The sequence below is a fragment of the Pseudoduganella sp. GW821-FHT12E03 genome, assembly GCF_058807115.1.
In genome coordinates, this window is the sequence record NZ_JBXAQJ010000002.1 from 589,951 (window position 1) to 647,621 (window position 57,671).

General features: G+C 61.7%; 43 protein-coding genes, 3 tRNA genes and 2 riboswitches (1 of these 48 running past the window's edge). Of the genes, 32 read left to right on the forward strand and 14 right to left on the reverse strand.

The features are described from left to right. Window position 1 precedes the first annotated feature (1 nt). From AC1RRC_RS06360 to AC1RRC_RS06420, 13 genes are all read left to right on the forward strand, one after another. Window positions 2-78 (forward strand) — tRNA-Val (locus AC1RRC_RS06360). Between the two features lie 44 nt (window positions 79-122). Further along, window positions 123-199: transfer RNA gene (locus tag AC1RRC_RS06365), tRNA-Val, on the forward strand. Window positions 200-243: 44 nt separating this feature from the next. After that, window positions 244-320, forward strand: a tRNA-Val gene (locus AC1RRC_RS06370). A 212-nt stretch (window positions 321-532) separates the two neighbouring features. After that, window positions 533-2,440 carry a threonine--tRNA ligase gene (thrS, locus tag AC1RRC_RS06375; protein ID WP_493054417.1) on the forward strand — a complete coding sequence of 636 codons (1,908 nt, stop codon included), beginning with the start codon at window positions 533-535 and terminating at the stop codon, window positions 2,438-2,440. Window positions 2,441-2,476: 36 nt separating this feature from the next. Beyond that, on the forward strand, window positions 2,477-3,013 hold the full coding sequence (gene infC, locus AC1RRC_RS06380; protein WP_493054418.1) for a translation initiation factor IF-3: 537 nt from the start codon (window positions 2,477-2,479) through the stop codon (window positions 3,011-3,013). 210 nt (window positions 3,014-3,223) lie between these two features. Beyond that, window positions 3,224-3,421 carry a 50S ribosomal protein L35 gene (gene rpmI / locus AC1RRC_RS06385; protein WP_493054419.1) on the forward strand — a complete coding sequence of 66 codons (198 nt, stop codon included), beginning with the start codon at window positions 3,224-3,226 and terminating at the stop codon, window positions 3,419-3,421. A gap of 25 nt (window positions 3,422-3,446) precedes the next feature. Beyond that, window positions 3,447-3,806 carry a 50S ribosomal protein L20 gene (gene rplT, locus AC1RRC_RS06390; protein ID WP_493054420.1) on the forward strand — a complete coding sequence of 120 codons (360 nt, stop codon included), beginning with the start codon at window positions 3,447-3,449 and terminating at the stop codon, window positions 3,804-3,806. Window positions 3,807-3,908: 102 nt separating this feature from the next. Then, window positions 3,909-4,925: a phenylalanine--tRNA ligase subunit alpha gene (gene pheS, locus AC1RRC_RS06395; protein ID WP_493054421.1), complete on the forward strand. Its 1,017-nt coding sequence runs from the start codon at window positions 3,909-3,911 to the stop codon at window positions 4,923-4,925. A 25-nt stretch (window positions 4,926-4,950) separates the two neighbouring features. Next, window positions 4,951-7,377, forward strand: coding sequence for a phenylalanine--tRNA ligase subunit beta (gene pheT / locus AC1RRC_RS06400; RefSeq protein WP_493054422.1), 2,427 nt, complete (start codon window positions 4,951-4,953; stop codon window positions 7,375-7,377). 191 nt (window positions 7,378-7,568) lie between these two features. Then, the gene (locus AC1RRC_RS06405; protein ID WP_493054423.1) at window positions 7,569-7,916 is read left to right on the forward strand and encodes an integration host factor subunit alpha; all 348 of its coding nucleotides are present in this window, start codon (window positions 7,569-7,571) and stop codon (window positions 7,914-7,916) included. Between the two features lie 13 nt (window positions 7,917-7,929). Then, window positions 7,930-8,343 (forward strand): MerR family transcriptional regulator, encoded by a 414-nt coding sequence (locus AC1RRC_RS06410; RefSeq protein WP_493054424.1) that lies wholly within the window; start codon window positions 7,930-7,932, stop codon window positions 8,341-8,343. Window positions 8,344-8,534: 191 nt separating this feature from the next. Then, window positions 8,535-9,167, forward strand: coding sequence for a response regulator (locus AC1RRC_RS06415; protein ID WP_493054425.1), 633 nt, complete (start codon window positions 8,535-8,537; stop codon window positions 9,165-9,167). Window positions 9,168-9,363: 196 nt separating this feature from the next. Next, window positions 9,364-10,884: a CHASE3 domain-containing protein gene (locus AC1RRC_RS06420; RefSeq protein ID WP_493054426.1), complete on the forward strand. Its 1,521-nt coding sequence runs from the start codon at window positions 9,364-9,366 to the stop codon at window positions 10,882-10,884. Here AC1RRC_RS06420 and AC1RRC_RS06425 read toward each other — a convergent pair. Both AC1RRC_RS06425 and AC1RRC_RS06430 read right to left on the reverse strand, forming a co-directional pair. Beyond that, the gene (locus AC1RRC_RS06425; RefSeq protein WP_493054427.1) at window positions 10,781-11,602 is read right to left on the reverse strand and encodes a Crp/Fnr family transcriptional regulator; all 822 of its coding nucleotides are present in this window, start codon (window positions 11,600-11,602) and stop codon (window positions 10,781-10,783) included. The two genes, AC1RRC_RS06420 and AC1RRC_RS06425, sit on opposite strands and share 104 nt — an antisense overlap. A gap of 228 nt (window positions 11,603-11,830) precedes the next feature. Then, the gene (locus AC1RRC_RS06430) at window positions 11,831-13,864 is read right to left on the reverse strand and encodes a methyl-accepting chemotaxis protein (RefSeq protein WP_493054428.1); all 2,034 of its coding nucleotides are present in this window, start codon (window positions 13,862-13,864) and stop codon (window positions 11,831-11,833) included. A 113-nt stretch (window positions 13,865-13,977) separates the two neighbouring features. On the opposite strand from AC1RRC_RS06430, the gene AC1RRC_RS06435 reads away from it, so the two are divergent. The 9 genes from AC1RRC_RS06435 to AC1RRC_RS06475 all read left to right on the forward strand — a co-directional run bounded on the left by AC1RRC_RS06435 (window position 13,978) and on the right by AC1RRC_RS06475 (window position 25,913). After that, window positions 13,978-14,676 carry a response regulator transcription factor gene (locus AC1RRC_RS06435; protein WP_493054429.1) on the forward strand — a complete coding sequence of 233 codons (699 nt, stop codon included), beginning with the start codon at window positions 13,978-13,980 and terminating at the stop codon, window positions 14,674-14,676. Beyond that, entirely contained in the window at window positions 14,669-16,066 is a 1,398-nt protein-coding gene (locus AC1RRC_RS06440; RefSeq protein WP_493054430.1) for a sensor histidine kinase, read from the forward strand. Before AC1RRC_RS06435 ends, AC1RRC_RS06440 begins: the two co-directional genes overlap by 8 nt. Window positions 16,067-16,179: 113 nt before the next feature. Continuing rightward, entirely contained in the window at window positions 16,180-16,620 is a 441-nt protein-coding gene (locus tag AC1RRC_RS06445) for a type IV pilin protein (RefSeq protein ID WP_493054431.1), read from the forward strand. Continuing rightward, window positions 16,608-17,261 (forward strand): pilus assembly FimT family protein, encoded by a 654-nt coding sequence (locus AC1RRC_RS06450; protein WP_493054432.1) that lies wholly within the window; start codon window positions 16,608-16,610, stop codon window positions 17,259-17,261. The genes AC1RRC_RS06445 and AC1RRC_RS06450 overlap by 13 nt, the downstream gene beginning before the upstream one ends. Beyond that, window positions 17,258-17,683: a hypothetical protein gene (locus AC1RRC_RS06455; RefSeq protein ID WP_493054433.1), complete on the forward strand. Its 426-nt coding sequence runs from the start codon at window positions 17,258-17,260 to the stop codon at window positions 17,681-17,683. Before AC1RRC_RS06450 ends, AC1RRC_RS06455 begins: the two co-directional genes overlap by 4 nt. A gap of 5 nt (window positions 17,684-17,688) precedes the next feature. Continuing rightward, window positions 17,689-18,867, forward strand: a complete 1,179-nt coding sequence (locus AC1RRC_RS06460; protein WP_493054434.1) for a PilW family protein — start codon at window positions 17,689-17,691, stop codon at window positions 18,865-18,867. Continuing rightward, entirely contained in the window at window positions 18,864-19,466 is a 603-nt protein-coding gene (locus tag AC1RRC_RS06465; RefSeq protein ID WP_493054435.1) for a pilus assembly PilX family protein, read from the forward strand. Before AC1RRC_RS06460 ends, AC1RRC_RS06465 begins: the two co-directional genes overlap by 4 nt. Before the next feature lie 11 nt (window positions 19,467-19,477). Next, window positions 19,478-24,130: a PilC/PilY family type IV pilus protein gene (locus tag AC1RRC_RS06470; protein ID WP_493054436.1), complete on the forward strand. Its 4,653-nt coding sequence runs from the start codon at window positions 19,478-19,480 to the stop codon at window positions 24,128-24,130. Between the two features lie 127 nt (window positions 24,131-24,257). After that, window positions 24,258-25,913: a peptide chain release factor 3 gene (locus tag AC1RRC_RS06475; protein WP_493054437.1), complete on the forward strand. Its 1,656-nt coding sequence runs from the start codon at window positions 24,258-24,260 to the stop codon at window positions 25,911-25,913. A 44-nt stretch (window positions 25,914-25,957) separates the two neighbouring features. On the opposite strand, the gene AC1RRC_RS06480 is transcribed toward AC1RRC_RS06475, so the two are convergent. From AC1RRC_RS06480 to AC1RRC_RS06500, 5 genes are all read right to left on the reverse strand, one after another. After that, window positions 25,958-26,752, reverse strand: a complete 795-nt coding sequence (locus AC1RRC_RS06480; RefSeq protein ID WP_493054438.1) for a hypothetical protein — start codon at window positions 26,750-26,752, stop codon at window positions 25,958-25,960. A gap of 314 nt (window positions 26,753-27,066) precedes the next feature. Then, window positions 27,067-27,465 (reverse strand): cupin domain-containing protein, encoded by a 399-nt coding sequence (locus AC1RRC_RS06485; RefSeq protein ID WP_493054710.1) that lies wholly within the window; start codon window positions 27,463-27,465, stop codon window positions 27,067-27,069. Next, window positions 27,465-27,824: a hypothetical protein gene (locus AC1RRC_RS06490; RefSeq protein ID WP_493054439.1), complete on the reverse strand. Its 360-nt coding sequence runs from the start codon at window positions 27,822-27,824 to the stop codon at window positions 27,465-27,467. The genes AC1RRC_RS06485 and AC1RRC_RS06490 overlap by 1 nt, the downstream gene beginning before the upstream one ends. A gap of 262 nt (window positions 27,825-28,086) precedes the next feature. Continuing rightward, window positions 28,087-28,485 carry a DP-EP family protein gene (locus tag AC1RRC_RS06495; protein ID WP_493054440.1) on the reverse strand — a complete coding sequence of 133 codons (399 nt, stop codon included), beginning with the start codon at window positions 28,483-28,485 and terminating at the stop codon, window positions 28,087-28,089. Between the two features lie 12 nt (window positions 28,486-28,497). Continuing rightward, window positions 28,498-31,764 (reverse strand): nSTAND1 domain-containing NTPase, encoded by a 3,267-nt coding sequence (locus AC1RRC_RS06500; RefSeq protein WP_493054441.1) that lies wholly within the window; start codon window positions 31,762-31,764, stop codon window positions 28,498-28,500. 150 nt (window positions 31,765-31,914) lie between these two features. Here AC1RRC_RS06500 and AC1RRC_RS06505 point away from each other — a divergent pair, with 150 nt between their 5' ends. Both AC1RRC_RS06505 and AC1RRC_RS06510 read left to right on the forward strand, forming a co-directional pair. Next, the gene (locus tag AC1RRC_RS06505; RefSeq protein ID WP_493054442.1) at window positions 31,915-33,627 is read left to right on the forward strand and encodes a hypothetical protein; all 1,713 of its coding nucleotides are present in this window, start codon (window positions 31,915-31,917) and stop codon (window positions 33,625-33,627) included. A gap of 2 nt (window positions 33,628-33,629) precedes the next feature. Then, window positions 33,630-35,192, forward strand: a complete 1,563-nt coding sequence (locus AC1RRC_RS06510; protein ID WP_493054443.1) for a hypothetical protein — start codon at window positions 33,630-33,632, stop codon at window positions 35,190-35,192. 140 nt (window positions 35,193-35,332) lie between these two features. Here the strand turns inward: AC1RRC_RS06510 and gcvP are convergent, their stop codons facing one another. The 3 genes from gcvP to gcvT form a co-directional block, all read right to left on the reverse strand. Continuing rightward, entirely contained in the window at window positions 35,333-38,227 is a 2,895-nt protein-coding gene (gcvP, locus tag AC1RRC_RS06515; protein WP_493054444.1) for an aminomethyl-transferring glycine dehydrogenase, read from the reverse strand. 161 nt (window positions 38,228-38,388) lie between these two features. After that, window positions 38,389-38,772, reverse strand: a complete 384-nt coding sequence (gene gcvH, locus AC1RRC_RS06520; RefSeq protein WP_493054445.1) for a glycine cleavage system protein GcvH — start codon at window positions 38,770-38,772, stop codon at window positions 38,389-38,391. A gap of 47 nt (window positions 38,773-38,819) precedes the next feature. Then, entirely contained in the window at window positions 38,820-39,950 is a 1,131-nt protein-coding gene (gcvT, locus tag AC1RRC_RS06525) for a glycine cleavage system aminomethyltransferase GcvT (RefSeq protein WP_493054446.1), read from the reverse strand. A gap of 49 nt (window positions 39,951-39,999) precedes the next feature. Beyond that, window positions 40,000-40,104: riboswitch (glycine riboswitch) on the reverse strand. An 18-nt stretch (window positions 40,105-40,122) separates the two neighbouring features. Continuing rightward, window positions 40,123-40,209, reverse strand: a riboswitch (glycine riboswitch). 145 nt (window positions 40,210-40,354) lie between these two features. Between gcvT and AC1RRC_RS06530 the strand changes: the two genes are divergently transcribed. Further along, on the forward strand, window positions 40,355-40,912 hold the full coding sequence (locus tag AC1RRC_RS06530) for an ATP-dependent Clp protease proteolytic subunit (protein ID WP_493054447.1): 558 nt from the start codon (window positions 40,355-40,357) through the stop codon (window positions 40,910-40,912). 44 nt (window positions 40,913-40,956) lie between these two features. Here AC1RRC_RS06530 and AC1RRC_RS06535 read toward each other — a convergent pair whose 3' ends face one another. Beyond that, window positions 40,957-41,178 (reverse strand): hypothetical protein, encoded by a 222-nt coding sequence (locus AC1RRC_RS06535; RefSeq protein WP_493054448.1) that lies wholly within the window; start codon window positions 41,176-41,178, stop codon window positions 40,957-40,959. Window positions 41,179-41,312: 134 nt separating this feature from the next. Here AC1RRC_RS06535 and AC1RRC_RS06540 point away from each other — a divergent pair, with 134 nt between their 5' ends. Continuing rightward, entirely contained in the window at window positions 41,313-44,303 is a 2,991-nt protein-coding gene (locus AC1RRC_RS06540) for a DUF1631 family protein (protein ID WP_493054449.1), read from the forward strand. A gap of 215 nt (window positions 44,304-44,518) precedes the next feature. Here the strand turns inward: AC1RRC_RS06540 and AC1RRC_RS06545 are convergent, their stop codons facing one another. Further along, entirely contained in the window at window positions 44,519-46,240 is a 1,722-nt protein-coding gene (locus tag AC1RRC_RS06545) for a S41 family peptidase (RefSeq protein WP_493054450.1), read from the reverse strand. Between the two features lie 57 nt (window positions 46,241-46,297). Then, complete coding sequence (locus AC1RRC_RS06550; protein WP_493054451.1) at window positions 46,298-46,780, reverse strand: low molecular weight protein-tyrosine-phosphatase; 483 nt, start codon at window positions 46,778-46,780, stop codon at window positions 46,298-46,300. A 131-nt stretch (window positions 46,781-46,911) separates the two neighbouring features. Here AC1RRC_RS06550 and smc point away from each other — a divergent pair, with 131 nt between their 5' ends. Genes smc through AC1RRC_RS06580 form a run of 6 tightly spaced genes read left to right on the forward strand, consistent with a single transcriptional unit; the run spans window position 46,912 to window position 56,352 of the window. Continuing rightward, the gene (gene smc / locus AC1RRC_RS06555; RefSeq protein ID WP_493054452.1) at window positions 46,912-50,439 is read left to right on the forward strand and encodes a chromosome segregation protein SMC; all 3,528 of its coding nucleotides are present in this window, start codon (window positions 46,912-46,914) and stop codon (window positions 50,437-50,439) included. Window positions 50,440-50,450: 11 nt separating this feature from the next. Next, entirely contained in the window at window positions 50,451-51,572 is a 1,122-nt protein-coding gene (locus AC1RRC_RS06560; RefSeq protein WP_493054453.1) for a cell division protein ZipA C-terminal FtsZ-binding domain-containing protein, read from the forward strand. Between the two features lie 10 nt (window positions 51,573-51,582). After that, window positions 51,583-53,919, forward strand: a complete 2,337-nt coding sequence (gene ligA, locus AC1RRC_RS06565) for an NAD-dependent DNA ligase LigA (RefSeq protein ID WP_493054454.1) — start codon at window positions 51,583-51,585, stop codon at window positions 53,917-53,919. Further along, the gene (gene galU, locus AC1RRC_RS06570) at window positions 53,916-54,812 is read left to right on the forward strand and encodes a UTP--glucose-1-phosphate uridylyltransferase GalU (protein WP_493054455.1); all 897 of its coding nucleotides are present in this window, start codon (window positions 53,916-53,918) and stop codon (window positions 54,810-54,812) included. The genes ligA and galU overlap by 4 nt, the downstream gene beginning before the upstream one ends. Before the next feature lie 2 nt (window positions 54,813-54,814). Continuing rightward, entirely contained in the window at window positions 54,815-55,351 is a 537-nt protein-coding gene (gene def / locus AC1RRC_RS06575; protein ID WP_493054456.1) for a peptide deformylase, read from the forward strand. A 14-nt stretch (window positions 55,352-55,365) separates the two neighbouring features. Next, window positions 55,366-56,352 (forward strand): MEDS domain-containing protein, encoded by a 987-nt coding sequence (locus AC1RRC_RS06580; protein WP_493054457.1) that lies wholly within the window; start codon window positions 55,366-55,368, stop codon window positions 56,350-56,352. Between the two features lie 7 nt (window positions 56,353-56,359). Here AC1RRC_RS06580 and recJ read toward each other — a convergent pair whose 3' ends face one another. Next, window positions 56,360-57,671, reverse strand: the 3' portion of a protein-coding gene (gene recJ, locus AC1RRC_RS06585; protein WP_493054458.1) for a single-stranded-DNA-specific exonuclease RecJ. Its footprint extends 383 nt past the window's final position; only the last 1,312 of its 1,695 coding nucleotides appear in the window; its start codon lies beyond the right edge, outside the window; the stop codon is at window positions 56,360-56,362.

The window sequence follows — 57,671 nt, forward strand, 5'->3', positions numbered from 1 at the left end:
CGGGCGGTTAGTTCAGCTGGTTAGAATACCTGGTCGACATCCAGGGGGTCGCAGATTCGAATTCTGCACCGCCCACCAGTTTTTGTAGTCATGTTGTTGCGGTAAAGTTGCAGTAAAAATACGGGCGGTTAGTTCAGCTGGTTAGAATACTTGGTCGACATCCAAGGGGTCGGGGATTCGAATTCCTCACCGCCCACCAGAACATGTAGTAAGATAGTTTGAGCAGTATCAAGGCAGTACCAAGGGCGGTTAGTTCAGCTGGTTAGAATACCTGGTCGACATCCAGGGGGTCGCAGATTCGAATTCTGCACCGCCCACCACCAACACCATTGTTGTATAAGAGCGAGAAAGGCAATCCGGTTATGACACCGCGAACTACTACCAAGGTTAGTACGTAACGCTAGTCGATCGGCTTTCTTCGTCTCATCACATTGAAAGAAAACGCGGCTGGCCCGCGTTTTTTTTCGCCTGCAGTATCCTCATTTATTTGGTTTGACCCTTAACTTCCGGCCCAGGCCGATTGGAGAGCATTATGGTTGCAGTCCGTCTTCCCGATGGTTCCGTTCGTCAATTTGACGCCCCTGTCACGGTGGCCCAGGTGGCCTCCAGTATCAGCACCAGCCTGGGCAAGGCTGCCCTGGCCGGCAAGGTCGATGGCAAAGTCGTTGATACCTCGTTCCTGATCGAGCAGGATGTGGATCTGGCGATCGTGACCGACAAGGATCCGGAAGGTCTGGACGTGATCCGCCACTCGACCGCCCACTTGCTGGCCTATGCCGTCAAGGAATTGTTCCCGGACGCGCAAGTGACGATCGGCCCGGTGATTGAAAACGGCTTCTATTACGACTTCTCGTACAAGCGCCCGTTCACCCCGGACGACCTGGTGGCCATTGAAAAGAAAATGGCTGAACTGGCGAAGAAGGATGAAAAGGTCGAGCGCAAGGTATTGCCGCGCGATGAGGCGGTGGCGTACTTCAAGTCCATCAACGAACACTACAAGGCGGAAATCATTGCATCGATTCCGGCTGATCAGGACGTCTCGCTGTACTCGGAAGGCGGCTTCACCGACCTGTGCCGTGGCCCGCACGTGCCGTCGACCGGCAAGCTGAAAGTGTTCAAGCTGATGAAGCTGGCCGGCGCTTACTGGCGCGGCGATTCGAAAAATGAAATGCTGCAGCGCGTGTATGGCACCGCATGGGCGAAAAAGGAAGACCAGGAGCAATACCTGTTCATGCTGGAAGAGGCGGAAAAGCGCGATCACCGCAAACTGGGCAAACAGCTGGACTTCTTCCACTTCCAGGATGAGGCCCCTGGTTTGGTGTTCTGGCATCCGAAAGGCTGGACCATCTGGCAGCAAGTCGAGCAATACATGCGCAAGAAATACCAGGACAACGGCTACCAGGAAGTCAAGGCGCCGCAAATCCTCGATGCGTCGCTGTGGGGCAAGACCGGCCACTGGGAAAACTACCGCGAAAACATGTTCGTGACGGAATCGGAAAACCGTTCGTACGCGCTGAAGCCGATGAACTGCCCGGGTCACGTGCAGATTTTCAACAGCGACCTGCGTTCGTACCGCGATCTGCCGCTGCGCTACGGTGAATTCGGCCAGTGCCACCGCAACGAGCCGTCCGGCGCGCTGCACGGCATCATGCGCGTGCGTGGCTTCACCCAGGACGATGGCCACATCTTCTGCACCCATGAGCAGATCGAGCCGGAAGTGGTGGCCTTCCACCAGCAGGCGATGGATGTCTACAAGGACTTCCACTTCGAGAACATCGACGTCAAGCTGGCGCTGCGCCCCGATAACCGCATTGGCGACGATGCCGTGTGGGATGAGGCGGAAGAGGCGCTGCGCGCCGGCCTGCGCGCGTGCGGCGTGACCTGGACGGAATTGCCGGGCGAGGGCGCGTTCTACGGTCCGAAGATTGAATACCATTTAAAGGATTCGCTGGGCCGTCCATGGCAGGTCGGCACCATGCAGGTCGACTTCTTCATGCCGGGCCGCCTGGGCGCCGAGTACGTGGCGATGGATAACAGCCGCAAGACCCCGGTCATGCTGCACCGTGCGATCGTCGGTTCGCTGGAGCGCTTCATCGGCATCCTGATCGAGAACTATGCCGGTGCGTTGCCAATGTGGCTGGCGCCGGTGCAGGTCTCGATCCTGAACATCTCCGATGCGCAGGCCGATTACGTCCAGGATGTCGCGGCAAAGCTGCGTAAACAGGGCTTCCGCGTCCAAACCGATTTGCGGAACGAAAAAATTACGTATAAAATACGCGAACATTCCGTCCAAAAAATGCCTTACATTCTGGTTGTGGGCGACAAAGAGCGGGATGCCAATACTGTGGCCGTGCGGGCGCGTGGCAATGTCGATCTGGGCGTAATGTCCATCGACGCCCTGGTTGAACGTCTTCTGCAAGACGTCGCAACCAAAGCCTGATCCCGAGGAAACTCGCATACCGGCCTTTTATCATTTGTGAAGGAAAAGACAATAGCTACTGACAAGCAGCATCGCATCAATGGCGAAATCACGTACCCCGAAATGCGTCTGTCGGGCGTGGAAAACGAACCGCTCGGTATCGTGAGCCTGACCGAAGCCTTCCGCCTGGCGGAAGAAGCGAACGTCGACCTGGTGGAAATCGCGCCAAACGCGGTCCCACCGGTCTGCCGCCTGATGGATTACGGCAAGTTCAAATATTCGGAGCAGAAGAAAGCTCACGAAGCAAAACTGAAGCAGAAAGTCATTACCGTGAAGGAAGTCAAATTCCGTCCCGGTACCGATGATGGCGATTACAATATCAAGCTGCGCAACCTCGTGAAGTTCCTCGAGGAAGGTGACAAAACCAAGATCACGCTGCGTTTCCGTGGCCGTGAGATGGCGCACCAGGATATTGGCTTCCGTATGCTGGAACGTCTGAAGGCTGACCTGGAGCCGCATGGCCAGGTCGAGCAATTCCCGAAGATGGAAGGCCGCCAGATGATCATGATTCTGGCCCCGAAGAAGAAAAAATAAGATACAATCGCGGATTCCGGTTGCGCAGGACCACTCAATGGTCTTGTGTACGCCGGGATTTGCCTTGAATTTGCGCACTTCACCGTGCGCGAAGTGTAGTAGCCGGCAAGGCTGCTGCATCAACAAGTGAAAGCAGGCACACAAGCGCGACATAGTTGTTGCCACCTGCAATCCTGTTACTTTGGAGCTGTCCGAAAGGACAGATGTGTTATGCCAAAAATGAAGACCAAAAGCTCCGCGAAAAAACGTTTTCGCGTGCGTCCAGGTGGTACTGTGAAATCGGGTATGGCTTTCAAACGCCACATCCTGACCAAGAAAACCACCAAAAACAAGCGTCAGCTGCGTGGTACCCGTAATGTCAACGCGTCGGATGTAACGTCCGTACTGCGTATGATGCCATCCGCTTAATCTCACACTCATCTAAGGAGCTACTATGCCTCGAGTAAAACGTGGGGTTACTGCGCGTGCCCGTCATAAAAAAGTACTGAACCTCGCCAAGGGTTACCGCGGCCGTCGCAGCAAGGTATACCGTATTGCCAAGCAAGCAGTGATGCGCGCTGGCCAGTACGCCTACCGCGACCGTCGTAACAAGAAACGCGTATTCCGTCGTCTGTGGATCGCCCGTATCAACGCCGCTTCCCGTGAGCATGGCGTGACGTACAGCGTGTTCATGAACGGCCTGAAAAAGGCAAACATCGAACTGGACCGTAAGGTTCTGGCCGATATGGCCGTGTTTGACAAGCCAGCTTTCGCTGCGATCGTCAACACCGTCAAAGCCAGCGTTGCTGCTTAACTGAAGCAACCAGGCATTGCGCCGCTGCGAAGCGGCGCTTGAGAGCGGGGCAAGGTGTGAACCTGTGCCCCGTTTTTGGTTTCTAAGACAGGAATTTTGCTGATGAACACCCTGGAAGAACTCGTCGTCTCGGCCCGTGCTGACTTTATCGCCGCCGCAGACGCCGCCGCACTGGAAAATGCGAAAGCCAAATACCTGGGCAAGACCGGCCAGATCACGGAAATGATGAAAGGCCTGGGCAAGCTGGACCCCGATGCGAAAAAAGCGCAGGGCGCCCTGATCAATGCCGCCAAAGTGCAGATCGAAGCCGCGCTGACCGCGCGCCGTGACGCCATGGCCGAAGCCCAGTTGCAGGCCCGCCTGAATGCCGAGGAAATCGATGTCACCCTGCCAGGCCGCGGCCGCGCCAAAGGCGGCATCCACCCGGTGATGCGCACCTGGGAGCGGGTGGAACAAATCTTCCGTTCGATCGGCTTCGACGTGGCCGGCGGCCCGGAAATCGAAACCGACTGGACCAATTTCACCGCACTGAACAGCCCGGAAAACCATCCGGCCCGTTCGATGCAAGACACCTTCTATATCGACGGCAACGACAGCACCGGCAAACCGCTGCTGCTGCGTACCCACACCTCGCCGATGCAGGTGCGCTATGCCCGCAACAGCAAGCCGCCCATCAAGGTCATCGCGCCCGGCCGCACCTACCGTGTGGATAGCGACGCGACGCACTCGCCGATGTTCCACCAGGTCGAAGGCCTGTGGATTGCCGAAGACATTTCGTTTGCGGATTTGAAGGGCGTATACCTGAATTTCGTGAAAGCGTTCTTTGAAACGGACGACTTGCAAGTACGCTTCCGTCCATCGTATTTCCCGTTTACGGAACCGTCGGCCGAGATCGACATTGCCTTCGGCTCCGGTCCGTTGAAAGGCCGCTGGCTGGAAGTGTCGGGCTCGGGCCAGGTACACCCGACCGTGGTGCGCAACTTCGGCCTGGATCCCGAAAAATACATCGGCTTCGCGTTCGGCTCCGGCCTCGAGCGCCTGACGATGCTGCGTTATGGCATCAACGACCTGCGCCTGTTCTATGAAGGCGATTTGCGGTTCCTGAAGCAATTCAATTAACCGCCCTACGTGAGACCAAATAATTATGCAATTCTCAGAAAATTGGCTGCGGACTTTAGTTGATCCGAAAATGACGTCGGATGAACTGGCACACCTGTTGACCATGTCCGGCCTGGAAGTGGAAGAAGTCGAAGCCGTTGCGCCACCGTTCAACAACGTGGTGGTGGGCCACGTGCGTGAAATGGCCAAGCACCCGAACGCCGACCGCCTCAATGTCTGCCAGGTGGACGTCGGCACCGGTACCTTGCTCAACATCGTCTGCGGCGCGCCGAATGTGCGCCCGGGCCTGAAAGTCGTGTGCGCGATGGCCGGCGCCGTGCTGCCGCCGGGCGCCGATGGCAAGCCGTTTGAAATCAAGGTGGGCCAGCTGCGCGGCGTGGAGTCGCAAGGCATGCTGTGCTCGGCAAAAGAATTGAAACTGTCGGAAGAAGGTTCCGGCTTGCTGGAGTTGCCGGACGATGCACCGACCGGCCAGAACTTCCGCGATTACTTCGCCTTGAACGACTTGAAGTTCACGATCAAGCTGACCCCGAACAAGGCGGATTGCCTGTCGGTGCTGGGCGTGGCGCGGGAAGTGGCGGCCCTGACGGGTGCGCCATTGACGATGCCGACCTTCCGCACCGTGCCGGTCACCCTGGATGAAACGTTGCCCGTCAAAGTGTCGGCGCCGGACCTGTGCGGCCGTTTTGCCGGCCGTGTGATCCGTGGCCTGAACGCGAAAGCCGCCACGCCGGAATGGATGAAGCAGCGCATCGAGCGCAGCGGCATGCGTTCGCTGTCGGCGCTGGTGGACATTTCCAACTATGTGATGCTGGAACTGGGCCGTCCGTCGCACGTGTTCGACATGGACAAGATCCACGGCAGCCTGGATGTGCGCTGGGGCAAGGCGGGCGAAACCCTGAAGCTGTTGAACGGCAACACCATTGCCGTCGACGACTGGGTGGGCGTGATTGCCGACGACAAGGAACTCGAATCGCTGGCCGGTATCATGGGCGGCGACGCCACGGCCGTCAGCCTGGACACCACGGCGATTTACCTGGAAGCCGCGTTCTGGTGGCCGCAAGCCATCCAGGGCCGCGCCCGCAAATACAACTTCTCGACCGACGCGGCGCACCGTTTTGAACGCGGCGTCGATTACGCAACCATCCCGGAACACCTGGAGCGCCTGACGTCGCTGATCGTGGAAATCTGCGGCACGCCGGAAACCAGGGTCGGCGCCGTCGATGACCAGGTCGTGAACCTGCCGCAAGTCAAGGCCGTGACCATGCGCACCGCGCGCGCGCAAAAAGTAATCGGCGTGCCGTTGACCGATGCCGTGATTGCCGACATCTTCACCCGCCTGGCGCTGCCGTTCACTCTGGAAAATGGCGTGTTTTCCGTGACGGCGCCGTCGTACCGTTTCGACATCGAGATCGAGGAAGACTTGATCGAAGAAGTGGCGCGCGTGTATGGCTTCGAGAATATCCCGGCCGTCGCGCCGGTGGCGCCCAACACGATGAAACTGGAGCTGGAGAACACCCGCTCCATCTTCGCCGTGCGCCACCAACTGGCCGACCTGGGTTACCAGGAAGTGGTCAACATGAGCTTCGTGGAAGCGCAGTGGGAACTGGACTTCGCCGCGAACGACAACCCGATCAAGCTGCAAAACCCGATCGCCAGCCAGATGAGCGTGATGCGCTCGACCCTGATCGGCGGCCTGGTCGCCAATGTGCGCTACAACCTGAACCGCAAGGCCAACCGCGTGCGCGTGTTCGAGGTGGGCGCGCTGTTCAAGCGCGACGCATCGGTCCAGGATGGTCCGCTGACGGTCGCCGGCTACGACCAGCCGCAACGCGTCGCCGCGCTGGCCTATGGTCCGCTGGCCGATGAGCAGTGGGCGATGGATACCCGCAACGTGGACTTCTTCGACGTCAAGGCCGACCTGGAACACTTGTTCGCGCCTAAACAGCTGCGTTTCACCAAAGCCACGCACCCGGCGCTGCACCCGGGCCGTTCGGCCAACGTGGAACTCGATGGCAAGGAAATCGGTTTTATCGGTGAATTGCACCCGCGCTGGCTGCAAAAGTATGACTTGCCGAACGCCCCGGTGCTGTTCGAAGTCGATGCTATTGCCTTGCAGCAACGCGATGTGCCAAAATACAGCGAGATTTCCAAGTTCCCGGGCGCCACGCGCGACCTGGCGCTGGTGGTCAAACATGACGTGCCGGGCCAGGGTCTGCTCGATGCATTCGATTCTGCACTGCAAGTAAGTCCGCACGGCAAGCTCGTGCAAGCCATTGTTTTGTTTGATGAATATCGCGGCAAGGGACTGGAAGCGGATGAAAAATCGCTTGCTTTCCGCTTTAGCTTGCAAGATACTCAAAACACCCTGCAAGACGATGTGGTGGACGCTGTGATGGCGGCTGTAACGGCGGCGGCCGTTGAAAAACACGCCGCAAAACCACGCGCTTGAATTGCGTAGGGCGGCTTTTACAAGCCGCCATTGCGCCGCCGGGCTGCATGCAGGCGGCTTTGTAAAAGCCGCCCCACGGAGCATGCCGCCTGTTGTGAAATCTACGTAAATTTAGAGGCAGCAAAATTAACAACAACGACGTCGATAACAACGTACTCCAGTCCGCCCTGGATGCGGAGCTGCACAGCGCCATGCTGGTGGCCAAGGTGCGCCAGGCTGCTGAAAAGGATATGCCAACCTTGACCAAGGCTGAGCTGGCGGAACTGCTGTTTGAGCAGGTCGGCCTGAACAAGCGCGAAGCCAAGGACATGGTGGAAACCTTCTTTGACGAAATCCGCAACGCGCTGGAGCGCGGCGAAGCCGTCAAATTGTCCGGATTTGGCAATTTCCAGCTGCGCGATAAGCCGCAGCGTCCGGGCCGCAATCCGAAAACCGGCGAAGAAATTCCGATTACCGCACGCCGTGTGGTGACTTTCCACGCCAGCCAAAAGCTCAAGGGCATGGTCGAAGAAAGCAATACACTGGCGCGTGCCGCTTAAGTGAGTGGCGCCCATGAACGATCGTCTCGGCAAGTCTGATCCGGCGGTATTGCCGCCCATCCCGGCCAAGCGGTATTTCACGATCGGCGAGGTGAGCGAGCTGTGCGGCGTGAAGCCGCATGTGCTGCGCTACTGGGAACAGGAATTCACGCAGCTGAAACCGGTCAAGCGGCGCGGCAACCGGCGCTATTACCAGCACCATGAAGTGTTGCTGATACGGCGTATACGGGAATTGTTATATGAGCAGGGGTTCACCATCAGTGGCGCCCGTAATAAACTCGATAGCCGTGGCGCGGCTGCCGTGCATGCGGAGTATGATGAAGAAGTGGGGCGCGAGGCGCAGCCTGTGCAACCGCCGCCGCTGGACCGGGGCATGGTGCGCACGGAATTGCTGGCCATCCTGGACTTGCTGAAAGCGGTGGAATAAGAGGCGCTTGTGCGTCTTTTTTTTCGCGCCGGTCCGTCCCGCCCCGCAAGTGAAAATCCGTAGCACGGCAGAGAAGTGTAGAATGGCGGTGCTACAATATTAATGTTACTATTTTGATAGTAAATGATGATAGTAAATGAGTCGTCGGCGGTGTGGGTTTTCTCCCATGCGAGGAAGACACGAGGGAATCAATGATACGCGTTGCCATTTGTGACGATCATCAGATAGTAAGGGCCGGCTTCAAGCAGATTTTTTCATCTTCGGATGAATTTTCCGTCGTTGCCGAGGGCAGCACCGGCCGCGAAGCACTGGATATTGCACGCCGCGAAATTTGCGATGTGCTGTTGCTCGACATCGCCATGCCGGACCAGTCCGGCGTGGACACCTTGCGCACGATCCGCCAGGGTCAGCCGGATTTGCCGGTCTTGATCCTGTCCGGCTATCCGGCCCAGCAATATGCCCTGAACCTGTTCAAAATGGGCGCCAATGGCTATCTGAACAAGGAATGTGAAGCGGAAGAATTGATGTCGGCTGTGCGCACCGTCCATCAGGGCCGCCGCTATGTCAGTTCGCAAGTGGGGGAATTGCTGGCACAAAGTTTCGACCGCGATCCGAACACCGCCCCCCATACGGAATTGTCGGACCGCGAATTCCAGGTGTTTTTGCGCCTGGCGCGTGGCGCCACCGTGTCCGATATCGGTGTCGCGCTGTCGCTCAGCATTAAGACCGTCAGTACCTACCGCACCCGCATCATGGAAAAGATGGGGCTGCAATCGAACAGCGACCTGACGTATTACGCAATGAAGAACAATTTGCTGGAATGACGCACGCCGGGTGGGTGGCGCCATGCCGCCCAGTTTGACCCGGGAATTCCACTGCAACTCCTGCAACCCCGCCGAACTTTCTTCATTTTTCCTGTCTGCAAAACCTGCGCACTGTAGAAACTTGTGCGCTGCGGCAAATTTCCGCACGGTCTATAATTGGCCCAGCTTTGCGATAGATCACCAGCGAAGGAAGTAAATGTATTTCACAGTCGACAGAGCGCCGCAACAGAAGCTGCCCATTTACAAGACGGTTCTGTGCATCACCTGTGCACTGATCCTGATTGCCAATGGCTTCAGCCTGTACCTGAACCTGCAGTCGCTGCGGGGCGCCAATACTCAGCTGGCGCAAACTTCGCGCGTGGCGGAGCGGCTGCAATACCTGAATGTGCTGGTGCTCGATGCGGAAAGCAGCATGCGCGGCTATTTCACGTCCGCCAAGGAATCTTACCTTGGGCCGACCCGCACCGTGGCCGCCGAGACCGAAGCCGAATTCACGGAGCTGGAAAAACTGCTGGCGGAAAATCCGGCCCAGCTGAAAAACCTGACGCAATTGCGCAGCCTGGTGCGGCGCAAGCTGGCGCTGATGACGCAAGCCATCGAGGTCTACCGCCATGGCGGACTGGATGAAATCGTCAACATCGCCAAAGTCAGCGACGAGCGTTCCGCCATGGATGAAATTCGCCTGCAAGTGGTGATCATGGTGCAGGAACAAAACGAAATGCTGAAGAAACGCAGCGAAGGCTTTTATGATGAATACCATAAGGCCATCTGGCTCGGGATGGGCATCAATGCCGTCGCCATCATCGTCCTGATCGCGTTTTACCAGCAAGTGCGGCGCAGTTTCATGAACCGTGCGGCGGCCGAGCAGGCGCTGCAATCGGCCAACGAAAACCTGGAATCCACGGTCGAGCAGCGTACCGAACAATTGTCGGTCTTGTCGCGCCACCTGATCAGCATCAGCGAAGAAGAAAAAGTCCGCCTGTCGCGCGAACTGCACGATGAAATGGGCGCCAACCTGACCTCGATTTCCATGGATATCGCGGCGGTCATGCAGCAACTGCAAAAGACCCATCCGGAACTGGCGCTGCAATTGAAGCGCGCCCGCGCCACTCTGGTCGATACCGTGGAGATGAAGCGCCGCATTATTGAAAACCTGCGTCCCAGCCTGCTGGATAATCTCGGCCTGTGCGCGGCGATCGAAAGCTATTGCCAGGAATTTACGCGCCTGTCGAATGTCCCGTGCGACACCGATGTGGCGAGCCACATCGACAGCATCGCCAAGTCACGCGACAGCAGCCTGGCCATTGCGTTGTTCCGCATCGTGCAGGAATCGCTGACCAATATCCGCAAATATGCCAAAGCCAGCCACGTCACGGTGACCCTGCAATGCGCGGAAGAGATTTTGACGTTGCGGGTGATTGACGATGGCATCGGGATTGCATCGAACACCATTGTGAAACCCATGTCGCACGGCCTGCTGGGGATGCGCGAACGGGCCTTGCTGCTGGGCGGCACCCTGACCATCCGCCGTGGCCGCAACGAGCAGGGTACCTGTATCGAAGTGCATATCCCGCTGCGCCATACGCCGGCCAAAGTGCCTGGCCGGCCGGATTTCAGCAGCCTGCCACGTCCACCAGCAGACGGTCATATTCCGTCTTTGCCACCTTATAGCATTCCCCCGCGTAGCGCTCCAAGCCTGCACGATCAAGCACAGTGATGTTGCCGCGGCGGTAGGTGATCATGCCGTCTTCCTGCAATTTGCCGGCGGCGGCCGTGATGCTTTCGCGGCGCACGCCCAGCATGATGGAAATCATTTCCTGCGTGACTTTCAACTCGTTGGAAGCGGAGCGGTCGAGCCGGTCCAGCAGCCAGCGGCACAGCTTTTGTTCGATCGAGCTGTGACGGCCGCCCACCGCGTTTTGCGCCATTTGCGCGAATAGCGCGTGGTTGTAGCGCATCAGTAATTGCGGTAGGGCGCCGCCCTGGTTGAAGCAATCGCGCAGCGCCTGCGCTTTCAGGCGGTAGCCGTAACCGGCGCTTTGCACCACGGCGCTGCACATGGCGCGCTCGCCGGGGAACATCGACACGCCGACCACGCCTTCATGGCCGACCACCGCGATTTCCGTGGTGGCGCCATCTTCCATGACATACAGCAGCGACACGATTGAAGTGGTGGGAAAATACACGTTTTCCAGTTTGCTGCCATACTCAAACAACTCTTTCCCGAAGGGCAGCGCGACCAGTTCCAGGTGTTCAAACAGGGATTCCAGGACATCACGGGGCAGGGCCGCCAGCAGTTCGTTTTGCTGGGCGCCGCTGTAGCTGACCACGGGCCGGGACGCAACTTTGAATTCCGGCGAGTCCGGGTCCATCCGTGCGACGGATGGGTGGCCGCCGGCGTGACCGAAGTCGCTGTCAAGTTGGGTGCTGTTCATTTTTTCCTCACAAGCTTAAGTACATGATTGCAATGCGACGCCAATGATGAACATCGGGTGGGACTTCTGTTCTCGTCCCACTTTATCGATTGCGTTGTTAGTACTTTAAGTTCTTGTGTAGCTTACGAACATAAGACGGTTCTCCGCCCCCGTGTAGGCAGGGAGCATGGCGCTTTGTAAGTCTATTCCTACGGAAACTTTGTTCAGCTGCATCAGCCGACAGGCCGGTCAGCCTATCAGCCGCTTGCGCGACACCAGGCTGGGCTTGTTGGCGCTCCATTCGAGGGGCAAGGCCACGGTGGGCAAATGGCCGTCGTGCCCCGGTTCCTGGTCGAGGCGGAAGCGGCTGACCGCCGCGCCCAGGTGCACGGCTTCCTCGTGCAGGCTGTCCGCGCCGGCCGACGCTTGCAGGACCAGCGCGCCATTCTGGCGGGTCATGTCATCGATGCGGGCCAGCGCGCGGTCCACCTGTTCGATCTGTTCCCGTTGGGCGGCTTCCGCTTCACTGATCTGCGCAATAATCGATGCTGTTTGTTGCACCGAATGCACCACCTGGTCCATCGTGGCGCCCGCCGCGCCGGCCTGCGCATGGCCGGCTTCCACCCGCGAGACCGAATCTTCGATCAGCAACTTGATTTCCCTGGCGGCGGAGGCGGAGCGCTGCGCCAGCGACCGCACTTCGCTGGCCACCACGGCAAAGCCCCGGCCCGCTTCGCCGGCGCGCGCCGCTTCCACCGCCGCGTTCAGCGCGAGGATATTGGTCTGGAACGCGATGCCATCGATCACGCCGGTGATATCGCGGATCTTGTCGGAACTGGCGCGGATGGCGGCCATGGTATCGACCACGGCGGCAACCTTTTGGCCGCCGTGGCGGGCGATATCGGAGGCCGACTGCACCAACTGGCGGCCGCTGGCCGCGTGCGCCGCGTTGCGCTGCACGGTGGCGGTCAACTGGCGCATCGAGGCGGCGGTTTCCGACAAATCTTCCGCCTGCGACACGGTATGGCCGGACAATTCGGTATTGCCGCCGGCCAGTTCGTCGGCACCGCTGGCAATCCTGCCGGCGCCGCTGCGGATGTCGCCGACCAGGGTCGCCAGCGATGCCGTCATGCCGCCAAAGGCATTGACCAGGCTGCCGATTTCATCGCGTGCCGGCGAGGCGATCGCCAGGGTCAGGTCGCCCGCCGCCGCGGCGCGCACGGCCTGGTTCAGGCTGCCGACATCGCGCGAGAACGACAAATAAAAGCCGGCGAACAGGAAAGCCGCCACGCCGATCGCCGCCAGCACCCCGGCCAGCATCAAGTTGCGGCGCCACTGGTCGTCCGCCATGCGCTCGGCCAGCAACTGGTCCAGCGCCTTGGCGCAGGCGCCGCCGAAGCCATACAGGCCATCGATGGCGGCATTCGCCGCGCCGGTAAATTCCTTGCCGGAAGTCTGGTTATAGGAATTGGTGACTTCATTTTTGGTGCGTTCCAGGAAGGCCAGCGCATTGCCTGTCGCCGCCTGGTGCGATTGCAGCGCGGCGCCCAGCGTCGGATTATGCTGCAGCATGGCCGCCACCTGGCCCGGCACGCGGTCGAGGTTGTGGCGCGCGATCATGGCCGTGGCGTTGACCATCTGGTCTTCATTTGCTTCAAACAAGCCGCTGTCGATGTAGGCGCCGCCGTGGGCGCCGATCACCGATAAATCTTCCGCGATATCCGGCAGCGAGCGGGTAAAGGCGGCAATCAGGTAATAGGTTTGCACTTGCGGATCGAGGCTCAGGCTGGAGCGGTCGGCCACGGCGGTGGCCAGCTTGCCCAGCTGGGCAAGCAGCGCGCCGTGCAGTTTGGCGCTGTCCTTGGCGTCCGACTCCCCCTTGGCCTGGCGTTCCGCCAGGGTGGTCCACGCCCGGCGCGCCGCCGCCCATTCCGGCAGCGCCGCCAGGTCCGCCGTGGTGGCTTGCCAGGCGTCGAGCCGCAGGATGCGCTGTTCGACCCCGGCGCGCAAAGGCGCGCCATCGGCCGGCTGGTGCGCGGCCAGGCGCAGGCGCTCGAGCGCGCGGTGCTGCTGCACCATGCGGGTCAGGTCTTGCACTTGCTGCAGGTAGGCCACGCCGCGCTGTTCGCGGCCGGTAACGTCGATGGATTTGTTCAGCTCGAGCATCAGCAGGGACGTCACCATCAGCAAGGGCAACAGGAACACCAGGGTAACAAGCATAAACTTGGGGAACAGGCGCAAGCGCTGCATCAGGGCGATGGCTGGTGTCAGGAAGGTTTTCATCGTGATCTCGTTTGATTAAAATTGCCGCCGCGCAATAATGCCTCCCCAATATGACAGCTTGATGAATCGCAAGGTGCGCTCTATAGTAGGCCGGAACCCATGAAAGGCAGCCGATGCACGTTTTGGTAGTGGAAGATGACGCCGTCCTGGCCGATGGCCTGCACCGTATCCTGAGCGGACACGGGATGGCGGTCGACGTGCTGAAAAACGGCAGCGATGCCGACGCCATGCTGGGCACCAGCGAAGGAGAAGGAATCGCCGTGGTGGTGCTCGACATCGGCTTGCCCGGCATCGACGGTTTTGAAGTGGTGCGCCGCCTGCGCGCGCGCGGCGCCGCCACGCCGGTGCTGTTGCTGACGGCGCGCGACGCGGTGGAAGACCGGGTGAGGGGGCTGGAACTGGGCGCCGACGATTACCTGGTCAAGCCGTTTGCCATGCCGGAACTGGTGGCGCGGGTGCGCGCGCTGGCGCGCCGCCATGCGCCGAAACCGCAGGTGCTGGCGATGGGCGAGCTGGCGCTGGACGCGGTGGCGCGCCGCGCCCGCATCGGTGAACGCGGGATCGAACTGTCCGCGCGTGAATGGGCGGTGCTGGAATACCTGCTGCTGCACGGCTCGCGCGTGGTATCGAAGCAGCAGATCATCGACGCCATCCTGCCATTCGGCGATGACATGACCTTGAATGCGGTGGAAGTGTATATCTCGCGCCTGCGCTTAAAAATCGCCGATGCCGGGATCACCATCCGCACGATCCGCGGCTTTGGCTACATGCTGGAACCCGCCACCCCGACCTCGCCGCCGGCCGATGCCTGAGGCGCCGGACATACCGGACGATGTGCGCGCCGCGCGCACTGACAGCATCCGCCTGCGCCTGCTGAAATGGCTGATCGCGCCGTTCATCCTGGTCAGCCTGGCCGGCGGCGCCCTGACCTATGTGCTGGCCTGGCTGCCGGCGCAAATGGCCTACGACCAGAACCTGTTCGACGCGGCCGGCGCGCTGGGGGCGCGGCTCGATGTCAAGGGTGGGGTCTGGCGCATGGATTTGCCGCCGCAGGCGGAGCAGGTGCTGCGCAGCGGCGATATCGACCACGTGGCGTTTACGGTGCGCGACACCAGTGGCGCCCTGGTGGCGGGCGACGGCGATTTCCCGCCGCTGCGCGCGCCGGCCAAATCCGGCCGGCCGGTGGCCTATGACGACGTGGCGCGCGGGGAAGCGGTGCGTATCGTGGCGCTGCGCATCGTGCGGGGCGAGCGGGTCGCCATCATCGGCGTGGCCAAGACAGTGCGCATGCGCGCGCAAATCCGCCAGGCGGCGTTCCGCGCCTTGCTGGTGCTGGGCGCGCTGGCCACCCTGGGCTGCGCGGGACTGGCCTGGTTTTCCGTCACCAACGGCCTGCGGCCACTGGCGCGCATGCGCAGCCACTTGAATGCGCGCGGCCGCGACGACCTGGCGCCGATCCCCGCCGCCGGCGTGCCGTATGAACTGGAACCGGTGGTGCATGCGTTCAACGGCTTGCTGGCGCGGGTCCGGGACGCGGCGCAGGCGCAGCAGGATTTCCTGGCCGATGCGGCGCACCAGTTGCGCACCCCGCTGGCGGGACTGCAAGCGCAGCTGGAGTGGCTGGCCCAGCGCCATACCGATGCGGAAACCGCGCAGGCGGTGGCGCTGATGCTGACGGCCACCGCCCGCATGGCGCGCCAAAGCCGCCAATTGCTGGCGCTGGCGCGCGCGGAATCCGGCCAGTTTGACAGCGCCGCGCTGGAACCGCTGCGGCTCGATGCCGTGCTCGGCGAGTGCGTCCAGCAATTTGTCGAGCAGGCCGCCCGCAAGCAGATCGACCTGGGTTTTGAACTGGACCCGGCATGGGTGCGCGGCGAACGTTTCCTGTTGCGCGACCTGATCGATAACTTGACCGACAATGCCCTGCGCTATACCCCGGAGCGCGGCGTGGTGACGGTGCGTTGCCGCCAGGCCGCAGGGCAGGGTGCGGTGCTGGAAGTGGAAGATTCCGGTCCCGGCATTCCAACCGAGTTGCGCAGCGCGGTGTTCGACCGCCATGTACGCCTCGACAGCAAGCTCACCGGCAGTGGTCTGGGCCTGGCCATCGTGCGTGACATCGCCGCGGTGCACGGCGCCACGGTGGGAGTTGGCAGCGGAGCAAAGGGTGTTGGCGCCTTGTTCACAGTGCGTTTCCCCGCCTGAATTTCCCGCCTGAATTCCTTGTCAGGAAACTGTCAGCATTTCCTCAGGGAAATGCAAGCTTGCATTGCTACGATGGTGGTATGGCATGGGGCCATGCAACCTCGGAGAACGCAATGAAGCGACGCATACAGGCAGTTTATGCAACCGGCTACACGCTGATGGAAGTGATGATCACGGTCGCGATCGTGGGCATCCTGTCGGCGGTGGCGGTGCCTGCGTATACCGATTACGTGACGCGTGGCCGCCTGGCTGAAGCGTTCACGGCGCTGGGCGGGGCGCAGGCGTCGGCCGAACAGTTCTGGGCCAATAACCGCACCTATGTCGGTTTCGATGGATCCACTTCATTCCCGGCCGCCACCACCAATTTCAGCTATGCGCTGTCCGGCGCGTCGACCTCGGCGTATACGGTCACCGCGACCGGGCTGGGCAAGGCCGCCGGCTTCGTGTACACGATCGACCAGACCGGCGCCAAAACCACCACCGGTTCGCCGACCGGCTGGGGCACCAGCACCACGTGCTGGGTCGACCGCAAGGGTGGGGCATGTTCCAACTGACCCCCACCACGCTGAGGCCGGCGCGGGCGCAGGCTGGCGTTACGTTCGTCGAGCTGGCGATCGGCCTGGCCATCGTGGCCATCGTGATGTCGATCGGCATGCCGATGATGTCGAACTGGGTCGTGACCAACAAGGCGGCATCGGCTTCCGAATTTTACGCCGATGGCTTTGCCCTGGCGCGGCGCGAAGCTGTGGCGCGCAACGCGTCGGCACGCATCGTGCTGACGCCGAATGTCACCAATGGCCAGATGGACTGGCGCGTCGATGTCTGCTATCCGGCCGCCGATATCCGCTGCACCAATGCCACCGGCAGTTGGTCCAGCACCAGCACCCCTGCGACGAACGACCCGCTGGGCGCCACCGCCGGCTACAAATCCGTGTTCCGTGACGCCGGTGCGCTGCCGCAATCGGACATCTTACAGCCTAGCATCGAACCGTCCGGCGCATCGGAAATTTACTTCACGCCGCTGGGCTGGGTCGATACCACGATAGAAAACCGCCTGACCCGCATCCGCCTCGATCCCGCCACCAGCTACGCCAGCAGCATTCCCGTGACGGCGGTGGCGGTCACCCTTGCAGGCATCGCCACCAAGTGCAACCCGACCTTGTCCGCGCCCGATTCCAGGGCCTGTCCACCATGAAAAAGCTCAATTCCACCAGGGCGCAGCGCGGCGTGGCCATGCTCGAAGCCATTATTGCCATCCTGATCCTCGGCATCGGCCTGCTGGGCACGGTTGGGATGCAGGCGCGCGCGTATTCCGCACTGACCGACGCCGGCATGCGCGCCGAAGCCACAATCGCCGGCGATACCTTGCTGGGCATTATGAGCAACGATGCGACCAATCTGGCGTCGTACGCGGTCGCCGAGAGCGGCACGCCCAACGCGGTGCTGGCGCCCTGGGTGACGGATACCAGGACGCGCATCCCGAACGCCACGGTCGCCGTCACCGTGACGCCGGAAACCGGCCGCACCCGTGTCGACATCACGATCCGCTGGACCCGCAAGACCGGCGGCGCGGAAAACCGCCACCAGCTGACTTCTTACGTGGCCAACGCCTCTTGAAGACCATGAACTCCCTAAAAACCATAAAAGCCCTGACATCCGCCCGCGGTTTTTCCGTGGTCGAACTGATGGTGGCCATGGCGGTGGGCTTGCTGGCCATGACCTTCGCCACCCGCATGCTGGTCAGTGCGGAACAAAACAAATCGACTTCGCTCGGTGGTTCGGACCAGATGCAAAACGGCATGCTGGCGCTGTTTTCCATCAACGAAGACGCGGCCCAGGCCGGATGGGGCCTGAACGATGAGTTGCTGACCGGCTGTGACACCACCTTCACCGACACCAGCAACTTTGAACTGGCCATCGACGCCAGCAGCGGCGCCAACCGCACGCCGCTGGCGCCGGTGATCATCCAGAACAGCAGCGCCGGTTCGGACACCATCAGCCTGTACGCCGGTACCTCGCAGACCGGCGTCGGCTCGGTCAAGGTGCGTTCGCTGTATGCTGGCGCCGATACGCTCGACATCGATACCCAGGCGCCGTTTGGTTTTTCCGCCGGCGACGCCATCGTGGTGGCGACCGAACCATCGGGCGGCAATTGCGCGATGGCGCAACTGAGCGCCGACCCGCTGACCTCGTCGTTGCAGTTTTCCAGCGGCGACGGCAACCGGTTCAACAGCGGTTCGCTGGGCAGCAACAGTTATGGGGCGGGCCGGGCCAGGGTGTTCAACCTGGGGCCGGCCCGCAATCTGGCGCTGCACACGTGGACCGCCGCCAACGGCGTGCTGACCCTGCGCGCCAGCAACCTGGAAGGCGCGACCGCGGCCGGCGTGGCCGTGGTCAGCAATATCGTCGCGCTGAAGGCGCAATACGGCTTCGACACCCGCGCCGCGGCGGTGTTCGATGCGGCGTCGTCGATGCAGGTGCTGCAATGGTCGAACACCATGATCGATGCCGATGGCGTCAGCGGCGTCGGCAACGCCGGGGACTATCGGCGGGTGGCGGCGGTCCGCATCGCCATCGTGGCGCGCAGCGCGGCGCCGGAAAAGCCGGGCAGTTCGGGCGCCTGTACCGCCACCACGGTCGCGCCGGTGGTGTTTTCCACCGCCAGCCCGTCGGGCGTGACGGCGGTGTCCGTGACGGCGCCGGTGGCGCTCGCCAACGATCCGTTTGACTGGAAGTGCTACCGCTACCGGGTGTTTGAATCGATCGTCCCGATCCGTAATTCCGGCTGGAGGCCGACATGATGCGGCAAACCCCGACCATTGCGTTGAAGCGCCGGCGCCAGCGCGGCATGGCGCTGCCGATCGTGCTGATCCTGCTGACGGTGATGCTGATCAGCAGCCTGTACCTGGTGAAATCCACCACTTCCAGCACCATGGCGACCGCCAACCTGGCGTATGACTCGGCCATGTCGAAGGCGGCCGACCTGGGCTTGCACACGGCGTTCCAGTACCTGTCCACGGTGTCCAAGGAAACCCTGCTGAACCACGATTCCGTCAACGGTTACCGCGCCACGGTCAATCCCGCGATTTCCGTGAATAACAGCGACTATTGGGAAGGCGCGGCCCACGTGACCGACACCGCCGGCAATCAGATCGAATACGTGATCCACCGCATGTGCATGTTTACGGGCGACTACAACGCGACGGCGCCCGCCAACCGCTGCACCCTGACGTCGTCCAAGAGCAAGGTGGGTTCCGCCAGCCGGCTGGGCGAAAGCCTGTCGTCGGACCGCTCCGAATACAACGCCATCCCCGAATTGCATTATGTCGTCACCGCGCGCATTTACGGCGCGAAGGGCGGCAATGTCGTCACCCAGGCCGTGGTGATGATGGGACCCTGAAGGAAATGACCATGCACGCCATCCCTACCCACCGCGCCCGCCCGCAGGGCAAGGCGCTCCTCGCCGCTGTTGCCGCCACCGCGCTGGCGCTGGCGTCGGCCCTGGCCACGCCGGCCATGGCCGCGACCACCAATATTGCGCAAGTGCCGCTGCTGAACATTTCCGGCACCGGCAGCGTGAAGCCCAACCTGATGCTGTTGTTCGACAATTCCGGCTCGATGGAACAGCACTACACGCCGGACTATATCAACGACAACCTGTGCCGCTCAGCCGCCAAGCTGTCGAACGGGCAAATGGCGTGCGACGTTGGCCATCCGCCGTTCATGTCGCCGGATTTCAACCGGCAGATCTACAACCCGAAAATCCGCTACCAGCCGCCGATCAAGGCCGACGGCACCTATTACAACGAACAGACGGCCGCCAACACCACCAACTGGACCAATGTGGCCAGCGATGGTTTCGGCGTTTATAACCGGAATTTGTATGCGGCCAGCGACACCACGATCAACCTGACCACGGAATTCCCGGACCTGAAGTGGTGTACCGTGTCCGGCGGCACCGATTGCCGGACTAATACCGCGACCTACACGTATCCGGACGCGACATACCGGTATCCGACCGCGATTGCCACCAGCCCGTACTACTACACGATTTCCACGGCCGAATACTGCACCAACGAGACCATGACCGTGTGCAAGTCCACGGCGGCGGGCGCGGCGGCGCCGTCCGGCTATCCGGTGCCGGCCAAGGTGCGCTGGTGTACCGACACCACCCTGATCAATTGCCAGGCCAAGCGTGTCGGCAGCTATATCTATCCGCGCTATTCGACCGCCAGCGGCGCCACCGCGTCGTACGGCACCATCACGATCGGCGCGTCCTCGTCCGGCGCATCGATGACCATCACCAGCGCCACCATCCCCGACCCCAGCACGGCGCGCACCATCACCAATGGCACGGTAACGGCATCGACCGGCACCAATAGCGCGCTGAAACAGCAAACCCTGGCCAGCGCGCTGGCCGCCAGCATCATCGCGCGCACCGGCCTGACCAACCAGTACTATGCATGCGTAAAGACGCCGATCGGCCAGCCGACCGTGCCGGCCTGCTCGACCTTTGGCATCACGCTGACGTCGGACAGCGTGGTGGCCGTGGTGCCGGTGGTCTGCACCGGCAGCAAGTCGGTGGCCACCTGCCTGACCGTCAATGACAGCAGCCGTTCCGGCTGGGGCATTACCGTCAATGCGCCCACCGTCACGGTGACGGCTGCGGTGTCGCGGGTGTCGCCGACCGCGATCATCGGCGTCTCCGGCACCACGTCCAACAGCGGCACGCCCCGGGTGGCCAGTGTCACCTGGGGCGGCTCGACGCTGGCCAGCAACGTCAACCTGGGCAACAACCGCAGCGCCAGCCAGGTGACCAGCACCATCGTGTCGGCCATTGGTACTGGCGGCACGATCCGCGCCTATGTCGGCGGCAATAGCGTGACGTCGGTGTGCCAGGCGCAAAACAACACGAAAATTTGCCTGGTCGACACTACCATCAACAGCAATTCCAATACCCCGTCCACCGGCACCTTGACGGCCGGCGGCTCGATTGCATTCACCTATACGGCCGGCTCCGGCTATGTGGCGGCATCGTCGGCCGTCACCGACAGCATCCCGACCACGACGGCGGCTTTATCCACCGGTTCGGAAGCGCCCAGCACCTTCGTGCGCGTCAACCTGACGTCCGGCAGCACGTACGCGAAAGGCACCGACCGCGTCGATTGCGTGGCGACGGCCGGGGTTTGCACCTATGCCGAGGAAATGACGAATTTCGCCAACTGGTACACGTACTACAAGAGCCGGTTGCAAATGATGAAGACCGCCGTCGGCATCGCGTTCGCCGCCATCAACAGCAATTACCGGGTCGGCTATGTGAAGCTGTCGAACGCCGGCGCCGGTTCGGCCATCGACCTGAAGCCGGCCGACTTTGTCGGCACCGCGCGCACCAACTGGTATTCCACGCTGTACAACACCACCACCAGCGGCTCGACGCCGATCCGCACCGCGATGGACAGCGTGGGCAAGATGTTTGCCAACCAGAGCCCGTACAACTACGCGTCCGGCCAGGAAGTGGTGCAGTACCCGTGCCAGCCGAACTTCCTGATCCTGACTACCGACGGCTACTGGAACGGCGGCGCGTCGACCACGGTGCTCAACAACGACAACGTGGAAAGCGCCGACCGCTTCTGCACCACGGCGCGCGGTTGTGTCGATCCGCGCGTGCAATCGCAGCAATCGATCGCCGACGTCGCGCTGTACTGGTATAACGGCGGCTCCAACACGGGCACGGTGTCGCTGCGGCCTTCCCTGGAGCCGGACATGACGAAACCGGGGCAGGTGCCCGCCGCCGGCGGCGAAAACACCCACCTGCACATGAACACGTACACGCTGGGCCTGGGCATGGATGGCGTGATGACCTATGAAGCCAATTACGATACGGCGCCCAAGGTCGGCGGCGACTTTTACAACCTGATCACCGGCGTGACGTCGGGCTGTTCGTGGAATGGCGGCGGCGCCTATGTCTGGCCCGATCCGCAAACGTCCAGCACTGCCAGCACCGTGCAGGAGCGGGTGGACGACCTGTGGCACGCCGCCATCAATGGCCATGGCAAATATTTCAGCGCCAATCAACCGAAGGAAGTGGTGGAGGGCTTGTCCACCGCGCTGGCCAACATGCAGGTGTCGGTCGGCGCGGCGGCCGCCGCGGCAACCTCGACGCCGAACATTTCGCAGCAGGACAATGACATCTTCTCGGACACCTTCACCACCGTGAAATGGTATGGTGAGCTGACCGACCGCAAGATCGATGCCGCCACCGGTGAGGTCAGCACTTCCATCACGTGGACCAGTTCCGACACGGTCGGCTTGAAAGCGCTGACGGATACCCGCCTGATTTACATGATCAACACGGCGTCGGCCACACCGGCGTTGAAGGAGTTTAAGTATTCGGCGCTGAGCACGACGGAAAAAACGTGGTTCGATAATAAATGCTCGTTGCTGTCGCAGTGCACCTTGCTGTCGACTACGGACCGGGCCATTGTCAACGACGGCACCAATGTCGTGAACTGGCTGCGCGGCGTGCAAACCTATGCCGATGATTCCGTGTTCCGCGCGTATTCGCTGACCAGCTACACTCCGGCCGGCGCCAGCGCGCCGTTGCCGATCGTGCTGGGCGACATTGCATCGTCGAAGCCGGCCTATATGCGCGACCCGCGCAAGAGCTATACGCTGGCGGGCTATGAGACGTTCAAGAGCGACAACGCGGGCCGGTCCGCCACCGTGTTTACCGCGGCGAACGACGGCATGCTGCACGCGTTCAAAGCATCGACGGGTGAGGAGCTGTGGGCGTACATGCCGCGCATTACGATGAAAAAATTGTATGCACTGGCCAGCACCACCTATGGCACCAACCACTTCTTCAGCACCGACGGCTCGCCGGAACTGGGGGATGTGCAGATCGGCGGCGTGTGGCGGACCGTGCTGGTGGCGGGCTTGAATGGTGGCGGGCGCGGTTACTATGCGCTGGACGTAACGGATCCTGCCAATCCGACCGCGCTGTGGGAAATCTGTGCCGACTCCACGGTCTGCGCCATCAACGATGCCGATATCGGCCTGACGTTCGGTAACGCGCAATATGGCATGTGGCAAAACCGCTGGGTGGTGTTGCTGACCTCGGGCTATAACAATGTGCCCGGTGTCGATGGCGTCAACACCGGTACCGGGCAGGGCATCCTGTACATCATCGACGTGGCGACCGGCGCCATCCTGAAAAAAGTGTCGACCGGTTCCGGCAACACCACGACCCCTTCCGGCTTTGCGAAAATCACCGCCATCACGGACGACCCGGCCACCGATCCGGTCATCACCTACGTGTATGGCGGCGACAACGACGGCAAGCTGTGGCGGTTCGACCTGACCAATGCGGCGGGCGCCGTGTCGGTGATGAACCTGGCCGATTCGGGCACCTTGCAGCCGATCACCACGCGGCCGGAAGTCACGCTGTGCGCCGCCACCGACAGCAGCGGCGCGCTGTTTGCCCAGCGCGTGGTGCTGTTCGGCACCGGGCGGCTGCTGGACGTGCCGGACACCACCAACACCGATACCCAGAGCCTGTACCTGATCCGCGACAAGGATACCTTTGTCACGATCCGGAGCGCGGCGGACATGGTGCGTCAAACGATTTCGCTGCAAGGTTCCAGCAGCAACGTCAATACCTACGCGGTGTCCAACACGGCGGTGGACCTGGCCACCAAGAGCGGCTGGTATTTCGACTGGAACCTGAACCTGGGCGAACGGATGAACCTGGACCCGAAAGTCGTCAGTGGCGTGGCCAACGTAGTGACGAATATCCCGAGTTCATCGTCGTCATGCTCGGTGGGCGGTTCGTCCAACGTGTACAGCGTCAATGTCTGCAACGGCAATGCCGTGACGGGCACCATTGCCGGCGGCACTTTGTCGAACACGTCCGCCGCCGTGGGTTTCATCATCATCCGCTTGCCGAAGGGGGAACTGAAAATGATCACCACCACCGCCAAGGGTGAAATGCTGACCAAGCCGCTAACGGAACTCAATTCCGCCGCCGCCCACCGCGTTGGCTGGCGCAGGATCAAGAACGACTAAGCAGGCTACCGCCGTCAACTGGTGCCAGGTTTGCGCAGCAAGCCTGGCACCACGCCACCGCAGCTAAAATACCCACCAAAATGGTGTAAAATCCCGGGTTTTGCTCCGCAAGGCCCCGGCCATCCCCATGTCCAACGAAATCGACACCACCTCCAGCGACAACGCAGACCAAGGCAGCGGCAAATCCGCCGCCCTGATCGCGCGTGAAACCCGCCGCCGCCGCACGTTCGGCATCATTTCCCACCCGGATGCGGGTAAGACCACGCTGACGGAAAAGCTGCTGCTGTTCTCGGGCGCGATCCAGATGGCCGGTACCGTGAAGGCCCGTAAATCCGGCCGCCACGCGACGTCCGACTGGATGGAAATTGAAAAGCAGCGCGGTATTTCGGTGGCATCGTCCGTGATGCAGTTCGATTTCCGTGATCACATCATCAACTTGCTGGACACGCCGGGCCACCAGGACTTTTCCGAAGATACGTATCGCGTGCTGACGGCGGTCGACTCGGCGCTGATGGTGATCGACGCGGCCAAGGGCGTGGAAGCGCAGACCATTAAACTGCTCGACGTTTGCCGCATGCGCAGCACGCCGATCGTGACCTTCATGAACAAGCTGGACCGCGAATGCCGCGACCCGCTGGAATTGCTGGACGAAGTGGAATCGGTGCTGAAGATCCAGTGCGCGCCAGTGACCTGGCCGATCGGCATGGGCAAGAACTTCCGCGGCGTGTACCACTTGCTGAACGACGAAATCCTGCTGTTCCGCGCCGGCGACGAAAGCGTCAGCAGCGACGTGGAAATCATCAAGGGCATCGACAACCCGCGCCTGCAGGAAATGTTCCCGCTGGAGATGGACCAGTTGCGCATGGAAGTGGAACTGGTGCACGGCGCATCGCACCCGTTCAACCTGGAAGACTTCCTGGCTGGTAAACAGACCCCGGTCTTCTTTGGTTCCGCGATCAACAACTTTGGCGTGCGTGAAATCCTGTCGGCCCTGGTGGACTGGGCCCCGGCGCCCCGTGGCCGCGACGCCTCCGTGCGTGTGGTGGAGCCAACCGAAGAACCGTTCACCGGTTTTGTCTTCAAGATCCAGGCCAACATGGACCCCGCGCACCGCGACCGTATCGCGTTCTTGCGCGTATGCTCGGGCCGTTTCGAGCGCGGTATGAAAGTCAAACACCTGCGCCTGGGGCGTGAAGTGAAGGTGTCGTCGGTGGTGACGTTCATGGCGTCGTCGCGCGAACAGGTGGAAGAAGCCTACGCGGGCGACATCATCGGCTTGCCGAACCACGGCAACATGCAGATTGGTGACAGCTTCTCCGAAGGCGAAATGCTGACCTTCACCGGCATCCCGTACTTCGCACCGGACTTCTTCCGCCAGGTGCGCATCCGTAACCCGCTGAAGATCAAGCAGCTGCATAAGGGCTTGCAGCAGCTGGGCGAAGAGGGGGCCGTTCAGGTGTTCAAGCCGGTCTCCGGTGGCGAACTGGTGCTGGGCGCGGTCGGCGTGCTGCAGTTTGAAGTGGTGGCGAGCCGCCTGATGAACGAATACGGTGTCGACGCCGTGTTTGAAAGCACGTCGATCTCGACCGCGCGCTGGGTGTCCTCGGATGACAAGAAAGCGTTATCCGACTTCGAAAATTCGCTCTCCGCCAACGTGGCGTACGACGCGGCGGGCAACCTGGCGTACCTGGCCACGTCCGGCGTGAACCTGCGTTTGACGCAGGAACGCTGGCCGAAGCTGCAATTCCACGCGACGCGCGAGCACGCGGCCAAGCTGGTTTAAGCGCTGATGGCGGAACGGCGCCCAGCCCGGCCTGGACAGGCGGACTAGCGCTTTTTCCGGCCGGCCGCCTTTCGCTTGCCTGCCTTGCGATGGGGTTTCATGCGCTTGCCGCAAATGTTCGGCTTGTTGGGCTTGCCCTGTGTGTCCGCGACGGCGCCGGGCCGGGGCGCATCCGCGTCGGAATGTGCGGGCGGTGCCGGTTGCGGCGGGCTCGTGACGGCTTGGAGGGGCTCTTGCACCGGTTCCTGCACCGGTTCCGGAAATTCCTGCAGCAACTGGAAAAGCGGGACTGCATTATTTCTTGACGGCGGATTGTCCGTGTAGTGCTGCTGGTGCGGTCCGACACGGACGGCGGGCTTGGCGTCGGGTTGCTCCTCCCTGCGAGGTTGGTCCGGATCGAACAGGTGCGCTGTCAGCGCCTGCCGCACGGCTCGGCACTCATCCGCGCGCACCCAGTCTTTAAACTCGGGGAAGCGCAGCCAGACGGCTTTCCATGCGTTACGGTTGCCACTGCCCTGCAAGTTGGCGAAAGCCGATGGCGACAGGCTGAATTCGCCGTATCGGATCGCGGCACCCTCCACAACGGCGTAATAGGGCGCGCGCCCGAAGCTGGCGCGCAGCACCGTGCCTTCAGGCAGAAAAAGCTGTTTCCATTGGTAGCCGGTGACTGCCTCCACCTGGGGCATGGGCGCCTGTTCCGGCGGCGGCTGCATCGCCGCGGCAATGGCGTCGCAAATGGCGCCCTCGATTTCAGGGCCGCTCCAGAACAGTCCGGTGTGCTCGCTGAACGATTTCAGCAATTCCCAGGGCATGTAAATAGTGCGGTTAAGGTAGGACATGGGGACCCCCTTTCCAAAAATGGCGTTTTACTAACGGCCGCTAACCAGTGCGAACCGGCGCGGCTTCGCTCTAACGATTACTAAAGCTTGGACAGGTGTCGCGTGAATTGGTTCCCGGCCGGGAGGTAGTGCAGGATAGGAGGGAAAAGCGGAGGGTAGCAGCGGATAGTGCGGATTAGTAAAACCGGAAAATCAGGGCGATACCACCTCTGCTGGCCCGCAGGCTCGCCGTGCGGGAAATCCACAATAAAAAAGCGGGCCGTGGATGCGCTCCGGCCCGCTCTCATTGAAATCCGCGATGCATGGGCATTAGCTCACCTGACCGGTGCGGCCAGCGGTTTCCCTTTCTCCACCACATACACCCCCACCAGTTTCATGACCGTGCCGCCCACATTGCGCGCATCATGTATCTTCCCGGCGGGAATCACAAACGCATCGCCGGCCTTCACGCGGCGCGGATCCTCGCCTTCGATCAGCACTTCGCCTTCGCCCTCCAGCACGTAGCTGATTTCATCACCAGGATGGGTATGCCGTCCCGCCACAGCGCCCGGCTCCAGCTCCACCCGCGCCACCACGGCTTCACGCCCCGGCGCCGCCACATCCTGCTTGGTCACGACCGTGCGCTTGATGCCAGTGGCCTGCGCCAACGCGCCGCCGGACGCCGCGAGCAGGAACGCGGCAAGGAAAGCGGATGCAGTCACGGATTGTTTCATCATGCGTGTCCTTTGACGTGGTGGTGGTGATGGTCGTTACCGAACAGGATCGCGTCCAGAATGCTGGCCGACCAGCACAGCACGCAGGCGAGGGTGGCGGCAGTCATGGTCGGCCCATTGACGCGCGACGCGGCGATCTGCGCGGCCAGCACGGTCACGTCAAACGCCAAGGTGCCATTGGCCAGCTGCGCCGCCACCAGGGTGGCTTGTTCGTACGCGACGTGCAGGATGTAAAACAGGGAAACCAGGGAAGGGATCAGGAAGATGCAGCCACGGGTGGGCTTCTTCAGGAAGAGGATTTGTCCCAGCCCCGGGAAGACGAGGCCGGACATCAGTGCTGCCTTGATGGATTGCTTCATGGTCAGACTCCTTTGTGGGGAGACTCTATCTTACACTTTTGGCAAAGGTTGTGAAGATGATGGCATGAATGGATTGCCGAGATCGCGCGGTTAGTCCTTCGAGCGCAGGCTTGCTGGCTTGGCAAGCAGATTGCTATCCAGCATGTCTGTGTTACCTACAAACATGCTGGATAGCCTTGTACAAATTGGAGGCACCCCTGAAGTACCTTCGTACTTCAGCGAGCTCAATTGTTGACCCAAGTATAAGCGGTAATACCGTGAGTTACTCTGTGGGAGGGGCGGGAGGTGGGTCGTTCTCTACATCCGGGTCGACGGAGAATTTCACTTCGTCTTTATCGGTGAAATGCAAAGTAATATTAAGCGTTTCCTTTAACGTGTTTGCATCACTAAAAGTGATAATTTTTCCACTGCGCGATATGGAAGGTATACTTAATTGGTGCGTATGCTTAGGGTTTACGCACATTCCGGTAAATTGGACTCCGTCCGGTGTGGGGGAGATGAGCTGATAGTTAATGACGCAGTCATTTGTAGTGATAACTATTGATTCCGGGATGAATGTTGTTTGGTAAGTCACCTCACCGGTTGTCGGATTTTTCTCGGGAATGGCTATCACTTGAACATTGTCGAACTCAGTCGGTGCAATATCATTATATGCTGTCATATATTCGTATCCTCAATTGTAGGGGTGATAATGGGTTGAGATGTAGCGAAGAAAATTTGGTTCCTTGTAGGACATCTCGGTAAGGCTCTTGATTCCTTGGGTGGCCTGCTTCTTGTCTTTCAAACAAATTCCAAGCTTTACTTGAGTTACTAAAAATTGATAATCAGCTAAATCTCGTAGTCCAGGCATAAGTTCTGAAGCCTCTTGGCAAAGATTTTGTCTCTCTTGACTTTGGACTTCGCTTAATTTCGAATCCGCTAGAGAAATCAAAGTATTGGCCAAATGAATTCTTACTGTATTGTTATTTTTCTCATTCTGATATAGTTCGCTAAGGTCGCGGCGTGCCTTTTCCAATTCCCCAATCGCTTCGCGTGTATTGTTATGCTCATTGTAAATGGCAGCTCGCCTCTGCGAAAGCAGGGCGTTCAAGATTATTAAGTCTGATGAGGGCTTTTCACTCGATCTGATGGAGAGAAGATTGTTTTCTATTTCGCTTAATTCTTTGAGGAGGATTTTTTTCTCACCAAGATCGTTGCGGTTAAATAATTTCTTTAATTGAAGAGTATATAGTTTTAATTTCCAATTCTTGTTGCTTGCATCAAGAGTAATTAATTTGGAGAAGATGACCTCCGCGCTGTGATATTTAGCTGCTGCAGCTTGCTGATTTCCAGTTGCTTCGAGCAGTTCAGCTTGACGCCATTGTGCGCTGGCTAACCTTCTTGCCCAATTAGCATTGTCCGGTGCTTGGTTGTTAAGTGAGGATAGTATTGCATCTTCCTCTATGAACAAAGTTGTAGCCCCTTGCAGGTTCCCTTGTTTGACTTTGGTGGTTGCAAGCCATGATAGGCTGTTCGCCAAGTCTGCCTTAATCTTTAGGTCTGTTGGGTGTTTCTCAAGAATTTCACGTTCTAATTTAATTGACTGCGTGAACTCTTTGCTAGCCTCGTCCAGATTACTTCGACTAAGCGCTACACTCCCTAAGCTATTGTGGGCATAAGCGACCTCAATTTGGTTGGTAGGGCTATTAGGTGCTATCTTTAGCAATCTTTCAGCATAAGATAAGTAATTTAGGAAAAATTCATGCGCCTTCGGAAGGTTGCTGCGTGCATGATAAATTTGGCCGGTATAAGCGGAATTATCACCGAGTGACCGCAATAATGATGTGGTGAGCTTCCCAGACGATTCCTGCTGCCTTAATATCCCACGTCCAATTTCGAGCGCTTGTAACGCATTTTCTTGCTTTGAACGCGCAATATTAACTTCAGCAATAATCTGCAATGCTTTGGCACGGTGTTCAAAAGAGGTGGAGCTAAGTTCCTGTGTGTTTGCTAAATAAGAAAGAGCACGAGTGCTAATATCATCAAGTAATTCAAGCTTTCCAATGGGTCGTAACTTCTCAACGAAATTCCCCAGCATATAACCCATTAGATCCTCGGCATCGCTACGCCTTTGTTCAGCCACTTGCTGGGCTCTGTAAGCTGCTGTTCCTAGTAGAGCCGCAATTATCGCCAATGAGCCGATTATGACCATAATCAGGACTCGCACTCGTTCCGCAAGTCTGGCGCGGTGCAAGGAGCTTTGAATATATTCCATCTGTTGCGCCGATAAGGATACTCCATCCAGGGCTAATAACTCACGCGCTTGATTAACACGCATGCCGGCTGGTAGTAGCAAGTCCCTTGGTTTTCCGGCGAGTAGCCATTTTTCAGAATCTTGGCTAATTCGTGTTCTTAATTGTAAGGCATGGCGATGCTGCTCAACCCAGTCTGAAACCCGTGGCCAGCGGCGCAGCAACGCTTCATGTGCCATTCCAAAGCTAGGAACATCACCGGAAAGTTCGCTGACAAACAAACGAGCTTCAACCAGCGCTTGAATCAGTTCACGTGCTTCAGCGTTCGGCAGAGCAGACCAGGCGGCGCGACGCGCCGTTACGCCACCTTGTTCGTCAGCCACGTCAACAATAATCGATAGGACAAGTGGTAACGCCCCCGCTTGTGCCATTGAAAGCCCGGTCACAACTTGCTCGGCGCGGACTGCAATCGCCCCTTCAATTGTGCCTAATTGCCGGAACACCTCAAACCGCAACGTCCCATCTTCCGCCCGCTGCCGATAAAGCTCATCCAAACAATACTGCAGCAAAGGTAACGCATCCGGACTCCCCCGCGCCGCATCACACAGCACATCATCGAGCGAAGCGCCAGTCGAAGGATCCACTTCAAACTTCAACCCTGCCGCCTTCGCCGGCATCCGCACCATCTGCGCAATCTCCGCCCCATCCGGCGGATTCAAGTCAAAGTGCCCGCCACGCGACTTCAGCGCCATCAAAGCTGGCAGCGCTATCACATCAGGATAAAAGTCGTTACGGCAAGCCATCATCACCAGCACCGCGCGCGAAGACGCCAGATGTTCCAGCACAGCAATAAACCGGGCACGAACCTCATCCGTCACACCCGGCGCCCGGAAAATCGCCTCCAGCCGGTCGATAAACAACCCGATCTTGATCCTTCCGGAAGCTTCCGTTAACCTTCCGGCAATCGCCTCGGCATCGGAAGACTCCAGCCAGCGCCCCAAACCTTCCGCATTTTCACCGGCAAACAGCAACTTGCCGCCCACTTCCGCATCCATCAGCACAGCCGCCAGCGCCTGGAACAAATTCCCATCGGCCAGGTCGGCGCAATCCATATAGAGGGTGCAGGCCAGGGCCACCGGTTCACCGGACCCGGTGCGGGACGCCATCAACCCCGGCAGCAGGCCGGCGCGTACCAAAGAAGTCTTGCCGGACCCGGAAGGTCCCAGCACCAATGCCATGGCGCAGCCGTCGGATGCTTGCCGCAGAACCAGTTCGCGCAACTGCGCCGTGGCTTGCATGCGGCCAAAAAAGATCGCCGCATGGCTTTCCTGGAATGATTCCAGCCCCCGGAAGGGAGAGCCTTGCTGCCAGGAACCTTCCAGCGCTTCTTCACCCGCCATGACAGGCGCGATCGCGCGGTAGCCGCGCTTGCGGACGGTTTCGATATAGCGGGGTTCGGAGGCCGAGTCGCCCAGTGCGCGGCGCAGTTGGGTAATGGCCTTGTGGATCGGGTTGTCGCCGAGTTCGGCGTTGCCCCAGCAGGCTTGCAGCAATTCTTCCGGGGGGATGACGGCGCCTGCATGGCGGCACAGGTAGCGCAGCACATCCATCGCTTTGGGCTCGACGGTGGCGCTCGCGCCGTCGCTGCGCAGCGTGTTGCTGTCTGGATCGATCTGCCAATCGCCGAAGCGGAACCCGTTATCGCTCATCTACTGCCGCCCATCATAAAAATGATTTCTTTGTAAATCAGGGACTTAACTCTTCCGGAAGGTTGCCGGAAGGCGGAAGAAGGTTGCACTCGTTAAATTGCAAGCATTCCCGTCAAACAATCTTAGCACTCCCCCAACAAGGATAGTAACATGTCTAACATTTCCATGTTTACCATAGGCAACTCTTTCGAGGCCAGCGGATCACATGGGCTTCATTCCCCGCAGGAAGCACGCAATGCCTCCGTGCCGGCGCTCGACGGCTTTGATTTCGTCTGGGCATTGCAACCTGATGTGGTAAATCGGCAACTTGCAACGATGCAGCATGCCGGGTTTATTCCGTGGACCCTGCAAGCCGGCGACCTGGAAGAAACCGGCCTGATGATCGGCGGCGAAGGCGATGACCGCGCGGTGTTGGCGGCCCCCGAAGTTCATTTCGAAACCGGATTGCCTCGCACCGCGGCACTGGTGCTGACGTTCATCAGCGGAAACATGCGGGTCCCGAACGGGTATGTTGGCGGTGATGTACTGCGCCAACCACTGGCGGGCTGGCGGCTGGCATTCCAGGTGCGGGTCCAGTTGCAGGCGGTGCCAATGCGCGACTTGCTGAATGGCGCGGCGGCGGCATGCCCGGCCAGCGTCAATCGCCTGGGCCGATTCGACGAGGCGTATTACCGCGTGCAGGCCGCCATGCTCGATTTCGAACAAAGCGATTTGCAGCATGCCGATGCCCTCAATACCCGGCTCGATACCGATAACGCCTTCCTTGCCGATCGCTTCACTGAACTGGTGGGCAAATGGCTGAAACAATTGGCCGGCAGCGGCAATCCGTTCGTGCTTGGTTACGTTGTCACGCGCAAGACACATGCAGACGATATTCTTGACCGCATGCAGCCATCCGGCGCGAATCTGGCCGCGAATGGCACGTTGAATTTCCTGCAAGTCATGGGCGACCGGAAAATTGCACATGATCCGAAGCTGTATGGCGAGCAGGCCGGGCATTTCCAGCCGCAGCGGCCGGCGGACGACAGCGCCGGCAAACTGGTCATCGCGCGCGGCGCGTTCCTCAATGATTTCGTGCGGCCGCTGCTGGTCGAGCCGATCCGGGAGCGGCTGTCGTCGCTGCCTGATTACGTACATGCACGGCGCGGCCAGGGCGATGAACTGGACCGGGTCGAATCCCTGAATGAAAAGTCGGGCGCGATGGCGACCCTGGATAACGGCGCGCGGGCGGGGTTCGTGCCGGAGACTGGCGGCTGGCGCTACCGCGACCACGTGCTGCTGCACTGGCGCGAGGGGGGCGAACGCTCGCATGACCGCGAGTCGGAACAGGACTGGCAATTCCAGATCGGCGTGTCGAACCAGCCGGACGCGGAGGGAATCGAGCGACTGACGTTCGACCTGACCAGCACCTTGATGCGCTATGAGTGGGACCGGCTGAACCAGAAAAGCGGGCCGTTCATGCGCAAGACTTATTTGGGAAAAGGCTGGGCGCGCACCAGCATGCAGTGGTCGATGCGGCTGCAGTGCGTGCCGACCGCGCGCGGCGGGATAGCGCTGACAGTCAATGGCCGGCAGGCGCCGGCCGCCACCGATTCCGGCGTGGTGGGGATGTACGTGGTGTCGGACGCGCGTTCGCACCTGCTGAACATGAACAAGATCAGCATCGATTGGGAAGGTAACGCGGCCGGCATGGCGGCGCTGCAGCAGACGGTGGTCGCGCAATTCGGCGCGGCGGTGTCGGCCATGTTCGGCCAGGCCACCGGCCACCTGGTGTTGCCGGCCGGGCCGCAACTGGCATTCCGGGGCGTGCGCCTGGATGGCGACGGCAATATTGAACTGGACTTGGTTCACGAGGAGCGTTGAAGATGAGTGCAAATTTGGCGGCGCTGGCAATCGAGGGCATGGCGCGCAAGGGCGCGCTGGCAAGGCGCAAGGTGGATGGACTGGGGGGCGCCACGGCATCGGGCGCGGTGGGTTATGCGGCGGCGCGGGTGGCGCGCATCGTGTTGAAGCGCGAACCGGCGGGCGAGGAAGTGCTGCGCTGGACTTCGGTCTTCGCCGCGCAGCCGGAAGCCGCGCGTGGCCGCGCCGAACTGACGATCGCCTTGCTGGCATTGCCGGAGGCGGCGCGGCTCGATGCGCCGGAACGCCTCGCGCGGGGCTATGACGCGGTGATGGGACGCTACGATACGAAGCCCATGCAGCCACCCCAGGGATTGGATGCCCTGTTGGCGCGGCAGGTGGCGGAAGGACTGTCGGAAACCGACATGATCCGCACGCATTTCGTACGTTTGCAGCAGACCGGGCGCGGCGGCGTGCGCCGCGCCGCGCCGGTCGACGCCCGCCGTCCGTTCTTTGCCTTGCGCGACAGCGATGGCATGCCGCTGGTGTTTGCCGTCGGCGCCAATGGCCACTTGCACCTGTTCCGCCGCACCGCGTTTGGCAATTGGTCGCAAACGGACCTGAGCGCGGCGCTGCAGGCGTTCGACCCGCGTTCTTCCGTGATTGAATGCATCGATATGCGCCAGGGCGTGGATGGCGCGGTGGCCATCGCACTGGCGGTGTCCAAGCGCAGCGGCGATGGCGGCTGCGCATTGTACGCGGCGGCCGGTTTGCCCAATACGCTCGATGAAGCCGGCTGGGTCAGCGCCTTTGCCACCATGCCGGAGCGCCGCCGCGGGCTTCCCGAAGGCGTCGCGGTGACGGCGCTGGCGCTGGGTCCCGTCTTGCCGGGCGCCGCGCCACTGGTGCTGGTCACGGCCGACACGCCGGACGGGGAAGGGCGCTGGTACTTCAATGCCGCCAATCCTGTCACGGGCATTGCGCCGGTGCCGGAGGGATGCGATCCGCAGGCGATCGGCTGCTACCGGCTGCCAGGCGCCTGGTCGCTGGCGCAAGACGGTTCGGCGCTGTCCTTCGCCTCATTCCCGGACCCGTTCAACTGGGGCGTCAAGGTCGATTACCAGGCGGTTCCACGCCGCGCCGCCAGCTTCCTGCTGGCCGCCGGTTCGGTGCCGAACGTGCCCGACGTGTATGTGGCGGGTAATGGCATCGTGGTGTACCGGGGTGGCCATACCTTGCCGCAGAAAGTCGCCGACGCCTGGGGCGCGCGCCTGGTGTGGAATGGGCAGGATGCGGCGGCCGAGCACATCGCGTATTCGGATGGTTCCGGCGGGCTGTGGCTGGTGTCGCGCGCGATGGGATCATCGTGGGGGAAGCCGCACGCGGTGGCGGGATCGCTGGTGGCGGCCAGCCTGTGTGTGGATCGTGAAACCGGCGGGGTGCATGCGGTTGGTGTCACGCCGGGCGGTGCATTGATGTGGATGCGGATCGGGAGCGACGGTGCGGTTGGCAACTGCGAAGAGATTGCGCAGGTGGCGGTGTGGGAGGGTGATGAGGACGCCGCGGAGTTGGGGACCGCAGCTTGAGGCCTGCCATCGTCACCTTGTGACCACGGCGTGAAATGCGTAGGGCGGTTCGCTTGCGAGCCGCCATGCATGCGCCGCGTTGACGCATGCATGGCGGCTTCCGCTGCGCGGAAACCGCCCTACGGGAAGTTGTTGCCTTCTTACTCGTAATCGCTGATCGGCGCGCAGCTGCAGAACAGGTTACGGTCGCCGTACACGTTGTCGGCGCGGCCCACGGTTGGCCAGTACTTGTTACGGCGCAGCGACGGCAGCGGATAGGCTGCCACTTCGCGGCTGTACTTGCGGTCCCAGTTGTCCGACACCACCACTTCGGCCGTGTGCGGGGCGAACTTCAGCGGGTTGCTGGCCTTGTCGAATTCGCCGCTTTCCACCTTGGCGATTTCAGCGCGGATCGCGATCATCGCATCGATGAAGCGGTCCAGTTCACCCTTGGCTTCGGATTCGGTCGGCTCGATCATCAAGGTGCCCGGTACCGGGAAGCTCATGGTCGGCGCGTGGAAGCCGAAGTCCATCAGGCGCTTGGCCACGTCTTCGTTGGAGATGCCGGTGGCATCGGTCAACGGACGCAGGTCCAGGATGCACTCGTGTGCCACCAGGCCGTCGTGGCCCGAGTACAGCACAGGGAAGTGCGGCGCCAGGCGGCGGGCGATGTAGTTCGCGTTCAGGATCGCGGTTTCGGTCGCGGCGGTCAGGCCTTCGGCGCCCATCATCGCGATGTACATCCACGAAATCGGCAGGATCGACGCGGAACCGAACGGCGCGGCGGAAATCGAACCGATGCCGTCTTCGCTGCGCACGTAGCCGTTGGAACGCTGGTTCGGCAGGAATTTCGCCAGGTGCGCGCCGACGCCGATCGGGCCCACGCCCGGACCGCCACCGCCGTGCGGGATGCAGAAGGTCTTGTGCAGGTTCAGGTGCGACACGTCGCCGCCGAACGCGCCCGGACCGGCCACGCCGACCAGTGCATTCATGTTGGCGCCGTCCACGTACACCTGGCCGCCGTGCGAGTGGATGATGTCGCACAGTTCAGTGATGCCGTCCTCGAACACGCCGTGGGTCGAAGGGTAGGTCACCATCACGCACGCCAGGTTCTTGCTGTGCTGTTCCGCCTTGGCTTTCAGGTCGGCCAGGTCCACGTTGCCGCGCTCGTCGCAGGCGGTCACCACCACCTGCATGCCGACCATCTGGGCGGAAGCCGGGTTGGTGCCGTGCGCCGACGATGGGATCAGGCAGATATTGCGGTGGCCTTCGCCACGCGACTGGTGGTACTTCTGGATCACCAGCAGGCCGGCGTATTCGCCCTGCGAACCGGCGTTCGGCTGCAGTGAGACGGCGGCGTAGCCGGTCACGGCGCACAGCATGTCTTCCAGCTGGCCGATCATTTCGCGGTAGCCGACGGTCTGGTCGTTTGGCGCGAACGGGTGGATGGTCGAGAATTCAGGCCAGGTCACCGGGATCATTTCGCTGGTGGCGTTCAGCTTCATGGTGCACGAACCCAGCGGGATCATGGTGCGGTCCAAGGCGAGATCCTTGTCGGCCAGGCTGCGCAGGTAGCGCAGCATTTCCGTTTCGGAGTGGTAGCGGTTGAAGATCGGGTGCGTCAGGTAAGCGGACGAGCGGCCCAGCGCTTCGTTGAAACCACGCTCGATGGACGCTTCCACGGTGTCGAAGTCCGGCGCGGTCGCCGAAGAATTGATGCCGGCGGCAAAGATGGTCCACAGCGTGGCGATGTCGTCACGGGTGGTGGTTTCGTCCAGCGACACGCCGACGTGGTGCGCGTCGATCTTGCGCAGGTTGACGCCGTTGGCGACAGCGGCCGCGTGCAGCGCGTCGGCATTGGTGGTCTTGACGGTGATCGTGTCGAAGTACGAATCGTTCGACAGGCTGTAGCCCAGGGCTTTCAGGTTGGACGCCAGGATGCCGGTGAAGCGGTGCACGCGCTTGGCGATTTGCAGCAGGCCGGCAGGGCCGTGGTAGACCGCGTACATCGACGCGATGACGGCCAGCAGCACTTGCGCGGTGCAGATGTTCGACGTGGCTTTTTCGCGGCGGATGTGCTGCTCGCGGGTTTGCAGGGCCAGGCGGTAAGCCTTGTTGCCTTGCTGGTCGATGGTCACGCCGACCAGGCGGCCTGGCATCGAACGCTTGTATTCGTCGCGGGTCGCCAGGTAGCCGGCGTGCGGGCCGCCAAAGCCCAGCGGTACGCCGAAGCGCTGCGAGTTACCGACGACCACGTCGGCGCCCCATTCGCCCGGTGGCGTCAGCATGGTCAGGGCCAGCAGGTCGGCGGCCACCACCACCATCGCGCCGGCGGCTTTGACGGTTTCCACGGCGGCGCGGTAGTCGCGCACCACGCCGTTCACGCCAGGGTATTGCAGCAGCACGCCGAAGGCGCCAGTGACACCGGCCAGTTCCGACGGATCAAAGGTGCGCACTTCGATGCCCAGCGGGGTGGCGCGGGTCTGCACCACTTCCAGGGTTTGCGGCAGCACGTCGTTGGCGACGTAGAACACGTTCGACTTCGACTTGCCCACGCGCTGGATCAGGGTCATGGCTTCGGCGGCGGCGGTGCCTTCGTCCAGCATCGACGAGTTGGCGATGCTCATGCCGGTCAGGTCGGTCACCACTTGCTGGAAGTTCAGGATGGCTTCCAGGCGGCCTTGCGAGATTTCCGGCTGATACGGGGTGTAGGCGGTGTACCAGGCCGGGTTTTCGAAGATGTTGCGCAGGATAACGCCCGGGGTGTGGGTGTTGTAGTAACCCTGGCCGATCAGGGACTTCAATACCTTGTTCTGGCCGGCGATGGCTTTGAGTTTCGCCAGCGCTTCGGTTTCAGGCAGCGAGTCGGTGAACTGGCCCAGTGGCAGGGTGTTCTTGTTGCGGATCGATGGCGGCACGATGGCATCGATCAGCGCGGCGCGCGAGGCGTAGCCCAGCACGTCGAGCATTTGCTGCTGCTCGGCGGCGTCCGGGCCAATGTGGCGGGCGATGAATGCATCGCGGGCTTCGAGTTGGGTCAGGCTGGTACGGGTCATGATAGCGGGGGCAGATGAGATAAATACGTTGGGCGGGCTTTACAAAACCGCAGGGCCGCCGGGGCGGTGCATGCGGTTCGAGGCGTTTCGGCGGCTTTGTAAAGCCTGCTGAACGGGGACCGCAAAAAAATGGCGCCCGCGGTCAGGCGGGCGCCATGGTATTAACCTTCGGTGGTCTTGCCGTAAGCGGCAGCGTCCAGCAAGCCGTCGATGGCGGCGGCGTCGGATGGCTTGATCTTGAACAGCCAGTTGGCGTAGGCGTCCGCGTTGATCGATTCAGGCGAATCCACTACCGCGTCGTTGACGGCGATGACTTCGCCGGACACTGGTGCGTAGATGTCGGAAGCGGCTTTCACGGATTCCACCACGGCGGCGTCGTCGCCGGCGGTGTAGGTGTTGCCGACTTTCGGCAGTTCGACGAACACGATGTCGCCCAGCGCGTCCTGCGCGAATTCGGTGATGCCGACGGTCAGGGTGCCGTCCGCTTCAGCACGTACCCACTCGTGGGATGCGGTGTACTTCAGGTCTGCAGGAATGTTGCTCATATTGGCTCCAATAGGGTTGTTGTTCGTGTTTGAGGTGCTGACCCGTGTCAGGCAGCGAGGATTTTACCGTTACGGACGAAAGGCAGCTTGACTACCGTGGCGGCCAGCTTCTTGTCGCGGATTTCCACGTGCACGGTGTCGCCGACATTCACGCCCATCGGCACGCGCGCCAGGGCGATCGCTTGCTGCATGGTTGGGGAGAACGTGCCGGACGTGATTTCGCCGGTGTCGCCATTGGCGGCGACGATTTTCTGGTGCGCGCGCAGCACGCCGCCTTTTTCACGCAGGATCAGGCCGACGAATTGGGCGTTCTGGCCTTTGGCTTGCAGGGCGGCCTTGCCGACGAAGTCGCGCTCGGACACCAGGTCGATGGTCCAGGCCAGGCCTGCGTCCAGCGGGTTCACGGATTCGTCCATATCCTGGCCGTACAGGTTCATGCCGGCTTCCAGGCGCAGCGTGTCGCGCGCGCCCAGGCCTGCCGGCTTCACGCCCGCGGCCACCAGGGCGTTCCACAGCGCTTCGGCTTTGCTTGCCGCGACGCCGATTTCAAAGCCGTCTTCGCCGGTGTAGCCGGTGCGTGCCACCATCGCCTCGCCGAACGGCGTGTCTTGCACGAAGGCGACGTTGAATGGCTTCATTTCGCCCGTGGCGGCTTGCGAGCCGGGAATCACTTCCCATACCTTGGCGCGGGCGTTCGGGCCCTGCACGGCGATCAAGGCCATCGGTGCGCCTTCAGCCGTGTCGCCATCGCGGCGCTGGGTGATCGTCAGGCCGGCGCCGGTCTGGTCGTTGTGCGCTTGCATCCAGGCCACGTCCTTGGCGGCGGTGCCGGCGTTGACCACGAGGCGGAACCATTCTTCGTTGATGAAGTAGACGATCAAGTCGTCGATCACGGTGCCTTCAGGATTGAGCATGCACGAGTACAGGGCCTTGCCCGATACCTGCAGCTTGTCGACGTTGTTGGCCAGCAGGCCGCGCAGGAAGCCGCGCACATTGGCGCCCTTGATGTCGACCACGCACATGTGGGCCACGTCGAACATGCCGACGTCGGTGCGCACCGCGTGGTGTTCTTCGATTTGCGAGCCGTAGTTGACGGGCATGTCCCAGCCGCCGAAATCGACCATGCGGGCGCCAAGTGCGCGGTGGGCGTTATTGAGGGGAGTCGACTTCAAGGTCATGTTTGGTCCAATGATCAAAAGGAGTTATAAGGCACGGCAATGCCGTACTTCGAACCCCTCTGTCCTTGGTACCTGAGAGATAGCAAACGGATGGTTTGCACGCCCCTTCGGTGGGCCGTTTCAGAACGAACGGCCGCTCTCCAGAGTTTAACCGGCTGCGCCGTGCGCCGCTGGCCCCTGACCGGTCCTTTTGCCTGAGAGTTTTTGGGTAGTGCCCCTTCGGCGGCAGCGGGCTGCTGCGCTCTCCCGATCAAGACTGTCGACTATATGCCAGATGGTCACTCATGTCAATCTTGCAGGCCCTGGCGGGGCCGCCGATTACTCATGCGCACGAATGAATTCAGTGCGCGGGAGGGGGCCGCTCCTTTGCTAAAATTGTCGTAATTAAAACAACGAGGCCAACCATGGACCAGCATGAAAAATTTGACGGGCACGCGTGGTTCACGCTGTCCGGCGACGTCAACAGCGATATGGTGCACCGCATGTTCGATGCGGTCGCCGATATGACGGAAGACATGGTGACCGACGCGCACGTGTTGCTGCAATCGAATGGCGGCTATGTCAGCGACGGTATCTGCCTGTACAACTACCTGAGCAAGCTGCCGATCCGTTTTCATTTCTATAACGCGGGCGCGGTCGCTTCGATTGCCGTGATCGTGTTTTTGGCGGGGCAAAAGCGCTATGCCAGCAGCACCGCGCGTTTCATGGTGCATAAGTCGCACGCCAGCGCGCCGTCCGGCGCCAGGCCGGAAGCGCTGCGCATTATCGTCGAGGGCTTGCAGGCCGACGATGCGCGGACCGAGGAAATCCTCCGGAATCACGTGGAATTGTTGGACGAGCAATGGCAAATCCATAATTATTCGGACTTGCACTTGACGGCCAGGCAGGCTGCCGAAGTCAAGATGGTGAATAAAGTCATGGATTTTGCGCCGCCCAAAGGGCGCCGCGTGACGAATATCTGAACCGGGCGGCCGGGCCGCCCATGTCTTTCCGGTTAACTTTCCGGTCAGCGCCCCCTGGCCCCGTTGCGGTGCGTACTGCGGGCGCTGATCCGGTTGGCGCGGCGGCTTTCCTCGGCCCGCACATCTTCGCGCCGGGCGCCCTGGTGATCCTGCGGCGAAACCGATACCGATCCTTTAGTTCCTGACTGCCGGCTGATGCCGCCACCTTGCTGCGGCGTCTCCTGGCTGCCCTGATAATCTTGTCTGGTTTTTACCTTGGGTTGCATGATTTAATCCCTTCAGGTTGAGACAGTCCGGCAAAAAAACTACCGATTATTGACTTGTAGCTATTGCCTTGTGGCAATAGTGTGCAAGAATATGGGTGTGGCAATCCGCCGTTCCCACCAAATCAGGTTAGACCATGCAATCAGATCAGACAAATCCTGCCGTGCCCAAGAAAGCGGTGACGCCGCGGCATGCGTTGCTGGAAAACCTGATCGACATCGTCCACCGGCACGTCAGCGAACAATTCCTGGACTTTACGACGCGCGTCGCGTCGGCTTTGATCGATGGCGATCTCGAGGCCGACATACGCGTGTTGCAGGCGCGCTTGCGCGCCGGCAACCTGCTGCGCAGCGGCCATTACGGCTATCTCAGCCTGGTCAAGAAAGAACTGGAAAAAGCGCTACGCCACGAAATCGCGGAACTGGCGCCGGGCCAGAAGGCCAGGCCGAAGCAGGTTGCGCAATCGCTGTCGCTGGTGTCCATGGAAGAAATGGATACCAAGGTGGCGATGGGCGCGGTGGCTAAAGCGTTCGAAGTGCAGTATGCCGATGCACTGGCCACCCTGAATGTGCGGCTGGCGTTCTTGCTGGACCGTGACATTTTACGCATCAACCAGAACCCGTTCCGTCCGGAAGTGATGCTGGGGGCAATGCAGCAGGCATGGCTGGCGTTCAATCCCGATGAAGAGGCGGAAGAGTTGTTGCTGGCGCTGCTGAAACCGGACTTGTTCCTGCAGTTGTCGCCCATGCTCGAAGAATTGAACGACACCTTGCAGCGCAAGGCGGCCCAGCCTGGTTCGGTGGACAGTTATAAGACCCGCAAGGCCGATTCGCATGACGCCAGCAGCGCCAGTCCGGCGCGTCAGCGCAAGCAGCAGGCGGAGCTGGCCCAGCAATTGCGCCAGTTCTTTGGTGGGGCACAGGAACCGGGCGCCGATCCGGCGTTGCTGATCCCGGATTTGCCGGATATCGCCAACCTGAAGGCGGGATCGTGGGCGCAAGGGCCGGCGCAAAACTTCCAGGGCGATGGCAACAACCCGGCGGCGCAGCAGGCGGCGCAGGCGGCGGCCAAGCAGCCGCTGTTTAACTTCCTGTCGCAGGTGCAGCAGGGTGGTTTGGCGACGGCTGGCATGGCGGGCACGGTAGCCTCGGGCATGCAGGGGGGAATTCCGGGCACTGCGCCGGGCGCCATTTCCGGGGGAATGCCAGGTGCGGTTCCGGTCAGCGTGCACGGTGGAATTCCCGGCGCGATGCCAGGCCCGTTCGCGGGCGCGATGGCGCCAGTCCTGGTGAATGGCGGCGGCATGCCCGCCGGCGGGGCGCGCGCGTATATGCCGGGCGGATTCGCGTTGCCGCCGGGTGTGGCGGCGCAGTTCGGCGGCGCAATGGTGGCGACTGGCGCGGCCGGCGCTGCAGGAGTTGCTGGAGTGGATGCCGGCGTGGCGGCGGGTGGCGCGACAGGTATTGCGACAGGTATGGCGACAGGTATGGCGCCGGCTGTGCCGCAGGGCGCAGGCACGGGCTGGTTGCCGGCGGGGGCGTTTTTTGCTGTCCCCGGCGTCGGGATGGCGGGGCAGGGCGGGATGGATCTGGCGGCAGCCGGCGTGGCGCCGGCTGGGATGGGTGCGCCCGCGGCTGCCGGAATGGCCGTGGGGTATGTGCCGGCATCCGCCATGATGGCGGGGGGCATGGGCGGCGGCATGCCTGGCGGGATGGCCGGCCCTGCTGGGCTTCCCGCCGGCGGCTCCGGCTTGCTGGCCTTGCTCAATGCGCAGGGCGGACTGCCCGGCGCCGTGCCGGCCACGGATGGCGCTGCCGCGGGTGCCGCGGGAATGACCGGCATGGCCGGATTGGCGGGATTGGGCGCCGCGCCCAATGTGTTTTACCTGCCCAGCATCAAGCAGCAGGCGCCGCAAGGCGCTTTGAGCCGCGCCGACGAAAGCACCATCGACTTGCTGTCGGCGGTGTTTGACACCGTGTTCCGTGATCAAAATATATCGCAGGAAATCCGCGACCTGATGCGCTTCCTGCAAATCCCGGTGTTAAAGGCCGCATTGGTTGACAAGGATTTCTTCTTCCAGGATGGCCACCCGGCGCGGCGCCTGATCGACTTGCTGTCGCGCATGGGTTGGGAGCAGCGCAAGAGTCCGGACGATCCCTTGTTCCAGGCCATGCAGCGCAGCGTGGAGCGTGTCGGCCGCGACCATGACCATGAGTTGAGCGTATTTACGGAAGCGGTCAACGAACTGGAAGCGTCGCTGAAGGCCGATGAAACGGCCGAGGCCACCGCCATGGCGGCGCCGATCGCGGCGGCGCTGAAACAGGAAAAAATGGCGGAAGCGGCCAGGTCGGCAAAAAATGCCGTGGCGCTGCGCATCGGTACCGGCGAAGTGGTGGCGGTGGTGGAAGCGTTCCTGGAAAACCGCTGGATCAATGTCCTGACACTGGCGTACAGCGTGGAAGAGGAAAAGCCGGGCGCCGTGAAACACGCGACGCAAACCATGGACGACTTGATCTGGAGTGTCAAACCGAAGATTACGCCGGACGAACGCAAGCAATTGATCGGAAAGTTGCCAAAACTGTTGTCGACGCTGAACAAGTGGCTCGACATCATCAAGTGGCAGGACGCCGAGCGCCTGCAATTCTTTGCCGAACTGGCCGAATGCCACGCTTCGATCGTGCGTGCGCCACTGGAAGTGTCGCCGGACCGCCAGGTGGAACTGGCGATGGAAGCGGCGCAAAAAGCGGCGGAACGGCGCCAGGAACTGGCGGCGCAAGCCGCTGCGCGCGCGCAGGCGGCGGCAGCGCCGCCGCCGCAGGATGATGACGCCGTGGTCGAAGTGGACAGCCTGGCCCGTGGCGACTGGCTGGAGTTCGACCAGGACGATGGCAGCCAGCGCAAGGTGAAACTGGCCTGGATCAGCCCCCGGAAAACCCTGTATATCTTTTCAACGCACTCCCGGCAGGAAGCGTTTTCGTTGTCGGGCGAAGCGATGGCGCAGAAATTCCGCGACGGCCAGGTGCGCGTGTTCCGCACCGAGGGGCTGGTGGGCCGGGCGCTGTCGCAGGCGATGGGGCAGGTCGCCGTCAACGACGAGGACATGGCGGCGCCGGGCGCCGCCGCGTGAACCGAACGAGGTCGTGAACAGGTCGGGAGCGGCAACCTCGTAGGGCGGTTTCCGCATTGGCGGAAGCCGCCATGTGTGCGCCATCGCTAGCGCATGCAGCACCTGTCAGCACGCAATGGCGGCAAGCCTGGGGCTTACCGCCCTACGATGTCCGGCAGACCGATTTATTCACAACCTCGCTGGTGTTCGTGCGGCGCCGAGCCAACGAAAGTCGCTTATTGCTGCGCGACCTGTTTGGCGCCCAGCACCTCGATGGCGCGTTCCAGCGCCGCGTCGCGCCCCGCGCGCAAATCCGCCACGGTCGGCTCGACCACGATCACCGGCTGCACGCCCTTGCCGACAAACGTTCGCCCGTCCGGCCGCACGTCGCGTTTGACGCAAATGCGGGCGCGGCCGCCGCCCGGTAAATCCATGTACAACTGCTGGCCGGTGCTGCCGGCGGTGGGGGTGCCGATCAGCGGGCCGCGCTGCATAGCCTCATAGGACACGGCAAAATCTTCCGCGGCGGAAAAGCTGCGCGCACCGATCAGCACCGCCACCGGGCCGGTATACACACGGTCGCGCGGGCGCTGGAACTGGTTGCTGCCTTCCACCGGGCGCCATTTGATCAGGCCGATACCGCCGGTGCGCTCCAGTGCGGTGTCGTCGCGCACATACGACGGCGCCGTGGCGAACGGTTTATTGTCCAGGTAGCTGAGGATATTGAAACCATTGTCGCCATCGCCGCCGCCATTGTTGCGCACATCAATCACCAGGCCACTGGCTTGCAGCACTTGCGGCAGCGCGGCTTCCAGCGCCTTGACGCCGCTGTCATTTTCAAATGTATCCACGCGCAGGTAAGCGATATTTCCCGGCAACAGGCGCAATTCCGCCGGCGCCTGCGTTTGCACGTCGCTGTACCCGGAACGCGCCACGGTTTCGTTGCGCTCCTTGCCATCGGCGCCGCGCAGGCGCAATTGCACCGGTTTTCTCGCGTCCCCCGACAGCAACTGGTAGCCGTAGGTGCGCACGTCGCGGTCTTGCGGCGTGGAGGCGCTGACATAGCGCAGTACGTTCGCCTCCGCATAGGTTTTCACGGGCTGGCCGCCGATCGTCACGATTTCGTCGCCCACCTTGATGCGGCCCGCCAGCGACGGGCTGCGCACCTGTGTCACCAATACCTTGCCTTCCACCAGCGTGGTCAGCAGCGGCGGGCGGGCATACAGTTTGTCGTGCAGCGCATCGGGCGGATAAATATTGGTGTGGCCATCGCGCAGCAGGGGCGCCACTTCCATCATGACCTTGTAATAGGCTTCCGTGGTCGGCGCGGCCAGCACCTTGCCCAGGTAGTCCATATACGTCTTGTTCCAGTCCAGCTCCGGCACATTGTCGAAGAACGCGAAGCCATGGCGCGCTTCCGACCAGAACAGCGACAGCCCGGCAACCTTTTCCTCATTGGTCAGCACCGGCTTGTACGGCGTGGCCGGGCTTTTCCACAGGCGCGATGCGGCCCGGTTGGCGCCCAGGATGGCCTGGAAGCGCGGCTCATCCTTCAGTACCGCCAGCGCCGCGTCATTGGCCACCATGTCGGCGAACGGCGCGGCCTGGCCAAACTGCGCCATGTCTTCCAGCAAGGTCAGCGCCTGGTCTTTTTTGCCTTGTTTGGCATAGATCGCGGCCAGCTCGCGCCGCACGTCGAAGCCCCGGAAATACAGGAACGTGCTGCCGGTGCCGCGCGCATGCATTTCCGGTTCGGCCAGCATGGCCAGCGCTTTTTCCAGCAGGGCCGCGGCCTGTTCCTGTCCCTTGGACGTGGTGTCCTGCTTCAGGGCGCGCTCGGCGTCCGCGCGCAGGGTCTGGATTTGCTGGTAATCCTTGCCCGCCTGGGGGGGCGCGGCGGCACTGGCGAAGGCGGTGCAGGCGGATAACAGCAGGGTGGAAATCAGGCGGCGTTGCATCGGTAGTCCCTCGGGGCGAAAAGCCTGCCAGTCTACAGGTTCGATGCGCACACAATCTCACACTTTGTCACAATCGCAATTTTGCAACATTGATATCAGTCCGTCGGCGGCGTCTTCCACATAATCGAGCACCGTATCGAAGCCTTGCGCGCCGCCGTAATACGGGTCGGGCACGATGTCGGAGCGCGATTGGGCGGCGTATTGCATGAACAGGCCCAGCTTGTGCTGGTACTGGGCCGGGCAGCGCGCTTTCAGGATGGTGAGATTGTCGTGGTCCATCGCCAGGATATGGTCGAACACTTCGAAATCCACGGTGGACACCTGGCGCGCGCGCTGGGCCGACAAGTCATAGCCCCTTTGCAGCGCGTGCAGCATCGAGCGCTGGTCCGGTTTGCTGCCGACGTGGTAGGCATGGGTGCCGGCGGAATCGATGTCCAGGTTCAGGCCGGCCTGTTGCGCGCGGTGGCGGAACACGCCTTCGGCGGTGGGGGAGCGGCAAATATTGCCCATGCAAACGAACAGGATGGAAGTCTTGACCATGATGCTGTTTTTAATTGGTTTTAGAAGGATTTGACAGGGTGCTGTGGCGTGTTTTTGGCCAGTATTGACAACCAAAATGGTATGATAGGCCACTTTTCATCACGGCATTCCGAATCCGGCTTTTTAAAAACGTGCGTTTATCATCGATAAAATTGTCGGGATTTAAGTCTTTCGTTGATCCCACCAATTTCCAGGTGCCGGGTCAATTGGTTGGCGTAGTAGGTCCTAACGGTTGCGGCAAATCGAATATTATCGATGCCGTGCGATGGGTGCTGGGCGAATCAAAAGCATCGGAATTGCGCGGCGAATCAATGCAGGACGTGATTTTCAACGGGTCCACGCACCGCAAGCCGTCCGGCCGCGCCTCGGTCGAACTGGTGTTCGACAACCATGAAGGCAAGGCGTCCGGCCAGTGGGGCCAGTATGCGGAAATCGCCGTCAAACGCACCCTGACGCGCGACGGCACGTCGACCTATTACATCAATGGCCAGCCGGTGCGCCGGCGTGACATCCAGGATATTTTCCTCGGCACCGGCCTGGGGCCGCGCGCTTACGCGATTATCGGTCAGGGCATGATTGCCCGCATAATCGAATCGCGTCCCGAAGAATTGCGCGTGTTCCTGGAAGAAGCGGCCGGCGTCTCGAAATACAAGGAACGCCGCCGCGAAACGGAAAACCGCCTGCACGATACCCGTGAAAACCTGTTGCGCGTGGAAGATATCCTGCGCGAATTGAACAGCAACCTGGAACGCCTGGAAGCCCAGGCGGAAGTCGCCATGCGCTTCCACCAGTTGCAGTCGGACCAGGATGAAAAGCAAAAGCTGCTGTGGCTGCTGCGCAGGAATGAAGCGCAGGCCGAGCAGCAGCGCTGGTTCCGCGAGATGGAACAGGCGCAAACCGACCTGGAAGAACAGACCGCCAAGCTGCGCAACGTGGAACTGACCCTGGAACAAATGCGCCAGGCGCACTTTGCCGCCGGCGACCGCCTGCATTCGGCGCAGGGCTTGCTGTACCAGACCAATTCGGAAATCGGCAGCCTGGAAGCGCAGATCAAGTTCGTGGTGGAATCACGCACGCGCTTGCAAAACCAGCTGGCGACCCTGGCCGCGCAGCGCGACCAGTGGCAGCAGCAGGCGCAGGACAACATGGAACAGCTGGAGCAGGCCGACTTTTCGCTGGAAGAGCTGGCGATGAAAGTCGAGCAAGCCCGCTTGATGTCCGAGCAGGCGGCGGAAAGCCTGCCGTTGCTGGAGCAAAGCTGGCGCGACGCGCAGCAGCGCAGCACGGAATCGCGCGGCCGCATCATGCAGATGCAGCAGCAACTGGAACTGGAATCGGCGCACCAGCGCAACGCCACCAATATCCTGAACGGGCTGGCGGTGCGCAAGGAGCGCCTGCAACTGGAAAAAAACGGTCTCGCCTTGCCGGATTCCGCGCACCTGGACAACTTAAAACTGCAGCTGGAAGAAAAACAGCAAACGCTGGAAGAAGCCGGCATGCTGCTGGACGACGCCAACGAAAAGCAGCCGGTGCTGGAAGCCGAACGGCAGGACGCGCAATTGCAGGTCAATGCGGAAACCGCGGCCAATGCCCAGCTGGAAGCGCGCCTCAATGCGTTGAAACAATTGCAGGAGCGGGTGCAAACGCAGGGCAAGGTCACGCCGTGGCTGCAAAAGCATGAACTCGATGCGCTGCCGCGCCTGTGGCAAAAGCTGCAGATCGAGCAGGGCTGGGAAACCGCGATGGAAGCGATCCTGCGCGAGCGCACCTCGGCGCTGCAAGTGTCGAACATCGACTGGGCCAAACATTTCTTCAGTGACGCGCCGCCGGCCAAGCTGGCGCTGTTCGCCCCCGTCACCAGCGCGCCGCCGGCCATGCTGGAGCGTCCGGGCTTGAAACCGTTCCTGAACCTGCTGAAACTCAACGACCCGGGCTTGCGCGGCGTGCTGCAAGACTGGCTGCACAATGTCTTTGTGGCGGACGATGCGGCCGACGCGTTCATCAACCGCAATACGCTGCCGGCCGGCGGCTATTACGTGACGCGCCAGGGCCACGTGATCACGCCGTCGTCCGTGCGTTTTTATGCGGCCGATGCGGAACAGGATGGCATGCTGGCGCGCCAGCAGGAAATCGACAACATCGTCAAGCAATTGCGCGCGCAATCGATGCTGGCGGAAGAAGCGCGGGTGCGCGCGGTGCGCGCCGACGCCGCCGTGACGAACCATGCGCGGGTGGTGGCGGAACTGCGCCAGAAGTCGCAAAGCCTGACGCAGTCGGTGCACGCGCTGCAGCTGGACGTCGTCAAACTGTCGGAAATCGAATCCCGCTTCCAGCAGCGCAGCACGCAGATCGGCGCCGACCTGGCGGAAATCGCCGCGCAGGAAGAAGAGCAGATGCAGGCGCGCATGGAGTCCGAAGAAAAGTTCGAACAGCTCGACATGGAACTGGCCGACTTGCAGGGAACCCATGAAGATGGCCAGACTGCGCTGATGGACAAGGAACAAAAGCTGGCTGATGCGCGCAATGCGCAGCGCGACCTTGAGCTTCGCTCTAGGGACGCGGAATTCGCTGAAAAGTCGCAGCGCAGCCGCATCGCGGAATTGCGCCGCACCATCGATACCGCCAGGGCGCAGGCGCAGCAAGTGGCGGACAGCCTGCAGCAGGGGCAGCGCGAGCTGGAGGGCCTGGAAGCTGGCACGGCCCACGAAGGCTTGCAGGATTTGCTCGACCGCCGCACGCAGCAAGAGCGCGCGCTGGCCGATGCGCGCCATGAACTGGAACAGGTCGCGCAGCAATTGCGCAGCTTTGAAGAAGCGCGCATGAGCAATGAGCGCAGCTTGCAGCCGCAGCGTGACAAGATCACGGAAATGCAGTTGAAGGAACAGGCGGCGCGGCTGAACCAGGAACAGTTTGCGCAGCAATTGCTGGAAGCCGGCGCCGATGAACAGGCGCTGGCTGGCAAGCTGCAGCCGGACATGAAGGCGCAATATTTGCAGGCCGAAGTCACGCGCCTGAACAATGCGATTGCGCTGCTGGGCGCCGTCAACCTGGCCGCGCTCGATGAACTGGCGCAAGCGACGGAGCGCAAGCGTTTCCTCGATGCGCAATTCAATGATTTAACGGAAGCCATCAATACGCTGCAAGATGCGATCCACCGCATTGACCGCGAAACGCGCGATTTGCTGCAAGATACGTTTGACCGGGTCAATGGCCATTTCTCCGAGCTGTTCCCGATTTTATTCGGCGGCGGCCAGGCGAAACTGATCATGACCGGCGATGAAATCCTGGACTCCGGCGTGCAAGTGATGGCGCAGCCGCCGGGCAAGAAGAATGCCACCATCCACTTGCTGTCCGGTGGTGAAAAGGCGCTGACGGCGACGGCGCTGGTGTTTTCCATGTTCCGCCTGAATCCCGCGCCGTTCTGCCTGCTCGACGAAGTCGATGCGCCGCTGGACGACGCCAATACGGAACGTTTCTGCCGCATGGTGAAACGGATGTCCGAACATACCCAATTCCTATTTATTTCGCACAACAAGATTGCGATGGAGATGGCCAATCAACTGATCGGTGTGACGATGCAAGAGCAGGGCGTATCGCGTATCGTGGCAGTGGATATGGAATCCGCCGCAAACTTTGCTTCCGAGGCACAAGCAGCATGACAGATCTTCAAATGAGTTTGATCGCAGCCAGCGGCGTCTTTGTCGCCGGCGTTTTCGGCTATAACAAATGGCAGGAATACAAGGCCAAGAAAAGCGTGGAGCGCGTCTTCGCATCGGAGCATGAAGATGTGCTGATGCGCACCGATGCGCCCGACACCGGCGCGGCCGGCATGCCCGGCGGGGCACGCCATGAACCGAGCTTCTCGCTCGATGGCGAAGGCGATGGCGAAGGCGGTGCCGCAGCCGCCGCCGCGTCGGGCGGCGCCTATGGCGATGGCGGCGAGCCGGACACCCTTGTCGTGCGCACGGCCGATGCGTCGACGCCGCCGGAGGAACTGGCCACCGCGCTGGTCGACCCGCTGATCGATTGCCTGTTGCCGCTGGCGCTGGAAGCCCCGGCGCGCGGCGACAAGCTGTTGCCGGTGCTGCAAAAGCTGCGCCTGGTCGGCAACAAGCCGGTGCATTACATCGGCCTGGCCGTCAGCGGCGACTGGGAGCCGGTCAAGCATGGCGGCGTCTACACCAAGCTGCAGGGCGGCGTGCAACTGGCCAGCCGCAGCACCGCCTTGAATGAACTGGAATATTCGGAACTGGTGACGCGCCTGCGCGCGGTGGCCGATGAAATCGGCGCGGAGCCGGAAGTGCCGGACATGATGGAAGTGATGGCGGAAGCGAAAAACCTGCACCGCTTCGTCGCTGGCCACGACGCGCAGCTGGGCGTGAACCTGCAATCGAACGGCGCGCCGTGGGCCATCAATACCTTGATCGCCGCACTGGAAAAACAGGGCTTCGACGTGCGCCCGGACGGCCGCTATGTGATGCCGGACGGCGAGGGGGGGTATCTGTTCTCGCTGTCGACCAACGTGACCCTGGCCGAGGAAACCACCTCGCGCCTGACCTTGCTGCTGGACGTGCCGTGCGTGGCGCCGGTGCGCGATGGCTTTGGCGCCATGATCGCTTGCGCGAAATCGCTGGCGGGCCGCCTGGACGCGTCGATAGTCGATGATTTTTCGCAGCCGCTGGCTGACCCGGCGCTGGCGGAAATTGCCGGCCAGGTGCAGGAGTTCTATGCGGACATGGACCGCAACGATATCCCGGCCGGCTCCACCCGCGCGCTGCGCTTGTTTAGCTGAGAGTTGGCGCATGACTGATGTGAAAACACGCGCCGCCTGGCTGATCCAGGAATTGAACCGCCACCTGCACGCCTACCACGTGCTCGATGCGCCGACGATTCCCGATGCGGAATACGACTTGCTGTTCGTGGAATTGCAGCAAATCGAAGCGGCGCACCCGGAGTTGCGCGCGTCGGATTCGCCGACCTTGCGCGTGGGCGCGCCGCCGTCGGATCAATTCTCGCAAGTGACGCACGCGGTGCCGATGCTGTCGCTGAACAATGGTTTTACCGATGAAGACGTCGACAACTTCGACCGCCGCGTGCGCGACGGCCTCGATGTAATGCAGGTTGAGTACGCGACGGAAGTCAAATACGACGGCCTGGCCATCAACCTGCGCTATGAAAACGGCTTGTTTGTGCAGGCCGCCACGCGCGGCGATGGCTATACCGGCGAAGACGTCACCGCCAACATCCGCACCATCAAGGTGATTCCACTGCGCCTGAACACGGACAACCCGCCGGCGGTGCTCGATGTGCGCGGCGAAGTGCTGATGTTCAAGGAAGATTTCGCCAAGCTGAACGCGCGCCAGCGCGAAGCGGGGCAAAAGGAGTTCGTCAATCCCCGCAATGCCGCGGCGGGTTCGCTGCGCCAGCTGGATTCCCGCATCACCGCCGTGCGCACCTTGCGCTTCTTCGCCTATGGCATCGGCGCCCTGGAAGGCGCCGAGATGCCGGCGTCGCATTCGGCCTTGCTGGACTGGTACAAGGAACTGGGCTTGCCGGTGGCAAAGGAAAGCACCGTGGTGCGCGGTGCGCAGGGGCTGCTGGAGTATTACCGCGCGATCGGCGCCGCCCGTCCGGGCCTGCCTTATGAAATCGATGGCGTGGTCTATAAGGCCAACAAGCTGGCGGACCAGAAGCAGCTGGGTTTCGTGTCGCGCGCGCCGCGCTTCGCGATTGCCCATAAATTCCCCGCCGAGGAAGCCACCACGGTGGTGCAGGATATCGAAGTGCAGGTCGGCCGCACCGGGGCGATTACGCCGGTGGCGCGGCTGGAACCGGTATTCGTCGGCGGCGTCAACGTCACCAACGCGACCCTGCACAATGAAGGCGAAGTGCAGCGCAAGGACGTGCGCGTGGGCGACACGGTGATCGTGCGCCGCGCCGGCGACGTGATCCCGGAAGTGCTGGCGGTGGTGCTGGACAAGCGCCCGCAGCCGGAGCCGCCCCGTTATGTGTTGCCGAAATCCTGCCCGGTGTGCGGTTCGCATGTGGTGCGCGAAGAGGGCGAAGCCATTGCGCGCTGTTCGGGCGGGTTGTTCTGTTCGGCCCAGCGCAAGGAAGCGATCCGCCACTTTGCCGGCCGCCGCATGATGGATATCGAAGGCCTGGGCGACCGTTACATCGACAACCTGGTGGAATGCAACCTGGTGCACGGCGTGGCGGATCTGTACAAGCTGACCCTGGACGACTTGCTGAAGATGAAGCGGCTGGCCGATGAGCGCGATGGCACTACACCTGAGACGGTGGTGCAAGGCAAGGTCGCCACCAAGTGGGCCGATAACCTGCTGGAAGCGATTGCCGCCAGCAAGCAGCCGCCGCTGGAGCGCTTGCTGTTCGCACTGGGCATTCGCCACGTGGGCGAATCGACCGGCAAGACCTTGGCCGAGTGGCTCGGCACGTTTGCCCTGATCCGCCGCGCGCCGGTGGCGCTGCTGCGCGTGTTGCCCGATATTGGCGGCACCGTGGCCGAAGCCATCGCCGACTTCTTTGCGGAAGAAAAAAACCAGCAAGCCATCGATGCGCTGCTGGCTGCCGGCGTGGCGCCGCAGGGCGAACATGTACCGCCGGCCAAATTGCGCGACAAACTCGACACCATCAAGCTGATGGCGGCGCTGGGCATTCCGAAGATGACGGAGCCGCGCTGCAAGCAGCTGGTGGAAGCCGGCGTGACGCTCGATGCGCTGGGGTACCTGAGCGTGTTCAATGTGTTTGGCTTGCCGGCCACGGTGGCCGGCGCGCTGGACGAATGGATGCAGGATGCCGCGCACCGCGACCAGATCAAGGCGCTGGCGCTGCTGCGCGAAGAATTGCTGGCGCAGTTGCCGGAGGCGGCCAGCGCGCCGGAAGGCAAGCTGGCCGGCAAAACCTTTGTATTGACGGGCACCTTGCCGACCTTGTCGCGCGACCAGGCCGGCGCCATGATTGAAGCGGCCGGCGGCAAAGTCAGCGGCTCGGTGTCGAAAAAAACCAGTTATCTGGTGGCGGGCGCGGAAGCCGGCAGCAAGCTGGCCAAGGCCGAGGAGCTGGAAGTCACCATCCTCGACGAAGCGGGCTTGCTGGCGCTGCTGGAGGCGGGCCAATGACGGCGCCGGGGACAATCCGCAAGGCAGTGTTCCCGGTTGCCGGATTGGGCAGCCGCTTCCTGCCGGCCACCAAGGCCCAGCCCAAGGAAATGCTGCCGATCGTCGACAAGCCGCTGATCCAGTACGCGGTGGAAGAAGCGGTGGCGGCGGGCATCACGGACTTGATCTTCATTACCGGCCGTAACAAGCGCGCGATCGAAGACCACTTCGACAAGGCGTATGAACTGGAAGCCGAGCTGGAAGCGGCATCCAAGTCCGCCTTGCTGGAACAGGTGCGCAATACCGTCCCGCCGCACGTCAACTGCATTTATATACGCCAGTCGGAAGCGCTGGGCCTGGGCCACGCTGTGCTGTGCGCGCGTCCTGTGGTCGGCGAGGAACCGTTTGCCGTGCTGCTGGCCGATGACTTCATGGATACCAACGGCTGCGCCAAGCCGGTGCTGGCGCAGATGGTCGACGCTTATAACTATGAGCGGACGTCGATCCTCGCGGTGCAGGATGTGCCGCGCGAAGACACGCGCCAGTATGGCATCGTCAGCGCCACGCCTTACCGCGAGCGCATGGAACTGGTGTCGGGCATCGTGGAAAAGCCCGCGCCCGAAGTGGCGCCGTCGACCCTGGCGGTGGCGGGGCGCTATGTGCTGTCCGCCCGCATCTTCGAACACCTGGAAAACCTGGGCAAAGGCGCCGGTGGCGAAATCCAGCTGACCGATGGCATCGCGTCACTGATGAAGACCGAGCGCGTGGTGGCGTTCCGTTATGACGGCGTGCGCTATGACTGCGGCTCCAAGCTGGGCTACCTGAAAGCCACCGTGGCGATGGGCCTGAAACACCCGGAAATCGGCGCGGATTTCCGCGCCAGCCTGCGGCAATTATTGCAATCGGAGGAGTGACCATGGCAGTCCGTGACATCCTGAAAATGGGCGACCCGCGCCTGCTGCGCGTGGCCGAACCGGTCACGCAATTCGATACGCCGGAATTGCGCGCGCTGATCGCCGACATGTTCGACACCATGCATGCGGCCAATGGCGCCGGCCTGGCCGCGCCGCAGATCGGCGTGAATTTGCAGCTGGTGATTTACGGGTTCAAGAACAACCCGCGCTATCCCGACGCGCCGCAAGTGCCGGAAACCGTGTTGATCAACCCGGTGCTCACGCCATTGTCGGACGCGCAGGAAGAAGCGTTCGAAGGCTGCCTGTCGGTGCCGGGCCTGCGCGGCAGCGTGCCGCGCTACACGCAACTGCATTACGAAGGCTACGACCAGCTGGGCCAGCGCATCGTGCGCGATGCCGACGGCTTCCATGCGCGCGTGGTGCAGCACGAGGTGGATCATTTGCACGGCATCCTGTACCCGATGCGGATCAGGGATTTCACCAAGTTCGGGTTTACGTCAGTGATGTTTCCGGAACTGGACCCAAACGACGACGATTGACGGGAAAGGGCAGAATGGCCACGAAAATTCAGCGGCAGTCCGAGCATTTCGTACGTTTTTACCATGACGACGGACCGCTGGTGTCCGACATTGCCTGTTATCTCAGCAATGCGGTGGAACATGGGAGCGCGCTGATCATCGCCACCGGGCAGCGCATCGCAGCGGTGCGCCGTGAACTGGGCACATTGGTGCCGCACGCGGCGGACCGCCTGGTGGCGCTTGATGCGGCGGCCACGCTGGCCGGTTTCATGGTCGACGGCTGGCCCGACCGCGCGCGTTTCGATGCCGTGGTCGGCACCGTGGTGCGCGCCGCCACTGACAGCCACGACACGGTGCGGGCCTATGGCGAAATGGTGGCGGTGCTGTGCGCCGACGGGCAGTATGACGCGGCGGTGGCGCTGGAAGAACTGTGGAACGAACTGGCGCAGACGTGCACGTTTTCGCTGTTTTGCGCCTACAAGTGGAACCTGTTCCCTTCCGCAGAACAGGCGGAATCGTTCCGGCAGATCTGCGACCGGCACGACCATTGCGGCGGGCAGGGGCATGAACATCAGCACGAAGCCGGGTGCGAGCCCAGGGGAGAGCCCGATTGCAGTTGCCCGGAACTGGCGCGGCCGGACGGGGCGCCGGATCCCGCCGGGCTGGCGACGCTGGCGCACCTCGACTTCGCGCATTTCCTCGACAACGCGGCCGAAGGCATCCACAGTGTCGGCCCTGACGGCACGATCCTGTGGGCCAACAAGGCGGAACTGGACATGCTGGGTTACCGCTGGGGCGAATACGTGGGCCGGCCAATCGCGCAATTCCATGCCGACCAGGACGTCATTGCCTCCATCCTTGCGCGCGTGCGGCAGGGGGAAATCATCCGCGACCAGCCTGCCCGATTGCGCTGCAAGGACGGCACGGTCAGGCACGTTGTGATCCGTTCGAACGGCCATTTCGTCGACGACCAGTTGCGCTTTACGCGTTGTTTCACGCGCGAAGCGCCGGAAGCGGCGTAAGCGCGGCTTATACCGGCTCGGCGTGCTCCACCAGTAACTGCACCCGCGTCACCCCGTTATATTCATTCGCATCGAGCCTGAACGCCACCCGCGCGCGGTCGCCCAGCGCATCGGTGTGGCCGAACCAGATCGCGTCGTAGCGCATGCCGTTCTTTTCCAGCAGCAGCTTTAAATGGCGCTCCTTCAGGATGCGCTGGCTGACCACGCGGAATTCGTCGCAAAACACGGGTGGCGCGAAACCCTGGCCCCAGACCTGGCCATCCATCAGCGCAATGAATTGCGTGGTGTAGCAGTCGTCGTCCAGCGGGCCATCGGTTTCGACCACGCGCTCCAGTTGAGTTTCCGACAGCCATGCGCGGCCCACCGACTCGAACGCCGCACAGAAGGCGTCAAACGCCTCGGCGCGGATGGTCAGGCCGGCCGCCATCGCGTGGCCGCCGAATTTGTCGATCAGGCTGGGGGCTTTTTTCGACACCAGGTCCAGCGCATCGCGCAAGTGGAAGCCGGGGATCGAGCGCCCTGACCCTTTCAGCCAGCCATCTCCGGCCGGCGCGAACGTGATGGTGGGGCGGTAGAATTTTTCTTTCAGGCGCGACGCCACGATGCCGATCACGCCCTGGTGCCACGATTCGTCGAAGACCGCGATGGTGGTGCTGTTGGCGGGTTCGAATGTATCGAGGTGCAGCAGCGCGGTGTCCTGCATGTCCGCTTCGATTTCGCGGCGTTTCAGGTTGATTTCATTGAGCTGCTGCGCCAGCGTCCAGGCCCGGTCTTCGTCGTCGGTAATCAGGCATTCGATCCCCAGCGACATGTCTTCCAGCCGGCCCGCGGCGTTCAGGCGCGGACCGACCGCAAACCCCAGGTCGAACGGCGTGGCGCTGCGCGCCTGGCGTCCGGCCACGCGGAACAGGGCGGATACGCCCGGATGCATCGCACCGGCGCGCATGCGCTTCAGCCCTTGCGCCACCAGGATGCGGTTGTTGCTGTCGAGCTTTACCACGTCGGCCACCGTGCCCAGTGCCACCAAGTCCAGCAACTCGATCAGCTTGGGCTGGGTGGCGGCGTCGAACACGCCGCGCTTACGCAATTCCGCGCGCAACGCCAGCAAGACGTAAAACATCACGCCCACGCCCGCCAGGTGCTTGCTGGGGAAGCCGCATGCCGGCTGGTTGGGATTGACGATCACGCGCGCGTCCGGCAGCGTATCGCCGGGCAAGTGGTGGTCGGTGACGACCACTTCGATGCCACGCCGGTTCGCTTCCGCCACGCCGTCCACACTGGCAATGCCGTTATCGACCGTGATAATGATGTCCGGCTGC

Coding starts and splice junctions, on each gene's coding strand:
- AC1RRC_RS06505 (WP_493054442.1), top strand. CDS start 31,915: ATGTCTAACATTTCCATGTTTACCATAGGCAACTCTTTCGAGGCCAGC.
- gcvT (WP_493054446.1), bottom strand. CDS start 39,950: ATGACCTTGAAGTCGACTCCCCTCAATAACGCCCACCGCGCACTTGGC.
- AC1RRC_RS06435 (WP_493054429.1), top strand. CDS start 13,978: ATGCACGTTTTGGTAGTGGAAGATGACGCCGTCCTGGCCGATGGCCTG.
- AC1RRC_RS06425 (WP_493054427.1), bottom strand. CDS start 11,602: ATGAACAGCACCCAACTTGACAGCGACTTCGGTCACGCCGGCGGCCAC.
- AC1RRC_RS06540 (WP_493054449.1), top strand. CDS start 41,313: ATGCAATCAGATCAGACAAATCCTGCCGTGCCCAAGAAAGCGGTGACG.
- rplT (WP_493054420.1), top strand. CDS start 3,447: ATGCCTCGAGTAAAACGTGGGGTTACTGCGCGTGCCCGTCATAAAAAA.
- thrS (WP_493054417.1), top strand. CDS start 533: ATGGTTGCAGTCCGTCTTCCCGATGGTTCCGTTCGTCAATTTGACGCC.
- rpmI (WP_493054419.1), top strand. CDS start 3,224: ATGCCAAAAATGAAGACCAAAAGCTCCGCGAAAAAACGTTTTCGCGTG.
- AC1RRC_RS06510 (WP_493054443.1), top strand. CDS start 33,630: ATGAGTGCAAATTTGGCGGCGCTGGCAATCGAGGGCATGGCGCGCAAG.
- AC1RRC_RS06545 (WP_493054450.1), bottom strand. CDS start 46,240: ATGCAACGCCGCCTGATTTCCACCCTGCTGTTATCCGCCTGCACCGCC.
- AC1RRC_RS06455 (WP_493054433.1), top strand. CDS start 17,258: ATGAAAAAGCTCAATTCCACCAGGGCGCAGCGCGGCGTGGCCATGCTC.
- gcvP (WP_493054444.1), bottom strand. CDS start 38,227: ATGACCCGTACCAGCCTGACCCAACTCGAAGCCCGCGATGCATTCATC.
- AC1RRC_RS06410 (WP_493054424.1), top strand. CDS start 7,930: ATGAACGATCGTCTCGGCAAGTCTGATCCGGCGGTATTGCCGCCCATC.
- gcvH (WP_493054445.1), bottom strand. CDS start 38,772: ATGAGCAACATTCCTGCAGACCTGAAGTACACCGCATCCCACGAGTGG.
- galU (WP_493054455.1), top strand. CDS start 53,916: ATGACGGCGCCGGGGACAATCCGCAAGGCAGTGTTCCCGGTTGCCGGA.
- AC1RRC_RS06445 (WP_493054431.1), top strand. CDS start 16,180: ATGAAGCGACGCATACAGGCAGTTTATGCAACCGGCTACACGCTGATG.
- AC1RRC_RS06405 (WP_493054423.1), top strand. CDS start 7,569: ATGCTGGTGGCCAAGGTGCGCCAGGCTGCTGAAAAGGATATGCCAACC.
- pheT (WP_493054422.1), top strand. CDS start 4,951: ATGCAATTCTCAGAAAATTGGCTGCGGACTTTAGTTGATCCGAAAATG.
- AC1RRC_RS06550 (WP_493054451.1), bottom strand. CDS start 46,780: ATGGTCAAGACTTCCATCCTGTTCGTTTGCATGGGCAATATTTGCCGC.
- AC1RRC_RS06495 (WP_493054440.1), bottom strand. CDS start 28,485: ATGACAGCATATAATGATATTGCACCGACTGAGTTCGACAATGTTCAA.
- AC1RRC_RS06535 (WP_493054448.1), bottom strand. CDS start 41,178: ATGCAACCCAAGGTAAAAACCAGACAAGATTATCAGGGCAGCCAGGAG.
- AC1RRC_RS06500 (WP_493054441.1), bottom strand. CDS start 31,764: ATGAGCGATAACGGGTTCCGCTTCGGCGATTGGCAGATCGATCCAGAC.
- AC1RRC_RS06470 (WP_493054436.1), top strand. CDS start 19,478: ATGCACGCCATCCCTACCCACCGCGCCCGCCCGCAGGGCAAGGCGCTC.
- AC1RRC_RS06415 (WP_493054425.1), top strand. CDS start 8,535: ATGATACGCGTTGCCATTTGTGACGATCATCAGATAGTAAGGGCCGGC.
- ligA (WP_493054454.1), top strand. CDS start 51,583: ATGACTGATGTGAAAACACGCGCCGCCTGGCTGATCCAGGAATTGAAC.
- AC1RRC_RS06420 (WP_493054426.1), top strand. CDS start 9,364: ATGTATTTCACAGTCGACAGAGCGCCGCAACAGAAGCTGCCCATTTAC.
- def (WP_493054456.1), top strand. CDS start 54,815: ATGGCAGTCCGTGACATCCTGAAAATGGGCGACCCGCGCCTGCTGCGC.
- AC1RRC_RS06480 (WP_493054438.1), bottom strand. CDS start 26,752: ATGTCCTACCTTAACCGCACTATTTACATGCCCTGGGAATTGCTGAAA.
- AC1RRC_RS06440 (WP_493054430.1), top strand. CDS start 14,669: ATGCCTGAGGCGCCGGACATACCGGACGATGTGCGCGCCGCGCGCACT.
- AC1RRC_RS06465 (WP_493054435.1), top strand. CDS start 18,864: ATGATGCGGCAAACCCCGACCATTGCGTTGAAGCGCCGGCGCCAGCGC.
- pheS (WP_493054421.1), top strand. CDS start 3,909: ATGAACACCCTGGAAGAACTCGTCGTCTCGGCCCGTGCTGACTTTATC.
- AC1RRC_RS06430 (WP_493054428.1), bottom strand. CDS start 13,864: ATGAAAACCTTCCTGACACCAGCCATCGCCCTGATGCAGCGCTTGCGC.
- AC1RRC_RS06475 (WP_493054437.1), top strand. CDS start 24,258: ATGTCCAACGAAATCGACACCACCTCCAGCGACAACGCAGACCAAGGC.
- AC1RRC_RS06580 (WP_493054457.1), top strand. CDS start 55,366: ATGGCCACGAAAATTCAGCGGCAGTCCGAGCATTTCGTACGTTTTTAC.
- AC1RRC_RS06490 (WP_493054439.1), bottom strand. CDS start 27,824: ATGAAGCAATCCATCAAGGCAGCACTGATGTCCGGCCTCGTCTTCCCG.
- AC1RRC_RS06485 (WP_493054710.1), bottom strand. CDS start 27,465: ATGAAACAATCCGTGACTGCATCCGCTTTCCTTGCCGCGTTCCTGCTC.
- AC1RRC_RS06450 (WP_493054432.1), top strand. CDS start 16,608: ATGTTCCAACTGACCCCCACCACGCTGAGGCCGGCGCGGGCGCAGGCT.
- AC1RRC_RS06530 (WP_493054447.1), top strand. CDS start 40,355: ATGGACCAGCATGAAAAATTTGACGGGCACGCGTGGTTCACGCTGTCC.
- AC1RRC_RS06560 (WP_493054453.1), top strand. CDS start 50,451: ATGAGTTTGATCGCAGCCAGCGGCGTCTTTGTCGCCGGCGTTTTCGGC.
- AC1RRC_RS06460 (WP_493054434.1), top strand. CDS start 17,689: ATGAACTCCCTAAAAACCATAAAAGCCCTGACATCCGCCCGCGGTTTT.